Annotated in this window: 49 protein-coding genes and 3 pseudogenes (1 of these 52 only partly in view); 24 read left to right on the forward strand and 28 right to left on the reverse strand. The window is 70.9% G+C overall.

Translation table 11 applies throughout. The features are described from left to right. The 7 genes from ACFLIM_RS41035 to ACFLIM_RS41065 form a co-directional block, all read left to right on the forward strand. Positions 1-323 (forward strand): DUF2961 domain-containing protein (locus ACFLIM_RS41035; RefSeq protein ID WP_393174510.1); only part of this gene is annotated, 323 nt, incomplete at its 5' end. 52 nt (positions 324-375) lie between these two features. Then, on the forward strand, positions 376-1,377 hold the full coding sequence (locus ACFLIM_RS41040; protein ID WP_393174512.1) for a LacI family DNA-binding transcriptional regulator: 1,002 nt from the start codon (positions 376-378) through the stop codon (positions 1,375-1,377). A gap of 224 nt (positions 1,378-1,601) precedes the next feature. Then, entirely contained in the window at positions 1,602-3,017 is a 1,416-nt protein-coding gene (locus tag ACFLIM_RS41045) for an L-fucose/L-arabinose isomerase family protein (protein WP_393174514.1), read from the forward strand. After that, the gene (locus ACFLIM_RS41050) at positions 3,007-5,421 is read left to right on the forward strand and encodes a glycoside hydrolase family 172 protein (protein ID WP_393174516.1); all 2,415 of its coding nucleotides are present in this window, start codon (positions 3,007-3,009) and stop codon (positions 5,419-5,421) included. Before ACFLIM_RS41045 ends, ACFLIM_RS41050 begins: the two co-directional genes overlap by 11 nt. After that, positions 5,418-6,914, forward strand: a complete 1,497-nt coding sequence (locus ACFLIM_RS41055; protein WP_393174518.1) for a sugar ABC transporter ATP-binding protein — start codon at positions 5,418-5,420, stop codon at positions 6,912-6,914. The genes ACFLIM_RS41050 and ACFLIM_RS41055 overlap by 4 nt, the downstream gene beginning before the upstream one ends. Then, positions 6,911-7,963, forward strand: a complete 1,053-nt coding sequence (locus tag ACFLIM_RS41060; protein ID WP_393174520.1) for an ABC transporter permease — start codon at positions 6,911-6,913, stop codon at positions 7,961-7,963. Before ACFLIM_RS41055 ends, ACFLIM_RS41060 begins: the two co-directional genes overlap by 4 nt. Beyond that, positions 7,960-8,949 (forward strand): substrate-binding domain-containing protein, encoded by a 990-nt coding sequence (locus ACFLIM_RS41065; RefSeq protein ID WP_393174522.1) that lies wholly within the window; start codon positions 7,960-7,962, stop codon positions 8,947-8,949. The genes ACFLIM_RS41060 and ACFLIM_RS41065 overlap by 4 nt, the downstream gene beginning before the upstream one ends. 65 nt (positions 8,950-9,014) lie before the next feature. On the opposite strand, the gene ACFLIM_RS41070 is transcribed toward ACFLIM_RS41065, so the two are convergent. The 5 genes from ACFLIM_RS41070 to ACFLIM_RS41090 all read right to left on the reverse strand — a co-directional run bounded on the left by ACFLIM_RS41070 (position 9,015) and on the right by ACFLIM_RS41090 (position 16,157). Then, positions 9,015-9,989, reverse strand: coding sequence for a LacI family DNA-binding transcriptional regulator (locus tag ACFLIM_RS41070; protein ID WP_393174524.1), 975 nt, complete (start codon positions 9,987-9,989; stop codon positions 9,015-9,017). Between the two features lie 254 nt (positions 9,990-10,243). Next, complete coding sequence (locus ACFLIM_RS41075; protein WP_393174526.1) at positions 10,244-11,281, reverse strand: Gfo/Idh/MocA family protein; 1,038 nt, start codon at positions 11,279-11,281, stop codon at positions 10,244-10,246. A 7-nt stretch (positions 11,282-11,288) separates the two neighbouring features. Then, a complete protein-coding gene (locus tag ACFLIM_RS41080; RefSeq protein WP_393174528.1) occupies positions 11,289-12,014 on the reverse strand; it encodes a ThuA domain-containing protein in 726 nt (241 codons plus the stop codon). 154 nt (positions 12,015-12,168) lie between these two features. Beyond that, positions 12,169-13,185, reverse strand: a complete 1,017-nt coding sequence (locus ACFLIM_RS41085; RefSeq protein ID WP_393174530.1) for an aminotransferase class V-fold PLP-dependent enzyme — start codon at positions 13,183-13,185, stop codon at positions 12,169-12,171. Between the two features lie 71 nt (positions 13,186-13,256). Beyond that, positions 13,257-16,157 (reverse strand): hypothetical protein, encoded by a 2,901-nt coding sequence (locus tag ACFLIM_RS41090; protein ID WP_393174532.1) that lies wholly within the window; start codon positions 16,155-16,157, stop codon positions 13,257-13,259. Between the two features lie 211 nt (positions 16,158-16,368). Here ACFLIM_RS41090 and ACFLIM_RS41095 point away from each other — a divergent pair, with 211 nt between their 5' ends. Beyond that, complete coding sequence (locus ACFLIM_RS41095; RefSeq protein ID WP_393174534.1) at positions 16,369-17,901, forward strand: AMP-binding protein; 1,533 nt, start codon at positions 16,369-16,371, stop codon at positions 17,899-17,901. Between the two features lie 86 nt (positions 17,902-17,987). On the opposite strand, the gene ACFLIM_RS41100 is transcribed toward ACFLIM_RS41095, so the two are convergent. Next, positions 17,988-18,752 carry a class I SAM-dependent methyltransferase gene (locus tag ACFLIM_RS41100; protein WP_393174536.1) on the reverse strand — a complete coding sequence of 255 codons (765 nt, stop codon included), beginning with the start codon at positions 18,750-18,752 and terminating at the stop codon, positions 17,988-17,990. Positions 18,753-18,826: 74 nt separating this feature from the next. Here ACFLIM_RS41100 and ACFLIM_RS41105 point away from each other — a divergent pair. The 4 genes and pseudogenes from ACFLIM_RS41105 to ACFLIM_RS41120 form a co-directional block, all read left to right on the forward strand. Further along, positions 18,827-19,510: pseudogene (locus tag ACFLIM_RS41105) on the forward strand (TniQ family protein); the annotation flags it as partial. 133 nt (positions 19,511-19,643) lie between these two features. After that, a complete protein-coding gene (locus ACFLIM_RS41110) occupies positions 19,644-20,834 on the forward strand; it encodes an NAD(P)/FAD-dependent oxidoreductase (RefSeq protein ID WP_393174538.1) in 1,191 nt (396 codons plus the stop codon). Beyond that, a complete protein-coding gene (sigJ, locus tag ACFLIM_RS41115; RefSeq protein ID WP_393174540.1) occupies positions 20,831-21,721 on the forward strand; it encodes an RNA polymerase sigma factor SigJ in 891 nt (296 codons plus the stop codon). The genes ACFLIM_RS41110 and sigJ overlap by 4 nt, the downstream gene beginning before the upstream one ends. Positions 21,722-21,771: 50 nt before the next feature. After that, positions 21,772-23,208, forward strand: a pseudogene (locus ACFLIM_RS41120) (FAD-dependent monooxygenase); the annotation flags it as partial. A 107-nt stretch (positions 23,209-23,315) separates the two neighbouring features. Here the strand turns inward: ACFLIM_RS41120 and ACFLIM_RS41125 are convergent. The 5 genes and pseudogenes from ACFLIM_RS41125 to ACFLIM_RS41145 form a co-directional block, all read right to left on the reverse strand. Beyond that, positions 23,316-24,278, reverse strand: a complete 963-nt coding sequence (locus tag ACFLIM_RS41125) for a Tn3 family transposase (protein WP_393174542.1) — start codon at positions 24,276-24,278, stop codon at positions 23,316-23,318. A 376-nt stretch (positions 24,279-24,654) separates the two neighbouring features. Further along, positions 24,655-24,981: pseudogene (locus ACFLIM_RS41130) on the reverse strand (site-specific integrase); the annotation flags it as partial. A gap of 263 nt (positions 24,982-25,244) precedes the next feature. Continuing rightward, positions 25,245-25,826 carry a dihydrofolate reductase family protein gene (locus tag ACFLIM_RS41135; RefSeq protein ID WP_393174544.1) on the reverse strand — a complete coding sequence of 194 codons (582 nt, stop codon included), beginning with the start codon at positions 25,824-25,826 and terminating at the stop codon, positions 25,245-25,247. Between the two features lie 66 nt (positions 25,827-25,892). Continuing rightward, on the reverse strand, positions 25,893-26,732 hold the full coding sequence (locus ACFLIM_RS41140) for a helix-turn-helix domain-containing protein (protein WP_393174546.1): 840 nt from the start codon (positions 26,730-26,732) through the stop codon (positions 25,893-25,895). Positions 26,733-26,860: 128 nt separating this feature from the next. Continuing rightward, on the reverse strand, positions 26,861-27,265 hold the full coding sequence (locus ACFLIM_RS41145) for a YybH family protein (protein WP_393174548.1): 405 nt from the start codon (positions 27,263-27,265) through the stop codon (positions 26,861-26,863). Positions 27,266-27,542: 277 nt separating this feature from the next. Between ACFLIM_RS41145 and ACFLIM_RS41150 the strand changes: the two genes are divergently transcribed. Beyond that, a complete protein-coding gene (locus ACFLIM_RS41150; protein WP_393174550.1) occupies positions 27,543-28,184 on the forward strand; it encodes a Tn3 family transposase in 642 nt (213 codons plus the stop codon). Between the two features lie 171 nt (positions 28,185-28,355). On the opposite strand, the gene ACFLIM_RS41155 is transcribed toward ACFLIM_RS41150, so the two are convergent. From ACFLIM_RS41155 to ACFLIM_RS41170, 4 genes are read right to left on the reverse strand one after another with little or no spacing between them, the layout of a single operon-like run. Next, positions 28,356-28,820 carry an NUDIX hydrolase gene (locus ACFLIM_RS41155; protein WP_393174552.1) on the reverse strand — a complete coding sequence of 155 codons (465 nt, stop codon included), beginning with the start codon at positions 28,818-28,820 and terminating at the stop codon, positions 28,356-28,358. Between the two features lie 33 nt (positions 28,821-28,853). Continuing rightward, the gene (locus ACFLIM_RS41160) at positions 28,854-29,636 is read right to left on the reverse strand and encodes an SDR family NAD(P)-dependent oxidoreductase (RefSeq protein WP_393174554.1); all 783 of its coding nucleotides are present in this window, start codon (positions 29,634-29,636) and stop codon (positions 28,854-28,856) included. Beyond that, positions 29,611-30,705, reverse strand: a complete 1,095-nt coding sequence (locus ACFLIM_RS41165; RefSeq protein WP_393174556.1) for a hypothetical protein — start codon at positions 30,703-30,705, stop codon at positions 29,611-29,613. The genes ACFLIM_RS41160 and ACFLIM_RS41165 overlap by 26 nt, the downstream gene beginning before the upstream one ends. Continuing rightward, positions 30,702-32,564 (reverse strand): hypothetical protein, encoded by a 1,863-nt coding sequence (locus ACFLIM_RS41170; RefSeq protein ID WP_393174558.1) that lies wholly within the window; start codon positions 32,562-32,564, stop codon positions 30,702-30,704. The genes ACFLIM_RS41165 and ACFLIM_RS41170 overlap by 4 nt, the downstream gene beginning before the upstream one ends. A 162-nt stretch (positions 32,565-32,726) precedes the next feature. Between ACFLIM_RS41170 and ACFLIM_RS41175 the strand changes: the two genes are divergently transcribed. Continuing rightward, positions 32,727-33,275 carry a helix-turn-helix domain-containing protein gene (locus ACFLIM_RS41175; protein ID WP_393174560.1) on the forward strand — a complete coding sequence of 183 codons (549 nt, stop codon included), beginning with the start codon at positions 32,727-32,729 and terminating at the stop codon, positions 33,273-33,275. Positions 33,276-33,524: 249 nt separating this feature from the next. Here ACFLIM_RS41175 and ACFLIM_RS41180 read toward each other — a convergent pair whose 3' ends face one another. The 4 genes from ACFLIM_RS41180 to ACFLIM_RS41195 form a co-directional block, all read right to left on the reverse strand. Then, positions 33,525-34,814, reverse strand: coding sequence for an alpha/beta fold hydrolase (locus tag ACFLIM_RS41180; protein WP_393174562.1), 1,290 nt, complete (start codon positions 34,812-34,814; stop codon positions 33,525-33,527). A 14-nt stretch (positions 34,815-34,828) separates the two neighbouring features. Beyond that, positions 34,829-36,406 (reverse strand): S8 family peptidase, encoded by a 1,578-nt coding sequence (locus ACFLIM_RS41185; protein WP_393174564.1) that lies wholly within the window; start codon positions 36,404-36,406, stop codon positions 34,829-34,831. Between the two features lie 108 nt (positions 36,407-36,514). Continuing rightward, positions 36,515-37,387: a dioxygenase family protein gene (locus tag ACFLIM_RS41190; protein ID WP_393174566.1), complete on the reverse strand. Its 873-nt coding sequence runs from the start codon at positions 37,385-37,387 to the stop codon at positions 36,515-36,517. A 12-nt stretch (positions 37,388-37,399) separates the two neighbouring features. Further along, entirely contained in the window at positions 37,400-38,881 is a 1,482-nt protein-coding gene (locus ACFLIM_RS41195) for an IclR family transcriptional regulator domain-containing protein (protein ID WP_393174568.1), read from the reverse strand. A 131-nt stretch (positions 38,882-39,012) separates the two neighbouring features. On the opposite strand from ACFLIM_RS41195, the gene ACFLIM_RS41200 reads away from it, so the two are divergent. Genes ACFLIM_RS41200 through pcaG form a run of 5 tightly spaced genes read left to right on the forward strand, consistent with a single transcriptional unit; the run spans position 39,013 to position 42,851 of the window. Then, complete coding sequence (locus ACFLIM_RS41200) at positions 39,013-39,801, forward strand: CoA transferase subunit A (protein ID WP_393174570.1); 789 nt, start codon at positions 39,013-39,015, stop codon at positions 39,799-39,801. After that, complete coding sequence (locus tag ACFLIM_RS41205; RefSeq protein ID WP_393174572.1) at positions 39,798-40,427, forward strand: CoA transferase subunit B; 630 nt, start codon at positions 39,798-39,800, stop codon at positions 40,425-40,427. Before ACFLIM_RS41200 ends, ACFLIM_RS41205 begins: the two co-directional genes overlap by 4 nt. Beyond that, a complete protein-coding gene (locus ACFLIM_RS41210; protein WP_393174574.1) occupies positions 40,424-41,569 on the forward strand; it encodes a thiolase family protein in 1,146 nt (381 codons plus the stop codon). The genes ACFLIM_RS41205 and ACFLIM_RS41210 overlap by 4 nt, the downstream gene beginning before the upstream one ends. A 5-nt stretch (positions 41,570-41,574) precedes the next feature. Beyond that, entirely contained in the window at positions 41,575-42,318 is a 744-nt protein-coding gene (gene pcaH / locus ACFLIM_RS41215; RefSeq protein ID WP_393174576.1) for a protocatechuate 3,4-dioxygenase subunit beta, read from the forward strand. Further along, positions 42,315-42,851: a protocatechuate 3,4-dioxygenase subunit alpha gene (gene pcaG / locus ACFLIM_RS41220; RefSeq protein ID WP_393174578.1), complete on the forward strand. Its 537-nt coding sequence runs from the start codon at positions 42,315-42,317 to the stop codon at positions 42,849-42,851. The genes pcaH and pcaG overlap by 4 nt, the downstream gene beginning before the upstream one ends. A gap of 4 nt (positions 42,852-42,855) precedes the next feature. On the opposite strand, the gene ACFLIM_RS41225 is transcribed toward pcaG, so the two are convergent. From ACFLIM_RS41225 to ACFLIM_RS41235, 3 genes are all read right to left on the reverse strand, one after another. Then, positions 42,856-43,626, reverse strand: coding sequence for an alpha/beta fold hydrolase (locus ACFLIM_RS41225; RefSeq protein WP_393174580.1), 771 nt, complete (start codon positions 43,624-43,626; stop codon positions 42,856-42,858). Between the two features lie 183 nt (positions 43,627-43,809). Beyond that, positions 43,810-44,289, reverse strand: a complete 480-nt coding sequence (locus tag ACFLIM_RS41230) for a VOC family protein (protein WP_393174582.1) — start codon at positions 44,287-44,289, stop codon at positions 43,810-43,812. 109 nt (positions 44,290-44,398) lie between these two features. Then, entirely contained in the window at positions 44,399-44,968 is a 570-nt protein-coding gene (locus ACFLIM_RS41235; protein ID WP_393174584.1) for a glycosyltransferase, read from the reverse strand. Between the two features lie 73 nt (positions 44,969-45,041). On the opposite strand from ACFLIM_RS41235, the gene ACFLIM_RS41240 reads away from it, so the two are divergent. Further along, the gene (locus ACFLIM_RS41240) at positions 45,042-45,353 is read left to right on the forward strand and encodes an aromatic-ring hydroxylase C-terminal domain-containing protein (protein WP_393174586.1); all 312 of its coding nucleotides are present in this window, start codon (positions 45,042-45,044) and stop codon (positions 45,351-45,353) included. On the opposite strand, the gene ACFLIM_RS41245 is transcribed toward ACFLIM_RS41240, so the two are convergent. The 3 genes from ACFLIM_RS41245 to ACFLIM_RS41255 form a co-directional block, all read right to left on the reverse strand. Further along, the gene (locus ACFLIM_RS41245) at positions 45,296-46,390 is read right to left on the reverse strand and encodes a hypothetical protein (protein ID WP_393174588.1); all 1,095 of its coding nucleotides are present in this window, start codon (positions 46,388-46,390) and stop codon (positions 45,296-45,298) included. The two genes, ACFLIM_RS41240 and ACFLIM_RS41245, sit on opposite strands and share 58 nt — an antisense overlap. After that, the gene (locus tag ACFLIM_RS41250; RefSeq protein WP_393174590.1) at positions 46,387-46,905 is read right to left on the reverse strand and encodes a SigE family RNA polymerase sigma factor; all 519 of its coding nucleotides are present in this window, start codon (positions 46,903-46,905) and stop codon (positions 46,387-46,389) included. Before ACFLIM_RS41250 ends, ACFLIM_RS41245 begins: the two co-directional genes overlap by 4 nt. 65 nt (positions 46,906-46,970) lie before the next feature. Beyond that, complete coding sequence (locus tag ACFLIM_RS41255) at positions 46,971-48,131, reverse strand: ROK family transcriptional regulator (RefSeq protein ID WP_393174592.1); 1,161 nt, start codon at positions 48,129-48,131, stop codon at positions 46,971-46,973. Positions 48,132-48,187: 56 nt separating this feature from the next. On the opposite strand from ACFLIM_RS41255, the gene ACFLIM_RS41260 reads away from it, so the two are divergent. The 3 genes from ACFLIM_RS41260 to ACFLIM_RS41270 all read left to right on the forward strand — a co-directional run bounded on the left by ACFLIM_RS41260 (position 48,188) and on the right by ACFLIM_RS41270 (position 50,787). Then, on the forward strand, positions 48,188-48,823 hold the full coding sequence (locus tag ACFLIM_RS41260; RefSeq protein WP_393174594.1) for an HAD-IA family hydrolase: 636 nt from the start codon (positions 48,188-48,190) through the stop codon (positions 48,821-48,823). Positions 48,824-48,938: 115 nt separating this feature from the next. Next, positions 48,939-49,862 carry a TauD/TfdA family dioxygenase gene (locus ACFLIM_RS41265; RefSeq protein ID WP_393174596.1) on the forward strand — a complete coding sequence of 308 codons (924 nt, stop codon included), beginning with the start codon at positions 48,939-48,941 and terminating at the stop codon, positions 49,860-49,862. Positions 49,863-50,013: 151 nt separating this feature from the next. Then, the gene (locus ACFLIM_RS41270; protein ID WP_393174598.1) at positions 50,014-50,787 is read left to right on the forward strand and encodes a GNAT family N-acetyltransferase; all 774 of its coding nucleotides are present in this window, start codon (positions 50,014-50,016) and stop codon (positions 50,785-50,787) included. Between the two features lie 9 nt (positions 50,788-50,796). On the opposite strand, the gene ACFLIM_RS41275 is transcribed toward ACFLIM_RS41270, so the two are convergent. Both ACFLIM_RS41275 and ACFLIM_RS41280 read right to left on the reverse strand, forming a co-directional pair. After that, positions 50,797-51,645: a phosphotransferase gene (locus ACFLIM_RS41275; protein ID WP_393174600.1), complete on the reverse strand. Its 849-nt coding sequence runs from the start codon at positions 51,643-51,645 to the stop codon at positions 50,797-50,799. A gap of 62 nt (positions 51,646-51,707) precedes the next feature. Beyond that, complete coding sequence (locus tag ACFLIM_RS41280) at positions 51,708-52,679, reverse strand: helix-turn-helix domain-containing protein (RefSeq protein WP_393174602.1); 972 nt, start codon at positions 52,677-52,679, stop codon at positions 51,708-51,710. Between the two features lie 58 nt (positions 52,680-52,737). On the opposite strand from ACFLIM_RS41280, the gene ACFLIM_RS41285 reads away from it, so the two are divergent. Continuing rightward, positions 52,738-53,988 carry an MFS transporter gene (locus ACFLIM_RS41285; protein WP_393174604.1) on the forward strand — a complete coding sequence of 417 codons (1,251 nt, stop codon included), beginning with the start codon at positions 52,738-52,740 and terminating at the stop codon, positions 53,986-53,988. Here ACFLIM_RS41285 and ACFLIM_RS41290 read toward each other — a convergent pair. After that, positions 53,963-56,682: the 3' portion of a S8 family serine peptidase gene (locus tag ACFLIM_RS41290; RefSeq protein ID WP_393174606.1), read on the reverse strand. The gene runs 991 nt beyond the window's last position; only the last 2,720 of its 3,711 coding nucleotides appear in the window; its start codon lies off the right edge, out of view; the stop codon is at positions 53,963-53,965. The two genes, ACFLIM_RS41285 and ACFLIM_RS41290, sit on opposite strands and share 26 nt — an antisense overlap.

Below are 56,682 nucleotides of genomic sequence, written 5' to 3' on the forward strand. Positions count from 1 at the left end.
CTGTCAGCCTGTGGGGGCGGGGGGCGGGGGGCGGGGGGCGGCGGCGGGCCTCGAGCTACGACCGTACCGGCGGCAACGACGACCGGCTGACGGTCATGCCCGGCGGGGACAACTGGAGCGGCGAGATCTCTCTCTACCGGTTCCATGTCGAGGACCCGATCACCTTCAGCGCGTCGATCAGGGTGACGATCGAGCACGGGCACGCGAACAAGCGGTCGGACGACTTCTCGTCGGTGGCGTACTGGCACCAGACCCTGCCCCATCGGCCGTTCGGGCTGGCGCCGGTGGCGGAGCGGTTGCCGTTCCCCCTCGACCTGGAGTAATCGATTTCCGAGTAGACTCCAGATCGTCTGCCTGCCATGAGATGGGACGAGGTTGCTCAAAATTCAAGATGTCGCGCGGCACGCCGGGGTCTCCGCCGCGACGGTCTCCCGCGTGCTCAACGGCCGCGCCACGGTCAACCCCGAGCTGGCGGCCCGGGTGCACGCGGCGGTTCGCGAGCTCGGCTACCGGCCCAACGGGGTGGCGCGCAACCTCAGACGCAGGCAGACCACGCTGTGGGCGGTGCTCGTCTCGGACGTGGGCAACCCGTTCTTCACCTCGCTCGTACGAGGGGTGGAGGACGGGGGGCGGCAGCTCGGCTACTCCGTCGTCCTGTGCAACACCGACGAGAACCGGGCCAGGGAGGCTGAGTACATCGCGGTCGCGCTGGCCGACAACGTGGCCGGCGTGATCATCTCACCCGCCGACGACTCCACCGACATCAGCGCCCTCGTCGCGGCCGGCACCGCCGTGGTGACCATCGACCGCGAACTGGCGGAGACCGAAGTGGACGCCGTGCTCGTCGACAACGAGAAGGGCGCCGAGATGGCCACCGCCCACCTGCTGGAGTCGGGATACCGGCGGATCGCCTGCATCACCGGGCCCCGGCGCATGTCCACGGCCATGCAGCGGTTGCGTGGATACCAGCGGGCGCTGCGGGCCTTCGGGCTGCCGCAGGACCGTTCCCTGGTCCGGCACGCCGACTTCCGGGAGGAAGGGGGCTATTCGGCCATGGCCGCGCTGCTGGACGAAGGGGTGGAGATGGACGCGGTGTTCGCGGCGAACAACCTGATGACCGTGGGGGCGGTGGAGTGCCTGACCGAGCGGGAGGTGGCCATTCCTGCTTCCGTCGGGGTCATCGGGTTCGACGACATTCCGTGGGCTCGGTTGTTCCGGCCGGGGTTGAGCACGGTGCGGCAGCCTACGTACGAGCTGGGGCGGGCGGCGGCGCGGTTGCTGGCCGATCGGATTGACAATCCGGCTCGGCCGGCGACCCGGATGGTGTTGCAGACGGAGTTGCATCCCCGCGAGAGTTCCCGGCTTCGCCTGGGCTGAGGGGTTTGCCGGTGGATGTTATGCCCGGCTGGCATTGAGGACGTTCCTCCCGGCTGAGCGCCGTGCGCGTTGCGCCGAGCCGCGCGTGCGGCGCGGCGTGGTGCCATTCACCGTTGCGATTCTGTGATGTGAAGCGGCATTGACGGTCCCGAGGGGTCGATCTAGCTTGGGGGGAAATCGATTTCTGAGCAATCGATTTCTCACACGGGAGGTCAGGCAAAGCCGTGGCACGTATCGGAGTGCTGAGCATCTCGGACGGGCGGGACTTCGTCGCCCGCGATCTCGTCGCACACATCAACACCGCCACCACCGCCCTGGCGGAGGCGTTGCGCAAGGAGGGCCACGAGGTGATCGTGGCCCCGGAGATCGTGTGGACCAACGAGCTGGCCACGTCTCAGGCCCGGTGGCTGGCGGACCAGCGGCCGGATTTGACGATCTTCAATTACGCGGTGTGGGCGTTCCCGCATTTCACGATGCTGGCGGCCGAGTCCACGCCGGGCCCGTTGCTGCTGATGGCCAACATCGATCCCGCCCAGCCGGGCATGGTGGGCATGCTCGCGGGCGGTGGCGGGCTCGATCAGATCGGCCGGGTGCACGCGAGGGCCTGGGGCGACATCGAGGATCCCGCCGTGAGGGAGCGGGTGCTGACGGAAGTGCGGGCCGCGCAGGCCGTTCGGGGGTTGCGCGGGTCCACGTTCGGACGGATCGGCGGGCGGCCCATGGGCATGTACACCGCCGTCGCCAACACCGACCAGTGGATGCGCACCTTCGGTGTGGACGTCGAGGAGATCGACCAGTGGGAAATCGTGCGACGCAGCGAGAACGCGTCCCAGACCCGGGTGAAGCAGGCACGCGAATGGCTCGAGACCAAGGGCCACGTCCACTACGACGGCAAGCAGCTCACGCCTGAGCTGTTCGAGCGGCAGATCCGTACGTACTACGCCATGCGCGAGCTCATCGACGAGTGGAACCTGGACTTCTCCGGCATCAAGGGCCAGCCCGAGCTGACCACCCACTTCTGCACGATGGACATCGCCGAGTCGTTCCTCAACGACCCCTACGACTGGGAAGGCCCGAAAGAGACGCACGTCTGCGCCACCGAGGCCGACATGGACGGCGCGCTCACCATGCAGATCCTCAAGCTGCTCAGCGGTCATCCCGTGCTCTTCGCCGACGTCCGGCATTACCACGCGGACAAGGACGTGTGGGATCTGTGCAACTCCGGGCAGCACGCCACCTGGTACGCCGCCCGTTCCGACGATCCAGCGGAGAACCTGGCCAAGACGCACTTCTACCCCGAGGTGTTCTTCTTCCCGGCGGGTGGGGCGAGTGTGCATCATCTCGCGGCCCCGGGCGCGGCCACCTTCGCGCGCCTGACGCGCAGGGACGGCACCTACCGCATGCACGTGATGCGCGGCGGCTTCGAGCTGTACGACGACGCCACGAACGAGGCGATGGCCAGGCAGTCGACGTTCGAATGGCCGCACGCGTTCACCAGGCTGCACGTTCCGGCCACCGAGTTCCTCGGGCGGTTCGGGTCCAACCACATTCACGCGGTGCCCGGCGACTACATCGCCGAGCTCCAAGCGGTGTGCAAGCAACTGGGCGTCGAGTTCGAGGGGTTCGGCGATGCGGCTTAGTCCTGTTCTGCTGGCTGCCGTTCTGGTGGTGGGCGGCTTGGCGGCGCCCGCGCAAGCGCAGCAGGCGACCGCCAAAGGGCCCGTCGGGTGGGACGTCTACCGGCGGCTCGACCGGTTGCCCGAGTTGCCCACCGGCGTGCAGACCAAGCAGTTCTCCAGCTTCGACCGCACCGCCGACAACAACGACGGGTTCGAGGGCACGTACTCCTGCCTGAGCACCTCCGACAGCACCGACGACCGGGGCTGCGTGATCGCCGAGCACACCGGCGCCGGCGAGGTGCAGGCCATCTGGTTCACCAGGGACGGCGGCGACGTCACCAGGACCGGCAGGATCACCATCGAGCTGGACGGCCGCAAGGTCGTGGACGCGAGCCTGCAGGATCTGGTGAACGGCAAGCTCGGCGCCCCGTTCGCCTATCCCCTCGTGGGCAACGCCGACCAGAGCTCCGGCGGCGTCTACGTCGAGGTGCCGATGCCCTACACCCGCTCGATGCGCATCACCACCGAGCACAACCCGCTCTTCTACCACGTCGGCTACCGCACGTTCGCCGACGCCGAGGGCGTGCGCACGTTCGACCCGGCCGAAAAGGCGCAGGACGTGATCGATCGGCTCAAGGCGGGCGGCGACCCCAAACCCGCGATCCCGGGCGCGCGCACGCAGGACGCCTCGATCAAGCTCGCCCCCGGCCAGTCCGTACGGGTGGCGCGCACGCAGGGCTCCGGCCTGCTGTCCGCGATCAAGGTCCGGTTGCCCCAGGCCGAGCAGGTCCTGCCCGAGACCGAGGCCGACGAGGGCCGGGCCTTCGGGGGCGGCGGCTCCAGCGAGTTCACGGTGCAGATCGACCCCGCCAACGACGGGGTACGGCTGACCCGGCGCATCGACCCGGCCATCGGCAGGCAGGTCGCCAAGGTCCTGGTGGACGGCCAGGAGGTCGCCCAGTGGCCGCCGAGCAGGCTGGGGGCCGCGGGCATGTGGGCCGAGGAGGTCGTCGACCTGCCGGCCAGTGCCACCAAGGGCAAGTCGCAGATCACCATCAAGAACGTGTTCGTCTCGTCGGACCTGGACTACAACGAGTTCACGTACTGGGTGGACAGCGCCGGGAAGCGTACCGACACCGTGGACGTGGGCGACGCCGCGGACGAGGCGGCGCACAACTACAAGATCGTCGCGCAGACCTGGCAGGGCGAGCGCACCTTCGCCTTCCCGATGGACGAGGCCCAGCTCGCCAAGGTACGGGTGGCGCAGGAGGTCCTGCAGGGGCTGCGGCTGCGGATCGGCTTCGACGGCGACCGGACCGTGGACGCGCCGGTCGGCGAGTTCTTCGGCAGCGGGCACGCGATGGTGCCGGTCAAGTCGCTGATGTACGACATCGATCCCGAGACCAGCACGATGTCCGCCTGGTGGCCGATGCCGTACAAGTCGGGCGCGACCGTCGAGCTGTACAACGACTCCGACCGGACGATCGAGGGGCAGGCGTCGGTCACGTCAGCCAACCGGCCCCTTTCAGGAAATGTCGGATATTTCCGTGCGCAGTCCCGCGCCGGCGCCACCACCCCCGGCAAGAGCTGGACCTTCCTGCGGGCCACGGGCCAGGGCAAGTTCGTCGGCGTCAGCCACACTATGCGCGGCCCGGCCAACCGCAACTACCTGGAGGGCGACGAGCGCGTCTTCGTGGACGGCTCGCGTACCCCGCAGATCCACGGCACCGGCACCGAGGACTTCTACCAGGCGGGCTGGTACTTCAACCGCGAGACCTTCAACACCCCCTTCCACGGCAACACCGCCCACCTTGCCCCGGCGACGGGCTGCCCCGCCGAGAGCGACTGCACCGGCGCCTACCGGCTGATGATCGGGGACGCGGTTCCGTTCGGGAGCTCGATCACGTTCGACATCGAGCACGGCTGGACCAACAACGTCGAGGGCGTCTACTCCTCCACGGCCTACTGGTACGGATCCGGCCGGGACGCCACCGCCCAGACCGACGCCCTGACCGTCGGCGACCCGGCCAGCGAGCGGGCGCACGGCTACACCGGCCAGGGAGACGTCACCACGCTGGACTCCGCGTTCGAGGGAGATCTGCGGAACGCCACGACGTTGACGGCCACCCAGCGCGTCACCGAAGCTCCCGTCGGCTTCAAGCTGAAGGTCGGCAGGAACAACCAGGGCGTCGAGCTGCGCCGTACCGGCGACCAGAGCGTCGCGGGGCAGCACGCCGAGGTGACCGTCAACGGGCGGCGGCTGGCGGACTGGGTGCAGCCGCTGGGCAACCAGACCCGCAGGTGGCTGGAGGACGTCTACCAGATCCCGGCCGGCGCGACCCGGGGCCGGAGCGAGATCACCGTCCAGCTCACTCCGAAGACGCCCTGGTCGGCCGCCTCCTACAGCGCGTGGAGCCTGCGGTGACCGTTCTGACGATGCGGGCCATCGGCAAGTCCTTCCCCGGCGTGCGGGCCCTCGACGGGGTGTCGCTCACCGTGGCGGAGGGCGAGGTGGTGGCCCTGCTCGGAGAGAACGGCGCCGGCAAGTCGACGCTGATGAACATCCTGGCCGGGGTGTTCAAGGACTACGAGGGCGAGATCGAGATCGGCGGCGAGGTCGCGCACATCCACTCGCCCAAGGACGCGCTGCGGCACGGCATCGCCATGATCCACCAGGAGCTCAACCTGGTGCCCGAGTTGTCCATCGCGGACAACATCTTCCTCGGCCGGGAACGGACGATCCTCGACCGGAAGAGCATGGAGTCGCGCACCGCCGAGCTGTTGCGCGGCCTCGGGCTCGACCTGGCGCCGCGCACGCTCATCAAGCAGTGCAGGATCGCCGAACGCCAGCTCATCGAGGTGGCCAAGGCCCTGTCGCAGAACGTCCGCGTGCTGGTCATGGACGAGCCCACCTCAGCCCTGGCCGACGCGGAGGTGCACCGGCTGTACGAGGTCATCCGCGACCTGACCGGCCGCGGCGTGGCCGTCATCTACATCTCGCACCGCCTGGAGGAGCTGGCGGAGATCGCCGACCGGGTGGTCGTCTTGCGCGACGGCCAGTACATCGGCGAGCGTTCCTCGGTCGACCGGGACGAGCTGATCCAGATGATGGTGGGCCGGCCGCTGGGGGAGATGTTCCCGCGGGCCGACGGCGGCTCGGAAGGCGACGAGCTGCTGCGGGTCGAGGGGCTGTGCGTGCCGGGGGATCCGGCCACCGGCCGCACGGCGCTGCGGGACATCTCGCTGACCGTGCGCGCCGGGGAGATCGTCGGCGTCGCCGGGCTCATGGGCGCCGGACGCAGCGAACTCCTCGAATCGATCTTCGGCGTGCACCGGCCGTCGGAGGGGTCGATCAGCCTGGACGGCACGCCGTACCGGGCCAGGAGCCCCAAGCAGGCGATCGACCGGGGCGTGGCGCTGGTGGCCGAGGACCGCAAGGCGCAGAGCCTCGTGCTCGGCAACAGCGTGGCCTTCAACGCGAGCCTGTCCTCGCTCAGGCGGTACCTGCGGTTCTGGACCGTGGACCGGCGGCGCGAGAGCGCCGCCGTCGAGCAGCAGGTGCGCGAGCTGCGGGTCAAGACGCCCGGACTGCGCTTCACCGTCGGGAACCTCTCGGGCGGCAACCAGCAGAAGGTCGTGCTGGCCAAATGGCTGCTGACCGCGCCGTCGCTGATCCTCATGGACGAGCCCACGCGCGGCATCGACGTGGGCGCCAAGGCGGAGATCCACGCGCTGATGTCCGCGCTGGCCGCCTCCGGCAAGGGCGTGCTGGTGGCCTCGTCGGAGTTGCCCGAACTGCTCGCCATGTGCGACCGGATCCTCGTGCTCTGCGAGGGCCGGATCACCGCCGAGTTCCGCAGGGGCCAGGCGACGCAGGAGGCGATCCTCGCGGCCGCGATGGGACGGATAACCATATGACTCTCAAGACCGCACCACCCGTGCAGGCGCCGGGGGAGAACCGGATGCGGCGCACACTCTCCGCCCTCGGCGCGGCGCAGGCCTACATCGGCCTGGTGCTGATCCTCGCCGTCGGCATCGCCACCAAGGGCGACATCTTTCTCAACGAGACGAACCTCACCAACGCCATCGGCGCCTTCGCCTCGCGCGGCATCCTGGCCGTCGGCGTCACGCTGGTGATCCTGACCGGCGGCATTGACCTGTCCGTCGGTTCGCTGCTCGGCATCGCCTCGATGACGGCGGCGATGATGTTGTCGAAGTTCTCCCTGGAGCCGTGGCAGATCGTGCCGATCTGCATGGTGGTGGGGGCTTTCTTCGGGTTCCTGAACGGTGCCGGTACCGCCTGGTTGCGCATCCAGTCGTTCGTCATGACGCTGGCCATGCTCTCGGTCGTACGCGGTCTGGACCGGCAGGTCAGCGACAACGTCAGCGTCGGCACCCAGATCGCCGGCCCCGACGGGAAGCTGACGCCGCAGGCGGAGTCGTTCCAGCTGTTCGGTACGCCGGGGCACAACCTGTTCGACCGGATCTACTACCCGGTGCTGGCCTTCATCGTGGTCTGCGTGGTCTTCCACCTGATCCTGACGAAGACTCGCTTCGGCCGGCACGTGTACGCCGTCGGCGGCAACCCCACCGCGGCCCGCCTGTCCGGCGTCAACGTCACGGCGGTCACGATCGCGGTGTTCACGCTGTCCGGCATGCTCGCCGGGTTCGCCGGGCCGATCGACGCCGCGTACAGCGCCTCGGCCGATCCGCAGGCCGGGCAGTCGTACGAGCTGGACGCCATCGCCGCGGCGGTCATCGGCGGGGCGTCGCTGGCGGGCGGCAAGGGCACCATCGTCGGCACGTTCGTCGGGGCTCTCATCCTGACCCTGCTCGACAACGTGCTCGGGCTCAACGCGGTCAGCGACAACTGGCAGCTCGTGATCAAGGGACTGATCGTCGTCGTGGCGGTCGTCCTGCAGCGTCCCGATCTCTTCAAGTTCTTCCGAGGAGGGTCTCGATCATGAAGAAGACCATTTTTTCCTTAGCGTCCACCATCGCGCTGTGCGCGATGCTCGCCGCGGCCTGCGCGTCCAAGGCGCCCACCCCTTCGGCTGGTACGAGCGGCGGCGCGAAGGAGAAGTTCGTCGTCGGGTACTCGCAGTCGAACAACGCCGAGCCGTACCGGGCGCAGCTCAACCTGCAGTTGAAGCACTTTTTGGAGAAATATCCGGACATCGAGCTACTGCCGATCGCCGACGCCAAGCAGTCGAGCGCCACGCAGGTCTCCCAGGTCCAGAACTTCATCACGCAGAAGGTCGACGCGCTCATCGTCTCGCCCACCGAGCCCGCCCCGCTGACGGCGGCCGTGCAGCAGGCGTGCGACGCGAAGATCCCGGTGATCGTGCTCGACCGCACCGTGAACACCGAGTGCTACACCGCCTTCATCGGCGGCGACAACGTCCTCATCGGCAGGAAGGCCGGTGAGGAGGCGGTCAAGCTGCTGCCGAACGGCGGCAACGTCGTCGAGCTGCGCGGCATCATGTCCAACCAGCCGCAGATCGACCGCGACAAGGGCTTCCGCGAGGCCATCGCGGCCAACCCCAAGATCAACATCATCGCGGACCGCGAGGGCAAGTGGCTGAAGGAGCAGGCCACCCCGATCATGCAGCAGTGGCTGGCCCAGCACCCCCAGATCGACCTCGTGTACGGGCACAACGACCCGATGGCGCTGGGCGCGTACCTGGCGGCGCAGGCGGCGGGCAAGGCCGACAAGATCAAGTTCATCGGCATCGACGGCCTGGCCATCCCGGACGGCGGCATCCGCGCGGTGCAACTCGGCCAGCTCTCGGCCACGTTCATCTACCCGACGGGCGCGCAGGAGGCGGCCGACACCGTGAACAAGATCCTGCACGGTCAGTCCGTGGAGAAGAAGCAGGTGCTCGGCACCACGCAGGTCACCAAGGAGAACGCGGCCGACCTCTACAAGCAGTACGACCTGTCGGGACAGTGATGTTCCTCGGCGTCGACGGCGACGCCATGCCGGCCGTCCCCCATCGCCCATGAGCTCGCGAGGCGTTAGCGGGTGCTGCTCTGGCGGGGGTGGAGTTCGGCCGGGAGGACGACCGTGGCGGGCTTGGCGGAAGGGGTGGCGATGCGGTCCACGAGGAGGCGGGCGGCCATGCGGCCCAGCTCGTACGTCGGCTGCGTCACTGTCGTGAGCGAAGGCCGGACGAGGTCGGCCCACGGGATCTCGTCGAACCCGACCAGCCCCATCTCCCCGGGCACGTCCACCCCGTGCTCCGCTAGGCACCGCAGCGCGCCCACCGTCATGAGGTTGTTGGCCACGAACACCGCGTCGGGACGTTCGGGGGAGGACAGCAGTGATGCCATGGCGTCGTAGCCACCCTGCTCGCGGAAGTCCGTGCGGACGACCAGCGGCTGTCCGGACAGCGCCCCGGCGTAGCCGCGCAGGCGCAGGTCGGCGGTGCTCACGCCCTCGGGCCCCGTGATGCACGCGATCCGCTGGTAACCGGCTCCGAGCAGGTGCTCGGTGGCCGTGCGCGCGCCCGCTTCATTGTCCACCACGACCGTGTCCACGGCGCCGCGCGGCAGCTCGCGGTCGATGGCGACGACCGGGATGGGCGACTCCAGCAGGCTCTTGGCCGCCTTGACGCTCCCCGAGGAGGCGATGATCACCCCGGCCATCTGCTCGCTGAGCGCCGCCGCGACGTACGTCTCCTCCTTGGCCGGGTCCTCGTCGGTGTTGCACAACACGACGGAGTAGCCGGCCTGCTGGGCGACGTCCTCGATGCCGCGGACCGTGGCGGTGAAGAACGGGTTGCCGATGTCGGAGATGATCACAGCCCACAACGTCGTACGGCTGCGCCGCAGGTTGCGCGCCACCGCGTTGGGACGGTAGCCGAGCTCGCGGACCGCGGTGAGCACCCGGGCGACCATGGCGGGATCGACGGTGCGGGCGCCGTTGAGCACGCGGGAGACGGTGGCCGCGGAAACGCCGGCCTCGCGGGCGACATCGTAGATAGTGGGCATCGCACCAAGTTTCTACCATCACGGAGCCCTGCACTCCGGCCGCGGCCGGTTCCTGCCGGGGGCGGCGAAGTGGCATGACCACTTCGCCGTGGGCGCGGAATGGCCCCAGTCCAGCCAGATCGGCTAGGTGCTGTCAAGGAAGAGCCCGCCCACCTCGGGCGGGCTCTCTTCCTGCTCCCGGCGTGCTCGACCGCGTGCCCGGCGTCCAGCAGCGCGAACTGGCCGGTGTCCGGACTGCCGGGCGCGGGGTCCGGTCAGGCCATGATCGGCACCCTGGCCCCGGTACGGGCGGATTCCAGGGCGGCCGTCACCATGGCCAGGCTGCGGATGTTGTCATGGCAGTCGCCCTGCGGCGGCCGTCCCGTGCGCAGCCCCGTTACGAACTCCGCCAGCCCCTCCGCCAGCCCCGCGAAACGCTCCTGGCGGCCGGGGAACGGGTCGGCGCCCGGCGCGTACGGCCGCAGCACGTGACCCTTGACCGCCTCGGCGGTCGGATGCCCGTCACCGTCCCAGCGCGCGGTCCCGTGCGACCCGGCCGCCCGCCAGCTGCCCGTCCACGACGTCGCCCCGCCGGGCGCCGACCAGCTGCCGGTGAAGGTGTAGCGCAGCCCGCCGGTCATCTCGAAGATCGCGGTGGCCGAGCAGGCGCCGGGGTACCAGGTCCACGCGGGGCGGAACGACTCGCAGTAGACGGAGATCGGATCGGCCTCCGAGACCGCCCGCGCGGCGTCGAACAGGTGGATGGCCATGTCCTGCAACAACGGGTGCTCTAAGGTGTCGAGGAACGGCTTGCCCCGGTACGGCATGTAGAACTCCGACGTCAGCAGCCCGAGCGGCCCGAGCTCGGCCACCGTGCGCCGGAAGGCCACCAGGGTCGGCATGAAACGGCGGTTCTGGTTGACCGCGAACAGCCGCCGCGCCTCGTCGGCCGCCCCCACCATGGAGCGCGCCTCGTCCAGCGTGACCGACATCGGCTTCTCGCTCAGCACCGACACCCCGCGCTTCAGCGCGGTGACCGTCACGTCGTGGTGCGCTTGGGGCACGGTGCAGTTGACGATGAAGTCGGGTTCCTCGCCGTCCAGCACGGCGGTCAGCGACGAGCTGACGGGCAGGTCGTCCAGGCCGAGCTTGCCGGCGGCGGCGCGGGCCAGGTCCTCCGCCACGTCCACCCAGCCCACCAGCTCGGTGCCGGGGTGGGCGAGCAGCTCGGGCGCCCACTGGCCGCCGATGAAACCCGCGCCGACCACCACGGCGCGCAGCGGCCGGTCCTCTTTGACGGTGTCGAACGTCATCTGACTCCTACCACTGGATGGGGGTGTGGGCGTTCTGCAGGGGTTCGCCGGGGCCGTCGGCCGGGGCGGCCCACAGGACCGCGTTGGCCAGCACGCGCCGCACGTCAGAGTGGTAATAGATGGGATATTCCTGGTCGCCGGGGCTGAAGTAGAAGACGCGGCCCAGGCCCCTGCGGTAGCAGCAGCCGCTGCGGAACACCTCGCCGCCGCTGAAGTTGCTGATGAACACGAGCTCGTCGGGCTCGGGGATGCCGAACGGCTCGCCGTACGTCTCCTGGCGGTCGATGACCAGCGGACGGGGCACGCCGCGCGCGATCGGGTGACCGGGGGAGACCGTCCAGACCAGCTCCCGCTCGGCCGCGTCGCGCCAGTTGAGGGTGCAGGTGGTGCCCATCAGCGTACGGAAGATCTTGGAGTAGTGGCCCGAGTGCAGCACGATCAGGCCCATGCCGCCCAGGACGCGGCGGCGTACCCGATCCACGATCTTGTCGTCGACCTCCTCGTGCGCCATGTGCCCCCACCACGTGAGCACGTCGGTGCCCGCCAGGACCTCGTCCGTGAGGCCGTGCTCGGGGTCGTCCAGCACGGCGGTGCGCACGCGTACCTGGTCGCCCAGCAACTCGGTCAGCCCGGCCGCGATGGCGCCGTGGATGCCGTCGGGGTAGCGGCGGCGCACCTCCTCCTCGCGTTGTTCGTGGTAGTTCTCGCTCCAGACAGTGACGTTGACCGCCATCCGCTTCCTTCCCGGTCGTCGCTCGTCAGATCGATTACTGCCCAAGCAGTGGTGACGGGGAAACCGAGCCGGACGGCGGGCTCTGATCAGGCCGGTCCAGCCCTGCGGGCCCAGCCAGCCGGTGAGGGCGCCGGAGCCTGATCGGCTCGTGGGATCACGTCAGGGCGTCCAGTGCGCGGTCGACGTCGTCGGTGGTGGTGTAGACGTGGAAGCTGGCGCGTACCCTGCCTGCTCGTACGGCCGCGCGGATGCCGGCCGCCTCCAGCCGCTCGCCCGGGGCGTCCACGGAGACGATGGCGGTGTCGGAGGGTTCGAGGCCGAGGCCGGTTCTGAAGCGGTTGGCCAGGGCGACGTCGTGGTCGTGGATCTGCTGGATGCCGATCTCGTTGAGCAGTTCGAGGGCGGGCGCGGCGCCGACATAGGAGAACCAGGCCGGTGACAGGTCGAACGCCCGGGCGTCCGGGGCCAGGCGCAGCGGCGGGCCGTAGTAGGAGCCGCCCTCGTCGGCGCCGCCGTACCAGTTGGCGGCCAGGGGGCGCATGCGGTCGCGCAGGCGCGGTGACAGGTAGCCGAAGGCGGCGCCGCGCGGCGCCATGAGCCACTTGTACGCGGCGCAGGCCAGCGCGTCGATGCCGGTGACGTCGATCGGCAGCCAGCCGGCGGCCTGGGAGGCGTCGGCGATGACCAGCGCGTCATGGGCCCTGGCGGCGGCCATGATCTCCGGGAGGTTCGCGACGTAGCCGGTGGCGGACTGGACGAGGCTGAAGGCCACGGCGGTGGTGGCGCCGGTGATGGCGTCGGCCAGCCGGTCTTCGGGCACGGTCTCGATGTCGGCGGCCACGGCCCAGGGGAACAGGTTGCTGGTGAACTCGATCTCCGGCACCAGCACTCGGGCGCCCGGCGGGAGCGCCGTGGCCACGGTGGACATGATCTGGGAGACGGTGGAGCTGACACTCACGTCGGCGGCCGGGGCGCCGATCAGGCGGGCGAAGGCTTCCCGGGAACGGCCCACCGAGGCGTCCCAGGGTTTCCAGTCGCTGCTGCCGTGCCGCCAGTCGGTCAGGACGGCTTGGAGCTCCTCGTAGGCGCGGCGAGGGGGCAGACCGTAGGAGGCCGTGTTGAGCCAGCCGGGGTCGGCGTCCCAGAGCTTGGCGGCCGTGGCGATGTCCATGAGCTCAGATTAGGACGCCCGGCCGGACGCTCACGGGACGGGTCCGGACGCGTCCGGACCCTCGTCAGGTCTCACCGGGTGGCGCCCGCGCGTGCTCGCTGGCGCGACGGGCGGGCGTGGCGGGCCGCGCGTTGCCACAGTGCCGACCAGCCGCCGTTGCCCAGCCACGCGCCCGGGACCCGGAGCCCGTCGGTCGCGACCCGCTCCCAGAACGCGTCGAGGTCGGCGCCCAGCTCCCCGGCCCCGGGCATCGCACGCTGCCACGGCCCGTCGGGATCCTCCAGGTCCGAACGGGGAAAGCCGGGTACGACCACCTTGCCCGGCTCGGTCACCGGAACCGTCAGCGGCCCAGACGGTCCGGGCGATTCGGCTGGCCAGGAGGTGACCGCGATGACGAGTGAGCAGAGCACCTCCGTGTCCGGGTGGCGGGCGACCTGCTGTGCGAGCACGGGGTCGGCGGTGCGGGCGAGGCGCCCGAGCGCGGCGCGGATCCGGCGCGCCACCAGCTCCATCGAGCGGGCGGGCGCGATGGACGCGTGACGGGCGAGCTTGCGTAACGAACCCGGCAGCGGCGCGTCGGCCGGCAGCAGGCCGAGGTGGTCGAACCTGGCGGCGAGCTCGGGTTCCAGACCGGCGAGCGCGTGGTCGAGCGGGCGCACTTGGGTGGCCTGCCACAGTCCCGCCAGGCCCGTCACGGGCAGGGCGTCCCGGCAGGCGCGCTCGATCCGATCGGCGGACAGCCTGCGCAACGCCGTCAGGACCTCCGCGCCGGAGCCGTGGTACATGGACTCCAGGGTGCGCAGGGCGTTCACGGTGGACGGGTGGGCCAGGGCGCGTTCCGCCAGCTCCGCCAGCGGGCCGCTAACCTCACGGAACGTTCGATCGGTGTGACGGCGAGGTGCCGGGAGGCGCTCTCGTACGGACGGCTCGGGGGAGGGCGGCGGCTCGGCGGGCGGGGGCGGCGGCAGGGTGGCCACCCAGCGGACCACCCGGTCCCTCAGCCCCGGGTCGGGATCCGCGTTGAACCTGGCCCGGAACTCGACGATCTGCCAGCCCTGGCGCCGGTGCCGGAGCTCGACGTTGGCCAGGATCCTGCCGTTCGGGTCGCGCAGCGCCGCCAGGCCGCACGTGCCCTTCGCGGCCTGCTCGACGTAGTAGGGCCCGGCGATGCAGTTGCCCATGTACGCCGACCACTGGGCCAGCGTGCGCGGATGGCGGGCGCACTCCAGGCGCGCCTCCGTACCCGGAACGAGTGTCCCGTCCACCGCGGCCAGCGGCTCGGGCAGCCGGAACGCCGAGGTCAGCGCCTGCGTGATCTCCAGGCCTTCGGCGAGCCCGGTGGCCAGCTCCTGCCAGGTACGGCACTGACGCGGCGCGCGGCTGCCGAGCGAGACGAGCTGCGCCGCGCCGGCCAGGGCCGAGGGGATCGAATCCAGCCGGGGCACGAGTGACTCGTCCTCCTGGGGATCCCAGTCGGCGGCTGGGAAGGCGGGGCCGTACTCGACGGTGGCGGACTCGTGGCCGTGAAGCTGGGCGAGGGCGTCGGCGAGCTCGGCGTACCAGAGCAGGTCGCCCACCGTCTCCACCTCCTCCGGCTCCACCTCCTCTGGCGCTGCGCCCAGCCGGTCGGCGAGCGGCGGCTCCTGGGCGGCGACCGGCTGCTGGGACCAGTCGGCGGGGGCGCGCTGGGAGGTGTACCCGACGGCGGCGCGCCACTCCGGCAACCCGCCCTCCGACCAGCCGCTCAGCTGCTCGTCGCCCTCCAGGATGAGGTCGGTGACGGCGTCCATGACGACCTGCGCGTATTCGGCGGCCCTGGCCAGGCGCTGCCTGACGTACGGCTCGGAGGGGGCCGCCCGCCTCGCGGCCAGGTCCCTGACGTAGCACCCTGGGCGGGCCGGGAGCCCGGCGAGCCCGGGGACCCGGCGTGCGGCGCTGCCCGCCTCGTGGGGCTCCATGAGGGCGGCGGCCGCGACGAGCTGGTCCGCGCAGCGTTCGATGCCGCCCCTGACGCCGTGGTCGGCCACGGCCACCGCGGTACGCAGCAGGACGGTGGCGGCCATGGCGTTGCGCATGGCGCGGTTCATGAGGAGCGTCCAGTGCCAGGGTTTCGGGAACCAGCGGGCGGCCTCGGCGACCGACGGCTCGTGGCCCACGTCCGACCTGACCCGTTGGAGCAGGAACTCGTCCTCGTGGTGGGCGTACCGCTTGGTCAGCTCCTCCAGCCTGCTCTGCCTGCCCTGGGTCGCCAGGAGCCGCTGCCTGCGCCTGACCGCCTCCTGGCGCCCGGCCACCCGCTCCCACAGGTCGAGCAGCAGACCGAGCCGCCGTCGCTGGGGGAACGGCCCGAGCACCTGGGCGAGATGGTCGGCCATGACGGAAGCCAGGGCCCAGGGCGCCGGATCGACCTGCGACAAAGACGGTGGCGCCGGATCGCCGGAGGACGTGGCATCGGCTGCCTGTGGTGCCGGGTCGGGCGTGCCCAGGTGCAGCAGGCGTTCGACCTGCTCGGAGCCCAGCAGGCCGCTCGCCGCCGACGCCAGTTGGAGGGCCGCCCACCGCCCGTCGCCGATGGCCCGGCTCGCCGCGGCGGCGACCGGCTTGGTCGCCTGCGTGCCGAACAACGCCACCAGCACCCCCGCCCGGTCGCCCAGCCGGTGCAGGCCGTCCAGCCCCAGCACCTGGATCGCGGCCAGCACGGCGTCCCGCCGGTCGCCCCGCACCCCGTCCAGGCGTGCGGACACGAACCCGGGACACAACTCGACGCCGGCGCCCGCAGCCGCCACTCCGGCGCTGCCGCCGGCGATCAGCTTGGCCAGCGCCGCCATGGCGGGTCGGGGATCGGCGCCGGCGGGACCGACCACGACAGGCGCGCCGGGCGCCGGTCTTCTGCGGTTGCCGGGCACGAGCTGTCCCCGCGCGTCCCAGACCTGCTGATCGCGCCCTGTCACCACCCCATATGCCAGCCGCACCACAATGCTCCATGATCCGGGCTCGCGCCCCCGCTAGGCAACCGATATCCCGTCGGTGACGCCGAACATGCACGGTCGTGGGCCGGCGGGCGATGCCCGGTGACGGCCTCACGGTGGCGGGCCCCGCCCCGGCCGGCAGTGACGCGGCAGGTTCCAGGCCGGCATGGGTGGGTACGCGTACCTCCACCCTTGAGAAAGGCCTGGTACGCCGATGATCGGAAGGCTGATCGAGCTGGGTGGCTTTGGGGTGGAGGCCGCCGCGACGCTCACCCGTAATGGGCTGCTGCGGCCGGCGCACCCGGCCGTGCTGGCGCGGGTGGTGGAGGCGTACCGGCATTTCGACGCCACCCCCGCCGCCGGGGTGGCCGTCGCGGCGGCGCGCTGGCCGGACCGCGAGGCCGTCGTGGACGAGGACGGGTCGCTGACGTTCGCCGAACTGGACGAGCGGGCCGCCGCCCTGGCCGCGGGACTGCACCAGCGGCTCGGTGTGGGGCCGCGTACGACGGTGGCGGTCATGTGGCCGAACCACCGCGGGTTCGTCGAGGCCGTCGCGGCCGTGTCCCGGCTGGGCGCGGACCTGCTGCCGCTCAACACCGGGCTGGCCGGGCCCCGGCTGCGTGGCGTGTTGCGGCGCGAGGGCGTGCAGGCGCTCATCGCCGCGCCGGACCTGCCGCCCGTGGAGTTCGACGGCCCCCGCGTCGGCGACCTGGACGAACTGGTGCGAGACGGGGCGGCGGCCGCTCCGGTGCCGCGGCGGCCCGGGCGGCTGGTGCTGCTCACGTCCGGCACGACCGGCGCGCCCAAGGGCGCACCCCGGCGGTTGTCGCTGGCCGCGCTGGCCGAGCCGTTCGTCTCGATGCTCGCCACCGTGCCCGTGCGCTCCGGGGAGCCGATGCTCATCGCCCCGCCGCTGTTCCACGGTCTCGGACTGCTCTGGTACGGCGTCGCGCTCGTTCTCGGCTGCCCGGTCGTCCTCATGCGCCGCTTCGACCCCGAGGCCGTGCTCGACGCGCTGGCCACGAACCGGGCGGGGGCGCTGGTAGCTGTGCCGATCATGTTGCAGCGCCTGCTGGCTCGCCGGCCTCGCGGCCTGCCGGACCTGCGGGTGGTGGTCTCCGGCGGCTCCGCGCTGCGGCCCGAGCTGGCCACCGCGTTCCTGGACACCTACGGCGACGTGCTCTACAACCTCTACGGCTCCACGGAGGCCGGCTGGGCCGCGCTCGCCACGCCCGCCGACCTGCGTGCCGCCCCGGACACCGTCGGCCGCCCGCCACGCGGCACCACCGTCCGGATCGCGGGCCCGTACGGCGAGGAGCAGCCGACCGGGGAGGTCGGGCGGGTGCTCGTCGGCGGCGGGCTGACGCAGGCCGGTACGGGCTTGTTGAGTACCGGCGACCTCGGGCACCGGGACGGCCGGGGGCTGCTGTTCATCGACGGCCGCGACGACGACATGATCGTCTCAGGCGGTGAGAACGTCTTCCCGCAGGAGGTCGAGAACCTCCTGGCCCGCCACCCGGGCGTCGCCGACGTGGCCGTGCTGGGCGTGCCCGACGAGGAGTACGGCCAGCGCCTGGCGGCCTACGTGGTCCCCGAGGAAGGCGCCACGCTGTCGGCCGAGGAGCTCAGGCAGGCCGTGAAGGGGGAGCTGGCCGGGTTCAAGGTGCCGCGCGACGTCGAGTTCGTGCCGTCGGTGCCGCGAAACCAGACCGGCAAGGTGGACCGCATCAAGCTGGTGTCCCAGTAACCGAGCTGTTGTGACTGAGCGCTTCAGTTGGCGGGAATCGCCCGCTGAAACGCTTAGTCACCACAATTGATTGTTACGAGGCCCCCTTAGTCGGCGTCTAGAACGAAGAACAGGAAGCCCAGGAAGCTCGTGCCGGTGCGCTCGCGGAATACCTCGGGGAACAAATCGCGGGCCTCCGGCACAGCCGGCGGTTCGCTGATGACGCTGATGCGAAAGCCAGCCGCGGTGAAGGCGTCGGTCATCGCGTGCAGCGGCCGGTCCCAGAAGCTCATCTGGGCAGTCTGCCCACCCATGGTCCATTCTTCGGTCCGGTTACGGGTCTCGAAATAGTTGGTCTTGTCCCCGGCCAAGCGACGCATGAGGGTGATGGCGAAAGGATGCTCGACCGAGACGAGGAGTCGGCCGCCAGGCCTCAGCACGCGTCGCAGTTCGGCCAGCGTCGGTCCCCAGTCTTCCAGGTAGTGCAGCACCAGGGACGCGATGACGTCGTCGAACGCGCCGTCGGGAAAGAGCAGCGGGCTGGCCAGGTCGGCGACCCGCAGGTCCGCGTCGGTGCCCAGCCGCCGTCGGGCCAGCTCCAGCATCCCGGCACTCGCGTCGATGCCGGTCACGATGGCGCCTCGATCGCGCAGCGCGGAGAACAGGGGACCCGAGCCGCAGCCGGCGTCGAGGATCCGCCGGCCGGTCACGTCCCCGGCAAGCTCCAGCATCGCGGGCCGCTCGTAGTACGCGTTCAGCAGGCTGGCCTCGTTCTCGGCCGCATACCCCTCGGCGAGACGGTCATAGTCGTTGAATAGGGACGGATGTGCGGTCTCAACGTGATCTTCGGGCATGGTAGGCATGCGGACCATTTTGGCCCAGTAGTCTCGGCGGTCATGACATCGGACGCCGACACCTGCTCGATTTTGATACCGATGTCTTCGCGCTGGCGACGCGGCTGACCACGGACGAAGCCGCCGACCTCGCCCTCATCTCATGGCAGGATCGGTATCCGCCCATTGCTCGCTCACTGCCCACGATGGACCGCCGGCGACCTAGGCCTGACGATTGGCTGTTCACTGCCACCCCTCGTCACTGCCCTCAATGCCTCGCTGGTGACGGCACCCCTATTCAGCAACGTTACGACGGTCCGTGGAAGCGGGTCTGGCACCTGCCCATCGTCTTCGCCTGCCCCGACCACCAGGCATTTTTGCAGCAGGGGTGTCCCGCCAATCACCCTCGGCAACGTGACCTTGGCCGCCTGATCGTCAAAGCCAGGGATGCCACCTTGCATCCGGTGCACTGCCGGGTGTCTCTTACGGAGGGACCTGGCCTCCATCCCCCGTGGCATGCAGACATTGGGCTGCGGCATCCGCCTCCGGAATCACGCCTTTGCGAGCCGGGCGGGTGCGTTGTGATCATGCCGCTCATGAGCTGCATCTTCTGCCGCATCGTCGCCGGCACTGAGCCCTCGCAGACCATCCACGAGGACGAGCACGCAATCGCCTTCCTTAACCTCTCCCAGGCCACCAGGGGTCACGCGCTGGTCGTCCCGCGAGCGCACCACCGGGACCTGGGGGAGATCCCAGTGGAGACGGCGGCGCACGTCATGCGGGCCGCGGTCGAGGTGTCCCGGCGGCTGGCTGTGCCACAGCCAGGGTGGTCCGAAGGCTTCGGCCACGTGTACCCCGCGCTCTCGAGTGGAGTGACGCGTGTCACGTCGCGTGATGTCACGTCTCAGCGATCCGTGGTGTCTTGGGGGCATGACGGAACACAACACACTTCACAAGGTCGTGGTCATCGGTGGCGGTTACGCCGGAACGCTCGCGGCCAATCGTCTGCGGATGCGCGCCGACGTCGACATCAGCCTGGTCAACCCGCGCCCGAAGTTTGTCGAACGCATCCGGCTGCACCAGTTTGTGGCCCGTACCGGCGATGCCACGATTGACTACGGCACGTTGCTCGGCGAGGGCATCCACCTGGTCGTCGACAGTGCCACGCGCATCGACACCGCCGCCCGCACGGTGCGGCTGGCGTCGGGCCGTACCTTGGACTATGACTACGTCATCTACGCGGTCGGCAGCACCAGGGCCGTCCCGTCATCGGTGCCCGGTGCGGCCGAATTTGCCTTCGACATCGCCGAATTCGAGTACGCGCAGCGGCTGCGCGCCGGGCTGGAGGAATTGCCCCTCGATGCTGTGGTCACCGTGGTCGGCGGCGGATTGACCGGCATCGAGACGGCCGCCGAGCTGGCCGAGCAAGGGCGCAGGGTCACGCTGGTGTGTGGCCGTGCCTTGGCACCGACGTTCAGCGCATCTGGTCGCCGATACATCGCCAAGTGGCTGTCCCGGCACGGTGTCGTGGTGCTCGAGGCCGCCGTGGTGAGCAAGGTGCGGCCGGACGCGGTCGTCCTCGCCGACGGCGCGGTGCGCATGAGCGCGCTGACCATCTGGACGGGCGGCTTCGGTGTGCCGGAGCTGGCGGCGGCGAGCGGGCTGCGCACCGACGCGCTCGGTCGGCTGCTCACCGACGAGACGCTGACCAGCGTCGACGACGACCGCATCGTCGCGGCCGGGGACGCCGCCGCACCGTCGGGTCAGCCGCTGCGGATGAGCACGTACGTCGCCGGGCCGCTCGGGGCGCAGGCCGCAGACACCGTGCTGAGCCGCATCGCGGGGACCGAACCGGCGGTGATCGACGTGGCCATGTCGGGGGCGTGCGTCAGCCTCGGCCGGCACGCCGGCATCCGGCAGATCGCCCGCAAGGACGACACCGCGGTGAACGTCTACATCGGCGGCCGCATGGGCGCGGCGATCAAGGAGATGACCTGCAAGTTCGTGGTGGACAAGAGGATCCGCCGCGAGGCCCGCGAGCCGGGTTCGATGGGTTGGTTCAAGGGCGGCCCGCGTCCCGGCCAGTTGGCCTCCGCTGCGCGGGTGGTCACCTCTTCATGAGCACCGATGAGCATGCCGAGCGGTTCACCCTGTTGCGGCCGCTGCTGTTCACGATCGTCTACGAGATCCTCGGCTCGGTGACCGAATCCGACGACGTGCTGCAGGACAGCTATCTGCGGTGGGCCGACGTGGACCTGGCGACGGTGCGGGACACCAAGTCGTATCTGGCACGGCTGGTGACCCGTCAGGCGCTCAACGCCTTGCGGGCCAGCGCGCGCCGTCGCGAGGACTACATCGGCCCGTGGCTGCCCGAGCCGCTGCTGCTGGAGGAGAAGGACGCCTCGGCCGATGTGGTGCTCGCCGAGTCGGTGTCGATGGCGATGCTCGTGCTGCTCGAAACGCTCACCCCCGATGAGCGTGCGGTGTTCGTGCTGCGCGAGGTGTTCGGCTTCGGCTACGACGACATCGCCCTCGCGGTGGGCAAATCCGTGGCCACGGCGCGCCAGGTGGCGCACCGCGCCCGCGAGCACGTACAGGCGCGGCGCAAGCGCTTGGAGCCCGGCGACGCCGCTACGACCGCGCAGATCACCGAACAGTTCGTTACCGCGGCGGCCACCGGTGACCTGGGAGGGCTGCTCTCGCTGCTCGCGCCGGATGTCACCTGGACCGCCGACAGCGGTGGCAAGACCACCGCGTCGCGCCGGCCGGTGGTGGGCGCGCAGAAGGTGGCCGCGGTCCTCATGAGCATGTTCAGCCTGGAGCGGGTGGCGGACCTGCGGATCGAGATGGTCAACTGCAACAACATGCCCGCGCTGGTACTCAGCGGCGAGCGTCAGAAGGGCGTCTTCCTGATGGAGATCGCCGATGGGAAGATCACCAACTTCTACGCCATCCGCAACCCAGACAAACTCCTCGCGGTGGCGGCTCCGCGCCAGATCAGCCGGTAGAGGGCTTCGCCGCTGCGTCCCCCGATTGAACGATGACAAGGAATTGAACCATGAGCGACACACAGGTAGTGATCGCCGGAGCGGGGCCGACAGGGCTGATGCTCGCGTGCGAGCTGCGGCTCGCCGGGGTCGATGTGCTCATGCTCGAGCGTCTCCCGGAGCCTCGCACGGTGGAATCGCGGGCCAGTGGTCTGCACATCCGCACAATGGAGACGCTCGATCAGCGGGGCCTCCTGGACCGGTTTCTCGAGCGCGGAGGGCGCAGGCCGGGCGTGCACTTCTCCGCCCTCCCGCTCGACCTGTCCGATATGACGACGCGGCATCCGTACGTTCTCGTCATCTCGCAGCACGAGGTGGAACGGCTGCTGGGGGAGCACGCGGCGGAGGCCGGGGTACGGCTGCGCCGCGGCGCAGAGCTGACGGGGTTCACCCAGGACGAAACGGGTGTCACGGTGGAGCTCGCGGACGGGTCGCGTGTCCGGGCCGACTACCTCGTCGGTTGCGACGGCGGCCGCAGCACCGTGCGCAGGCTCGCGGGCATCGAGTTCCCCGGCACACCGGCTACGATGACCGCCATGCTCGGCGACGTCGAACTCGCCGAGCCGCCCGCGGACGACATCTTTCAGGAGCGCCGCGAGCACGGCAGCTTCTCGGTCCTCAAGTTCGGCCCGGACTGGTACCGGGTGCTGACCGGCGAGTTCGATCACGTCGCTGACCGGGACGAACCGGTGACCCTGGAGACCCTCCGCAAGGCCTTGCTCAAGATCGCTGGGACGGATTACGGGATGCACTCGCCGCGCTGGCTCTCCCGGCATGGCGACGCGGCGCGCCAGGCCGACCGTTGCCGCGAGGGCCGGGTTCTCCTGGCTGGGGACGCCGCGCACATCCACTTCCCGGCGGGCGGTCAGGGCCTGAACACCGGCGTGCAGGACGCGGTCAACCTCGGCTGGAAGCTCGCCGCTGTCGTCCGCGGCCAAGCCCCGGACCTGTTGCTCGACACCTACCAGGCCGAACGCCACCCGGTCGCCGCCCGCGTCCTGCAGAACACCCGCGCCCAGACCGCACTCACGCGGGTGGACGATCACACCTCCGCTCTGCGCGAGGTGCTGGGCGATCTCATCGGCATCGATGAGGTACGGCTGCGCCTGGCCGGTATGATCACGGCGACCGACATCAGGTATCCGATGGAGGGGACGGATGACCTCCTCGGCATGCGGATGCCGGATCTCGACCTCGAACACGGTCGCGTCTACGAACTGCTGCACCGCGCTCGCGCGGTTCTGCTGGATCTCGTTGGTCTCCCGCCGCTCGCTGCCGTCGTGACCGGCTGGGCGGACCGAGTCGATCTCGTCCGCGCCCGTCCTGCGAAGGGCTCCGACCTCGGCGCGGACGCCGTACTCATCCGTCCCGACGGACACGTCGCCTGGGTCACCCGCGCCGGCGAGCAGCCAGACCTGGACGCTCTCCGGGCCGCCCTCACGACGTGGCTCGGCCCAGCTGGTCTTCACGGTGCGCAGGTACGCCACCGGCCCGCCCCTGCGGCCCACGCAAAACCCGGACTAGCACGACTCTGCGGGGACAAGCCACCTCCCGATCACGACAGCGCCGCGTCCGTGACGCCCGGGCGCAGCGGCCGCCAGCCGCCACCGTCCAGCTTGGCCAACTCCGCCTCGACGTCCACGGTGATGACGCCGAAGAAGTTGACGTTCTCGCTGTGCGCCGCGGAGATGTGCGCCAGCAGCTCGTCGGGAACGTCCCGGCCGGCCGCGCGCAGCTGCTGCACAGCGAGTGAGTAGTACTCGGTCGTCCAGGTGATGACAGCGTTGGTCAGAACGGTCAGGCACCACGCCTGATCGGTCTGGTCGGCCAAGGCCGGCTTGGTGATGGCGCCCTGGTGGGCGTAGTGCAGGTCGCGGCGCAGCGCGTGCAGGCTCTCGCCTTTGTTCAGCTGGCGGGCGATCTTCCTGCGGTAGGCCGGGTCCGACAGATACTTCGCCGCGTGCAGCGTGCGGCGCAGCATGCCCCACTCCTTCAGCGCCGCGGCCAGGGTGTTCTGCCGGGAGGCGGCCGACCACTTGCCCACCACCAGCGAGGCGGTGGCCTGGCCATACTTCAGCGATCCGGCCATGCGCAGCAGGTCCGGCCAGCACTCGGTGATGAGGTCTTCGTTCCAGCGGGCGCCCAGCAGCGGGCCCGCGTGCGGATAGCGCTTGACCACCTCGGTGGGCGTGTCGTCCCGGACCAGGGTGATCTTACCGAGGTCGCGGATGCGCGGGGAGAGCAGCTTGCCCACCAGGTCGAACAACGCGAAGTTGATCAACGTGCCGCCGTGGGTATCGGTCGCGTGCTCGAACAGGGGCAGATCGGTGGCGTTGCCCAGGAAGTCGTCCAGCACGAAGTGCGCCTCACGGGCGTTCGGCACGATGATCTTCGTGCCGAACGTGGAGTGCTGGTCGGACACGTGCGTGTAGGACGACAGCACCTGGCCGCCGTGGATGGTCATGTCCCGGGCGGTCGTGCTCTTGCCGCGGACCGGGAATCGCTGGCCGTCCGGCATAGCGGGTCGGCACGAACGAGGTCGGGGCGCCCTCGGGCACTTTACGTCCGCCGCTCTCGTTCAGCCGCTTCAAGATGGCCACCGCCTCCATCAACTCCGCGGTGCCGGTGCTGCCCTTGAAGTCGATCGCCGCCAGCATCTGGGGGTGAATAGTGGCGCTGCTCCTCGCGGCGTTCCAGCGCCTGGTTGGTCGAGCGGCGGCCCACCGAGGCCAGAAAGCGGCGTCGCTCGGCGGCCAGGGCCGACACATCCATCGTGTGGGCGTCCTGTTGCGCAGGTAGAGCAGCTTGTCGATGGCCGTCTTCACCGAGGTCGCGCTGGCGTCGGTGGCGAGTTCGTCCATGAGCTGGTCGACCGCCCGGGTCGACAGACGCCCGCCGCGGCGATTGAGGAACAGCGCCGGGGTGTCGGCGCCGGGCCAGGAGGCGCGGTCGGTGCGCCACTCGGTGATGGAGGTCCGCGCGGTGCCGTCCAGGAGCGGGATCTCGCGGGAGGTCTCGCCCTTGCCGGAGCGGACGATGACCTTGCCTTTGCGCGCCGAGAGCGGGACGTCGTCGTCGTCCAGAGCGACGAGCTCGGCGATCCGGACGCCGGAGTAGAACAGCAGCCGGCCGATGGCGCGGTCGCGGGCGAGGGGGCGGCGTTCGACGGCGCGCAGGTAGCGCTTCTGCTGGCGGGCGTCCAGGGCGCGAAGAGATATCAGAAGCTCTGATGGGGGGGCGGCGTCGGCGCGTTGATCGGGCCCAAAGTCCCGAGGCCACGCTCAGGCCAAGTCCGTTCGGGGGTCGGCCAAGATACGACGGAAACCGGCAACCAGTGATCTTGAGTTGAACTTGCCGCAGGTGAGGTGCTGGGGCGGATCGGCGTCGGCTGCCCGACCAGGGACAGCGATGCGCAAACGCAGCCGGAGGCCCGATCTTGTGTCACCGTTCGCAGTGGACTTCTTCGCGTACCCGCTCAGATCGGTCAACGGCGCACCCGATAGCGCAGGTGAAGCACCCGGTTGCCCTGAATCACCACGTCAGGATCCTCCAACAGGTGCTGCGCGTGGACCGACCCGAAGTAGCGCTTGCCGGACCCGAACACGACGGGTACGACGTCCATGCGCACCTCGTCGATCAGGCCCGCGGCAAGCACCTGGCCACCGACGTCGCCAGCGGCGACCTCGACCATGCGGTCACCCGCAAGCTCCTGCGCCTTGGCCACGGCTGCCTCGACGCCGTCGACGAAGTGAAACGGCGCCTCGGGGTCCCAGCCCTCGGGCATCGGCCGGTGCGACACGACGACCACGTGGTCGATCCCGCCCGGAGGCTTCCCGTCCCAGCCGTCCGTCAGGTCGAAGACGTGGCGGCCGACGATCGTGACTCCGATCTGGTCCCAGTACGGCCGGGTGTAGTCGTAGGACGTCTGCGACACCTTCATCTCGCCGCTCTCGTCCAATGGGACGTCACCGTTGGACAACCAGTCGAACAGCGGTCCGGGCTGGTCATTCTCGTCCGCGACGAAGCCGTCCACCGACACCGAGCTGTACATGACCACCTTGCCCACGGGGCTCTCCTCTGCTTTGGGGTGCCCCCAAATTAGCGTGTCGTGAGCTGTCGCTCTTGTAAGAAATCAATCGGCCGGCAGCGGCCAGCCGTCCAGAACGTGGCCGGGATGTTCGCGCAGGAACCGCCGCCGGACTTCGACGTACCGGGTCGGCGTGAGCCCGGTGAACGCCCGGAACTCGTGGCCGAAGTGGGCCTGGTCGAAGTAGCCTGCGCCACCGGCGAGGTCGCCCCAGTCGATCGGTCCGGCGGGGTTGATCGCGAACACGGTGGCGGCGAAGCGGTAGGTGCGGGCCAGCCGCTTCGGCGTGACGCCGATGAGCTCCTTGAACCGCTGCGCCAGATGAGTGCTGCTGACACCGACTGCCACGCTCAGGTCGCCGATCGCCACCGCCCCGCTGGTCGCCGCGATGACGCTGCTCGTATGGCGGACCAGCCCCAGACCGGCGGTCTCGCACAGCCGTCGCATTAGCTCCTCCTCGAGCAGCGTCAGCATCTCGTACGGCCCGGCCGCCGTGGCCAGCCGGTCCCGCAGCTCAGCAATGGCGGGCCGGCCCCAAACCTGCTCCACTGTCACCGGCCGGTCACACAGCTCGGCCGCGGGCATCGGCAGGAACGGCGCCAGCCCCCACGGCTTGACGTGCACGCCGACGGACCGGGTCCCCGGCGGATAGCCGAACTCCAACGCGCGGGTGGGCATGGTGACCACGCAGCCGTCGGCGTACTCGGCCGTCTCGATGTCGGTGCCGGCGCGGATGCGGAACGGCGCCCCGAGGTTGACGATGAGCAACGCCGCCGGCATCGGCGGCAGCATCAGCCGGGCGTACGGCGGCGCACCCTCCAGGTAGTAAAGGTCGTCGATCAGCCCGTCCAGCGGCGGTCGCGGCACTCTGGACACGTACTCCACGCCCACAGTATCGCCGACGCCCCGCCGGGCATCGAGCGCCGGGATGGTCCAGCCGCGCTGCCGCCGGAACGGGCGAGAGGTATGACCGTCTGGGCGTCCCGGACCCCCGGTCAGTCCGACGGGGGATGTCAGGCGGTTCCGTGGGGGTTGTCGATGACGTACCGCCACTGCCCGTTCTGGCCGCGTCTGACGACGTCAGTGGCGGTGCCGCTCATGTCGACGGCGCTGCCGTCGCGTGCGGTGCCGCGTATCGACCAGTCCACGATGAGCAGCGCGATGTCCCCGGCGACATACACGTGTCTGGGGCGCGCCTCGATCGGCAGGCCCAGGCTCTGCAGGTGCTGGTTGGCGGCGAGCCGTGCGGGGCCGGTGACGGGATAGCCGGGCACCGGTACGAGGATGCCGTCGTCCTCGTAGACGTGATCGACGGCTTGCGGGTCACCGGCGTTCATAGCCACCACGAAGCGTGCAGCGGGGCTGTCGGGGTCGCCAGCGAGAACCACGCGAGATTCCGATGTGTCATGACTGTTCATGACAAAATGATCATATCACAGCCGAGGCTCCTAGTGACGGGTGTCGCCTGCCTGGGCGATCCGGCGGCTGTGATGGCCTGGTTGTTCAGGCGCGAGTTCCGGCGGGGGACGACCAAGGCGCGGTGGTCGAACTGGGAGCCAGGATCGCGGGGGTACGGGCGGAGCTTGCCGGAGGTTGCGGCCGGCAAGGAATCGAGCAGGCTCGTGCGGGAGGCCCGGCGATTTCGGTTCCTCATCGGCTCGGCCCAGAAATCTACTTTGTAAAGGCGCTCGGCTGTTGCAGTCAACCTTAACGACACCAATATCCAAACCCATCGCCCGCGATATCGGCCAGAATCGCCTGTACCGGCCGGGCCTGAGCGAGGGCGAGGCCTGGCCGCAGCTGGAGGATGTCCTGTCGGGCAAGACCATCGACTGGGAACTGATCGCCAACCAGTACGACCAGATGATCAAATACGCGACCGCGCTGCGGCTGCGCACCGCCGAGGCCCACCAGATGCTGCGCCGCTTCACCCGTGGCGGTCCCAAACACCCCACCTACCGGGCCATCGAGGAACTCGGCCGGGTGATCAGGACGATCTTCATCTGCGACTACCTCGCCGAGGAAGAACTACGACGCGAGATCCACGAGGGCCTCAACGTGGTGGAGAATTGGAATTCGGCCGATAAAGACATTTTCTACGGTAAGGCTGGTGATCTGACCGGCGACGACCGCGAACACGTCGAGGTCTCCGCCCTGGCCATTCACCTGGTCCAGGCCGCGATCGTCTACCTGAACACCAGGATGGTCCAGATCGTCCTCGCCGAGCCCCGATGGCAGAAGAAGCTCACCGACGCCGACCGGCGCGGCCTGTCGGCCCTCTTCTGGAGCCACCTGAACCTGTACGGCAAGTTCGAGCTCGACATGAGCTCGACATGAGCAAACGGCTCGACCTCGGACCAGGTCCGAGCCCTGAGGCCCTGCCGGGCGGCGGCAGCTGAGGTTCGCCTGGCCGACGTCCGCTGAGCTGCCTTCGGAGAGTTGAGGTGAGGCATGAGGACGTGTCGTTGCCGGCCAGTGGTCGTCTTCGCCGCCGCAACGGCCGCGCCTTCACAACGATCTGGCTGTTGCGGTCCGCAAGTCTGGCAGGGCGAACACATCCCCGGCCTGGGCCAGGCACGAGCGAAGGAAGTCGGCGATCTGCGGCGGCTGCAGCGTGATGGACCCGATGCCCTCGTTGGTGAGGGGGATGGGCTGCAGGACGTACTGGCCGCGGTCCGCTTCGGCGAACTCGGGGCCGGTCCGGTTGGCGAAGTTCCACTGCTGGATGCGGGCGAGGAAGAAGTGCTCCCGGCCGCCCGCGGTCGCCAGGATGTGCACGAGGGCGTGGATGTCAGCCTCACCCGCGAGCTCCTCACGAAGTTCGCGGTGCAGTGCCCCCTCCAGGGAGACATCGTCGGCTTCGATGCCGCCGCCCGGCAGCACCCAGTACGGGTTCTGGCCTGGTTTGATCCGTTTGATGGTGAGCAGGTGGCCATCATCTGTGATCAGGATGGCGCGGACTCGGTCGCGCATGGGGACATCCTCTCAAAGGTTGGGGGCGTGCGGTCAGTGAAGTAGCCAGCCGCCGTCGACATGCAGGGATTGGCCGGTGATGAAGGCGGCCTCGGGGCTGGCGAAGAAGACGACGGCGGCGGCGACATCGTGTGGTTGGCCGCGCCGGGGGACGCATTGGCGGGCGATCTGTGCCGCGACAGGGGTGCGGTCGCTGGCCGGGAGTTTGTTTTCCCGATCGACCTGGATGGGGCCGGGTATCACGGTGTTCACGGTGATGCCGTGTTCGCCGAGTTCGCGGGCCAGCGCGCGGGTCAGGCCGTGCAGCCCGGCCTTGGCCACGCCGTAGGCGGCCAGCCCGGCCCGGCCGCTTCGGGCGGTGATGCTGCCAATGTTGATGATCCGGCCGCCGCCGCGGGCCGCCATATCCGCGGTCATTGCCCGGGTGATGCGGTAGTGGGCGGTGAGGTTGAGATCGAGAGCGACGGCCCATGCCTCCTCGTCGAGGTCGGCCCACCTGGTGCGCGGATAATCGCCGGCGTTGTTGACCAGGACGTCCACCGGGCCGAGCCGGTGAGCCACGTCGGCGGTCATGGTAGTGACGTCGGCTGCGCGGGTGAGGTCCCCCTTGACGGTGATGCCGGTGCGCTCTGTCCTGGTGATGGCGGCGATGACGAGGTCGGCTTCGTATTCCTGGTGGCCGGGGTGGGCCACCGCGACGTCGGCGCCGGAGCGGGCCAGGGCGACGGCGATAGCCGCGCCGATCCCCGTTGCGGCGCCGGTGACGAGGGCGACCTTGTGGTCGAGGGGGTTATCGAACGGCGTTGTGTGCGGCATGAGGGGTCCCGGAAGCATCGGTGATCAGGTCGCTGAGGCTGACGGCGGGGTCGAGGGCGCGGCCGAGTAGGGCCAGGCAGATGGCGGCGTCGGCGCGGGACAGGCTGGACAGCGGGATGACGCCGAGGATGCGCAGGGCCAGCCACGGGCCCAGCGCGGTTCGCGGGTCGAGTGCGGGCGGGGCCAGGCGGTCGGCCAGGTCGGTGTCGAGCCGCACCAGGAGCGTCTGCAGGGCGGCGCGCCTGCCTGGCCCGGCGGTCAGGGCCGCGTCCACCTCGATATGGTCGCCGTCGATGTGGAGATGGCGTAGGGCCGGGCGGGTGGTGGCGGCGCGCCGATGCACCGTGCGGGCGTAGGTGGCCGGCTGGTAGGCGGGTACCAGCCAGCCACCCATCCCGGCCAGATACCAGAACATGACGGCCGCCTCACCGGCGATGCTGTTGCGTCCGGCGTGTTCGAAATCGAGCCAGCACAGCTCGTCGCAGGCGATGTTGGGTTCGGTCGGATCGCCCTGGGTGATCGCCGAGGGCCACAGGCTGGCGGGGGTGAGGATGGTGCGCAGGCGGCCGAGCAGGTCGGGCAGGTCGAGGCTGTAGCCGCGGCCGGGGGTGGCCACGGTGAGCGGGCGGGTGCTGCCGTACCAGCGGTCCAGGCGCCCGCGCGGGCGCAGCCGTCCGGCGTACAGGGCGGGGACACACGCGCTCAGCGGCACCTTCTGGCCGGTGCGCTGATAGGCCAGCTGCCAGTTGTCGCATACGGCGTCGACCAGCGCCCGCACGCGCGGCGTCTGGGAGGGGTCGGCGTCGGCCTCGGTGATGACGTCGGCCAGCAGGCCCCGGCAGCGGCCACGGGCGAACACGTCCTGGTAGATCAGGGTGGAGCGGTCGCCGAGGTCGCGTCGGCTCAGCAGGTCGGGGATCGGCAGAAGGCCGCGCAACTGCTGCCATCCGCGGTGTTCGGTGTCGGCCCGGGGCCGGGGCATGGTCTTGCGAAAGGTGCCGTCGGCGTGGTGATGCCAGCCCAGTTCGGGCCGGTCGCTGGTGACAGTGCGGGCGAGGCTGGTGGTCATCGGGCCTCCCGCAGGCTGGCCAGCCACCAGCCGAGCACCTGGCGGGCCAGACCGGCGACGGTCTCCGGATTGGTGTGCCCGGGGAGTTCGGCGGCGGGGGCGGTGAGACTGGTCAAGGTGAGAAAGGCGGCCAGGGCATCGGCGTCGCCGACGTGGTGTTGCCCCTCGGCCCCGAGCACGATCTTGGCGAGGAGGGCCGTCTGCTTGTAGAGGCTGCGCACCTGCAGCGGCCGGCGAATGAGCAGCCGCCGGATCTGCACGGCTGCCGCTGTGGCGTCGGCGGCGCTGGCCACGGCCACCGTAGCGGGGGCGGGTCGGGGCAGGCGCAGGCCGGGTGAGTGCCACAGCACCGGCGTGGTCCCGGCGGTGATGGAGGCCAGCGTGTGCAGCAGCCGGGACGGCAGCACGCCCGCGCGGCACTCGGCCGCGCTGATGAGGGTCAGGCCCAGCTTGACGCCATCGAGCCGGGGTTCGTGGCGGGCCACGACGTCGCCGATCGCAGCCGTGTCGGGTTCACCGTCGGCCAGCAGCACGATGTCCAGGTCGCTCCACCCGTCGTGGTAGCCGCCCCGTGAGGCGCTGCCGGTGACGGCGACCAGATCCACGAGGGCGGGGGTGAGCTCACCGGTCAGGGCCCGCAGGAAACCGGTCAGGTGGTCGGGCAGCCCCAGCGCGTCGATGCCGGTCAGGCGCGGCGAGGCGAGCGTCCAGGCCCGCTCGCGCACCAGCCGGTCCAGCCGGTGGTACAAGGCGTACAGGGGGCCGTTGTTGTCCACGACCACGTCGGCGAGCGTCTTGACCTGGTCGGCGCCGCGGGATCGCTTGACCGCGTCGCGCTCGGTCACATCGCCCGGCCCGGCCGTGCCGCGCTCCTGCCGCACGCGCAGATCGGCATCCAGGTAGGCGACGGTCACGCCGTCCCCGAGCAGCGGCTTGAGCGCACCGCATAGATCCCGGCTGTGCAGGCTCTCGATGCTGACGATCTCCTGGTAGTGGTGGGCCGCGCAGTACCGGTCGAGCTCGTCGACGAGCAACTCGGCGGCCAGCAGGGGAGGCAGCGCGTACACGTCGGCGATCTGGTGCCGGGCGGCGGCCGCCTGCAGCAGGTAGCCGATCTTCAGTCGGGCGCTGCCGTGACGCTCGGCGAGATAGGCCCCGGCGCTGCTCTTGCCGCACTCCGACAGCCCGCCCAGGGCGATGACGTGCACGCCGCAGATCGTCGGCGGCAGCACGTCGATGCCGTGGTCGGGCAGCAGTCGGCACAGCTGGCGCTGGACCTGGATGATCGGCTGTGTGCCGGTCACGATCGTCGCGCTGCTGGGGTGTGGCCGCTGGTGCAGGTGGCGGTTCAGCATGTGCTGGTAGGCGCGGTAGCGGGCGGTGGTGGAGCGTTCCCTGGACAGTGCGCGGGCGGCGCCCGTGGCCGGGTCATCGGCGTGCAGCAGCATGATCTCCGCCATGTCGGCGAAGGCCTGGCCGAGGTCGCCGTCGTAGGGGGCCAGGAGTCGCCGGGCGTGGTCGGCGGCGTGCTCATGGTCGAGGCCGAGCCGTACGGCGGCGGTGGCCACCACGCTGGCCTCCAGCATGGAGTGTCCGCGGTCCATCAGCACCAGGCCCTCGCGTCGGTGAGCGTGCCGCGCCCGCTCCAGGTAGGAGCAGGCGAGCACGTCGGCGACCTCTTCGAGTGGCGCGTCGGTGAACCACCAGTGGGCGAGCCCTCCGGCGTGCGCCTGCTGCCAGCGAGGATCGAAGTCATCGAGCCGACCGGCGTCCGATGATCCCGGGATGCGGCGGGTGAGCAGCCGGATCTGGGAGGTCTTCCCGACGTTGTCCGGGCCGCTGATCGCCAGGATAGGCATGGGATTCCCTTTCCTGTGACGTCTTGACGGGGAGTCAAGGCCAGGAGACACCCCAAGAAGCCGTCGCGGGCGGTCAGCGGGCGATCACGCAAATGTTTTGCATGCCTCGCAAATGTCAAGCCTGTCTGCCACCCTGAAAGCGCAGCCTGCGGAGGACGGACCATGGATGCCGAACATCCGATCTGGCGGACAGCGCTGACCCGCGCAACGATGAAGACCGCCACCCCTGGGACGATCATCAGGTTCTACCGGCGTGCAGAAAACCTCACCCTCGCCCAGCTCGGCAAGATGTGCGGCTATTCGGCTTCGGCCCTGTCGCGGATGGAGCGGGGCAAGCAGCCGCTGCGTGACATCGCCGTGCTGCACTCCATCGCCACGGCCCTGTCCATTCCCCCGGAGCTGCTCGGTCTCGCGCCGGCCCCACACGGCGCTCCCGCTATTGCCTCCACACCCGGCGCCGGGGCCCCTATGGTGGATCACAGGAGTGGCGAAGGGGGCGATGATCCGGTGCGACGCCGTGAACTGCTGATCGGTCTGGGTGCCGTCACGGGCGCGGCCGCTCTCGGCGGTTCTGCCGCTGCCCGCACTCCAGGCCCCCAGATCTCCCTGCGCGGCCTCGAAGACATCCTGCTGAACGGCGCAGGGGCCGCCGACTCCCGGCCTGTCCCGATCGGACATCGAACGGACGGCGCCATGCCGTCGCAGAACTGAGTATTTCTGCAAACCACGCAGCGTCACGACAGTCACACAGAGTTACCTTGCCTCTGGTGGCGCCGACCCGAGTGGGGGCCTCGATGTGCGTGACGGCGGTCATGGCGCCGTAGGCCAGCAGGAACACGGTGCAGTGGTCGCTGAGGCGGTGGCGCGCCAGGTGGCGAGCTCAGCGCGTCAGTGCACCGGGCCGAAGGTAACCGGGTCCGGTGCGCCGGGACTGCGTACAAGGGCACGCCGGTGGTGGTTTCAGATTCCGGCCGCCGAGATGGCCGCCCATGCGATCTCCTGCTTCTCGATGTCGCTGTGCGCTCCGGCCAGGAGGGACAGGCGGCGGTTGACGACGCTGTTGGCGTCCAGGCGGTAGAAGCGGCCCGGCTGGAAGTCGTAGGCGTGTCCGCGCGGGCTGAGGGCGGCGTCGGTCACGTCGCCGCCCTGGTGCTGGTATCCGTCGAATCCGAGCGCTCCCCAGCGGAAGTTGAGCGATTCGACGGCCTGGGCGTCCTGTCCGGCGAATCTGCTGGCCGTGGGGTACCACCAGCTGAGCGCCCGGTCGAAGGTGGAGAATGTGCATACCAGCGGGCCGTCCACCCTGCCGGTGAGCGTGGATAGGGCGCCGCTGCCCGCGTTGACGGGTGCCTGTCTGGCGAAGGCGAAGTGGCTGAAGGCGGCCTGGATCAGGAACAGCGACTTGACGGGGGTCGGCGCGGGCAGGTTCAGCAGGGCGTAGGAGGCCAGGCGGGCGCCGAAGCTGTGCCCCATCAGGTGCACTCTCAGCCCGCCACCGGCCAGGTGGGCCAGGAGCGGGCCGAGGCCGTCCCGGCCGACGACTCCGGCGCGGTTCTTCATCTCGTAGTAGCTGAGGGCGCGCAGCGTCTCGCGGGCGCCGGCCCACAGCTTCTCGAACGGGTTGAACCCTTGCGCCTGCTGGGTCTGCGGCGCGAGTGAGGCCATGGAGTCGAACACCAGCCCCGGCGGGCTGGTCATCGCCCTCGCTTCGCCGGAGTCCTCCTGGCCCTGCGCGGGGGAGGTGACCAGGGCGCATGTCAGCGCGTGGAAGCGTTCCAGCTGGTCGGGGTCCTGGGGGCGGGCGTCGAGGAGCGCGCCGAGCTCCGCCAGCTCGGCTTGCCTGCCGGGGAACGCCCGTTCCATGGCCGCCGCCAGTTCCTTGCCCGACGAGGGCGGGGGTCCCGCGCCGGGAGCGGCGGCTGGGGGTGCGGCCAGGGTGTCGCCTTGTGTCATGACCGGTCCGGTCGTGGCCGGTTCGTCCTCGGGGAACAGAAGTGACGGCCACAGGATGCCGGCGAACCCCGTCGACGCCTTGCTGCCGCTCGGTAACGCGTCCGCGATCAGGGCGAACATGGATCGGTAGAGCCTTTGGGCGCTGCTCTGGGAGGTGTTCCAGCCGTGGCTGAAGACGTACAGGTCGCGGATCGGGCGGCCGTTCAGCTCGGCGGCGAGCCCGCCGTCTCTCAGCAGGGCGCCTGCCTGGTCGAATTCGACCTCCCAGTACGGCAGGCCGGAAATGTCGCCGTTCATTCGCGGCTCCTCTCTCAGATCTTGGACATGGCGCCCATGAGATCCACCAGCCCGTTCCCCTCGAAGAACCGGTCCCGGCCCAGGGAGATGGCGGTCTCGCAGAACAGTCGTTTGACGTCGTCCGGCAGCCCGATGAACTCCCGCCGCGCGGACAGGAAGGCGGCGATCGCGCCGGACACGTGCGGGGCCGCCATCGAGGTCCCGGTGTCCTCGGCGTAGCAGGCGGAGTCCTGGTCGTCTTTGAGGACGGGGATGCCCTGCCGGAACGTGCCCGACGCGCATGAGGTGATGCGTTCGCCGGGGGCTACCAGGTCGGGTTTGAGCCGCCCGTCCAGCGTCGGCCCTTTGGACGACAGGTAGGTGACCCCGAAGGTGTGCGGTTTGTCGCGGTGGGTGGCGCCGACCGAGATGGCCCGCTCGGCGTTGGCGGGGTCGGTGATGGTGGACAGCATGCCGTGCAGGTCGCCGGCGCCGCCGGCCGCCGTCCCCTGCGCGTACCCGCTGTTGCCCGCGCTGACCACTGCGACCACGCCGGTGCCGACCAGGAGGTTCAGTTCGCGGCACAGCGGGCTTTGGCCGGCCGCGTAGTCCTGGTAGTACCAGGGGCAGCCCAGGCTCAGGTTGACGCCGTGGATGCGCAGCGAACGGCCCCATGCGTTGACCCGGCGGATGTGTTCGAGCGCGGCGATGACGGCGCTGGAGGTGGTCTTGGCGACGCCGCCGGCGTTTTCCATCACTTTCAGGCTGACCAGGCGGGTGCGGGGCGCCATGCCGGTCAGGGTGCGGTTGGGGTCCAGGGTGCGTTGCTCCCAGCGCGGCAGCGGGAAGCCGTCGCCGATGGAGGGTTTGAGGTTGGCGATCAGCGGCTCGCATCCGTCGGGGAGCCGTCCGGAGATGATGCCGGCGACGTGCGAGCCGTGGCCGTTCTCGTCCCGTAGCGCGTCCTGCGGTCGGGGGGCGTCCGGGGCGGGTTCGTTGCGCACGATGTAGGTGAAGTCGCGGTGCAGTTCCTCGACGTCCGGGCCGGTGAGGATGCCGTCGGAGAAATGCGGGTGGTTTCCGTCGATGCCGGTGTCGATCACCGCCCAGACGATGCCCGTGCCGTCGGCGCCGTACGTCCGGACCGCCGCGTCCGCTTTCACTGTGCTCACCGATCGGTCGATGAGTGGCCGGATGATGTAGTCCGGCCAGATCCGGAAGATGGTGCCTCTGCGGTGCAGGTCCGCCGCCCGGTTCTCGTCGTACTTCAGGAGCCGGTGGATCTCGGCCCTGCTGAGCAGGCACCGGATATAGGCGGTGGAGACGGCGAACGGTTTCGGCCGCGGCGCATCGGGATGCTCCAGCGCCTCGGGGAGGACGCTTTCGAGGAACTCGGCCCGTACGTGGTCCGGGTCGGTGCGGGCGTGCAGGTTGAGCTCGATGAGGACCGCGATCAGCTCGTCGCCGTCGGCCTGGGTGGTGTCGACGGAGGCTTCGACGACGGACCTCGGGATGTCGTTGTCCACCAGCAGGGGGCTGACCGCCCACCGCCGCGCTCCGGAGGCCGCCTGCCCGGAGTGGGTGCCGCCGCCCGCGGTCTCCCGCGTGCTCATCGGTGTGCCGGTCGTGGGTGCATCATCGGGGGCCTCCCTTGGACGTCTACCAGCAGACGTTAGGAGCCGCCGCGTTCAGCCGCCTCCGGGTGTCACCTAGGGATTGTCCTAGTGGGCCTGCTGCGGGAGCCGCAGTTCGATGTCGGCGTGGCGGAACCGGGGCGGCAGGCCGTACTTGGCGGCGAGCGCGGCATCCTCGACCAGTGGGAAGTCCGTCACCAGGCTGTCCTTGACGCCGAAGACGGCGTCGGAGTCGAGGTAGGGCGAGCCGGCGACGAAGAGGTGCGTGGTCAGCGGCCGGTGCCCCGCCGCGCCGACGATGAAGTGGACGTGCGCGGGCCGGAACGGGTGCCGCCCGGTCGCGGCCAGCAGTTCGCCGACCGGGCCGTCGTCGGGGATGGGGTACGGGGCGGGCAGGATGGTACGGAAGGCGAACCGGCCGTGCTCGTCGCAGGTGAACAGGCCGCGCAGGTGCCCCTCGGGCACGGCGTCGGGGTTCTGCACGTCGTAGAAGCCCTGGTCGTCGGCCTGCCAGACATCCACCAGGGCGCCGCCGAGCTCCTGGCCGCCGGTCGACAGGACCTGCCCGGTGATCAGTGTCGGCTCGCCGCCCGGGGCCAGGGCGATGCTGTCGCCGAGCCGCCTCGGCGGCGAGGCGACCATATGGAACGGGCCCAGCACCGTCGACTCGGTCGCCGCGCCCTGCGTCCTGTTGCCCATCGCGTCCACCAGCATCGACAACCCCAGCACGTCCGACAGCAGGATGAACTCCTGGCGGACGTCGTCGCATATCTGCCCGGTCCTGGTCAGGAAGCCGATGGCCGCGTCCAGCTCGGCCTGGGTGAGCTCGACGTCCTTGGCGAAGGCGTGCAGGTGGCCTACCAGGCTGGTCAGGAGCCGGCGCAGCCGCGGGTCCGGCGTGTTCGCGAACGCGGCCGCGACGACCTCCTGCGAGCGTGCTTCGGAAAAGTTGGTGCTCACTCCTGCTCCTCCTCAGAACCGGGCCGGGAGCCTGCCCGGCGATGACGTGTCCCGTACGGGACCGTTGATGTGGGCCACGTCGGCCTCCATCCGGGCGGCGGCTTGCGTGAGCGCGGGCAGCACGTCGCGGAGCAGGTCGGCGGGGGTGGCGCGGCTGGCGTGGGTGGCGACGTTGACGGCCGCCACGACCCGCCCTGCGGCGTCGCGGACGGGGACGGCGATCGAGCGCACGCCTTCCTCGAGTTCCTGGTCCACCAGGGCGTAGCCGTCCGCGGCCGCCCGGCGGACGGCCGCCGCCAGCTCGGCGGTGGAGGTGATGGTGTGGCGGGACAGCGGCCGGGGGACGATCCCGGTCAGGCGTTCGGCCGGCTGGCCGGCCAGGAGTACCCGGCCCATGGAGGTCGCGTACGCGGGGAAGCGGGTGCCTACCGTGATGTTCACGCTCATGATGCTCACCGTGGGCACGCGCGCCACGTAGAGGACGTCGTCGCCGGAGAGCACGGCGACCGAGGCCGACTCGCGGACGCGCGCCACCAGGTCCGCCAGGTGCGGCTGGACGATCTCGCCCAGGGTGCGTCCCGACAGGTGGGCGTAGCCGAGTTCCAGCACCTTGGGCAGCAGCACGAACCGGCTGCCGTCGGCGGCGGCGTACCCCAGCCGTTCCAGCGTGTGGACCGCCCGCCGTACGGTGGCGCGCGGCAGGCCGGTGACCCGGGCGGCGTCGGCGAGGGTCGCCCCGCCGCGCGCTGAGCCGAGCGACACCAGCACGGCCAGGCCGCGCGCCAGCGACTGCAGGTGACCGGTCACCCTGGCCGCGTCCCCGCCGGAGCCGACCGGCTCCAGCGCCGGGGCGAGCCCGGTCAGGGCCGGCTCCATGCGCGTGACCGTCTCGCGCATCCGGGGCAGGGCGTGGGCCGCCAGGCCGGTGATGGTGTGCCTGCTGGTGTGGCTGACGACGCTCAGCGCGCAGATCGCCTTGCCGTCCGGGCCTCGTACGGGCAGCGCGACCGCGATCAGGCCCGGCTCGATGAGCTGGTCGTCCTGCGCCCACGGCGCGGCCGGGTCGAGCAGGGCCAGGCCGGCCGCGCACCGGTCGGCGGGCAGCAGGTCCCCGACCCGGAACGCGATCGACATGGTGCGCCGCCGGGCGAACTGGGCGATGAAGCGCACCCCGTCCCCGTCCTGCACGGCCAGCGACACCGACTCGTCCAGCTCCTGGGCCAGCCGTCCGGCCAGGGGAGCGAGGGCGTCCCTGAGGCCGCCGCAGGCCAGGTAGGCCTCGCCCAGCTCCATCAGGCGCGGCGCGAGCAGCACGTCGCGCCCCTCGGCCCGCAGGTAGCCGAGATGGACGAGGGTGGCCAGCGCCCGATCGACCGTGGACCTGGCCAGGCCGGTCGCGCGGACCAGGTCCGTGGCGCGGGTGCGCCGCCCGGGATGGGCGGCCAGCGCGCGCAGCACGGCCAGCCCGCGTTCCAGGGTTCCGGCCGGTTCCATCGGGTGCCTCCCCAGATCGACGGAGCCATGATCGAAGGAGCTTTGACAGGAGCGCCTTCGCGTGAACATACTCGACCATACGATAGTGAACTAAAGTTCGCTGAGCGAACACTTCGGGTGAACGGAGCGTCGTGCGGAAAGACAAGGTGGTCGCGACGGCCGGGGAGGCGCTGGCGGGCGTGCGTGACGGCGCGTCGTTCGCGGTCGGCGGCTTCGGCCTGAGCGGCATCCCGAACGTGCTGATCCAGGCCCTCTACGACACCGGCGTCACCGGCATCGGCGTGGTGTCGAACAACTGCGGCGTGGACGGAGGCGGCCTGGGCGTCCTGCTGGCCGCGGGGCGCATCGCCCGCGTGACGGCTTCCTACATCGGCGACAACAAGGAGTTCGCCCGGCAGTATCTGGCCGGTGAGCTGGAGGTCGAGCTGACCCCGCAGGGCAGCCTGGCCGAACGGCTGCGCGCGGGCGGCGCGGGCATCCCCGCCTTCTACACCCCGGCCGGGGTCGGCACGCCGATCGCCGACGGCGGGCTGCCGCTGCGCCACAACCCGGACGGCTCGATCGCGAAGGCGTCGCCGCCCAAGGAGGTACGCGAGTTCGACGGCGGTCAGTACGTGCTGGAGCATGCCATCACGACCGACTTCGCCCTGGTACGGGCGGCGAAAGGGGACCGGCACGGCAACCTGGTCTTCGCCAAGTCCGCGCGCAACTTCAACCCGCTGGCCGCGATGGCCGGGCGGATCACGATCGCCGAGGTGGAGGAGCTGACCGAGCTCGACCCCGACGAGGTGCACCTGCCGGGCGTGTTCGTCCAGCGGGTTGTGGTGCTCACCCCCGAACAGGCCGCCGACAAGGCGATCGAGAAACGCACGGTCTCTGCGCCGCCGGACGGCGGGCCCGGGGAAGGAGCCTTGTCATGAGCTGGAGCAGGGACGAGATGGTCGCGCGGGCGGCGGCCGAGCTCCGCGACGGCGACTACGTCAACCTCGGCATCGGCCTGCCCACCCGCATCCCCTCCTTTCTCCCGCCGGGCGTCGACGTGGTCCTGCATTCGGAGAACGGCATTCTCGGCGTCGGCCCCTATCCGGCCCCCGGCGCGCTCGACCCCGACCTGATCAACGCGGGCAAGGAGACGGTCACCGTGCGGGCGGGGGCGTCGTTCTTCGACTCCTCGTTGTCGTTCGGCATGATCCGCGGCGGTCACATCGACGTGGCGGTGCTGGGCGCGATGCAGGTCTCGGCCGGCGGCGACCTGGCCAACTGGATGGTCCCGGGCAAGCTGGTCAAGGGCATGGGCGGGGCGATGGACCTGGTCCACGGCGCCCGCAAGGTCATCGTGATCATGGACCACACGGCCAAGGACGGCTCGCCGAAGATCGTCCAGAGGTGTGCGCTGCCGCTCACGGGGAAGGCGTGCGTGCACCGGATCATCACCGACCTCGGCGTGCTCGACGTCACCGGCAACGGGCTGGCCCTGGTGGAGACCGCGCCCGGGGTGAGCGTGGCGGAGCTGCGCGACCGTACCGATGCGGAGGTCAAGGCATGAACACCGTCTACGTCGTGGACGCCGTACGCACGCCCTTCGGCCGTTACGGCGGTGCGCTGTCCGGCATCCGCCCCGACGACCTGGCCGCGCACGTCGTCCGATCGATCGCCGAGCGCAACGACCAGCAGGCCGTGGACGAGGTGGTGCTCGGCAACGCCAACGGCGCCGGCGAGGAGAACCGCAACGTCGCCCGCATGGCCGCGCTGCTGGCCGGGCTGCCGGTCACCACGCCGGGCGTGACGGTCAACCGGCTGTGCGGCTCGGGGATGGAGGCCGTCATCCAGGCCTACCGCGCGATCGCTCTCGGCGACGCCTCCACGGTGATCGCCGGCGGCGTGGAGTCGATGACCCGGGCGCCGTGGGTGCTGCCCAAACCCGACAGGGCGTTCCCGGCCGGCGGGCAGGAGCTGGTCTCCACCACGCTGGGGTGGCGCCTGGTCAACCCGCGGATGCCGGCCGAGCACACCGTGCCGCTCGGTGAGGGCGCCGAGCTGATCGCCGGCAAGCACGGCATCGAACGGGCCGAGCAGGACGCGTACGCGCTGGCCAGCCACCAGAAAGCGGCCAAGGCCACGTTCGAGCGGGAGATCGTCCCGGTCAAGGACGTGAGCAGGGACGAGGGCATCCGTGAGGACACCTCCCTGGAGGCGCTCGCCCGGCTCAAGCCCGCCTTCCGCAAGGGTGGCACCGTGACGGCGGGCAACTCCTCGCCGCTCAACGACGGCGCCGCGGCTCTGCTGCTGACCGACGAGGCGGGGCTGCGCGGCCGCGAGCCGCTCGCCCGGATCACCGCGAGCGCCGCCAGCGCTCTAGAGCCCCGCTACTTCGGCCTCGGCCCGGTCGAAGCCGCCACCAAGGCCCTGGCCAAGGCGGGCAAGGCGGTCGGCGATCTGGCGACCGCCGAGCTGAACGAGGCGTTCGCCGCCCAGGTGCTCGGCTGCCTGGCCGAGCTGCCCGGCCTCGACCCCGCGATCGTCAACCCGGACGGCGGGGCCATCGCGCTCGGCCACCCGCTCGGCGCCTCCGGCGCCCGCATCACCGGCACGGTCGCCCACCGGCTGGCGGCGGCCGGTTCCGGCACCGGCCTGGCTTGTCTCTGCATCGGCGTCGGCCAGGGCCTGGCCGTCGTACTCGAAAGGTAGGCGTCATGCCCCAACCCCTCACGCAGGCCGACATCGACCGCCAGATGGCCGAGCTGCACGCGGCCGGCGGCGGGGACCACCCCTCCCGCGACTACGCCCCGTACCGCAGCACCCTGCTGCGCCACCCCCGGCAGCCGCTGGTGGCGTTGAAGGACCCCGAGGCGGCCGAGCTGGCCGGGCCCGTCTTCGGCGTCACCGACGTGACCGCGCTCGACTCCGACCTGACCAGGCAGCACCTCGGCGAGCCGCTCGGCGAGCGGATCACGGTGACCGGCCGCGTGCTCGACCGCGACGGACACCCGGTACGCGGCCAGCTCGTGGAGATCTGGCAGGCCAACTCCTCCGGCCGCTACCTGCACCAGCGCGACGACCACCCCGCGCCGCTCGACCCCAACTTCTCCGGCGTCGGCCGCTGCCTGACCGACTCCGAGGGCCGCTACACCTTCACCACGATCAAGCCCGGCGCCTACCCGTGGCGCAACCACGTCAACGCCTGGCGGCCCGCGCACATCCACTTCTCCGTCTTCGGCGCCGCGTTCACCCAGCGGCTGGTCACGCAGATGTACTTCCCCGGCGACCCGCTGTTCGCCTACGACCCGATCCTGCAGTCGGTGACCGACGAGCCGGCCAGGCAGCGGCTGATCTGCGCCTATGACCACGAGCTGTCCAAGCCGGAATGGTCCCTCGGCTACCGGTGGGACATCGTGCTGGACGGCCCCGCCGCGACCTGGATGGAAGAAGGACGATGAACCCCACCCCCTCGCAGACCGTCGGCCCCTTCTACGGCTACGCGCTGCCCTTCCCCGGCGGCGGTGACCTCGCCCCCTTGACCAACGGCGGCGGGATCACCGTCCATGGGTACGTCTACGACGGCGCGGGCGAGCCGGTGCCCGACGCGCTGCTGGAGTTCTGGCAGCCCGGCCCGTCGGGAGAGCTCCGGGGTCGGCCCGGCACGCTGCGGCGCGACCCGGTCAACGGCGCGGTCCTCGGCCGGAACGGCGTGGACTTCACCGGCTTCGGCCGGGTGCCCACCGACCTCGACGGCCGCTGGACCCTGCGGACGCTCGAGCCCGGCAACGGCTACATCAGCGTCTGCGTCTTCGCCCGCGGCCTGCTCCACCACCTCTACACCCGCATCTACTTCGGCCGGGACCGCCTCCTCGACTCGCTGCCCCCCGAGCGCAGGCAGACGCTGGTACCCGAGGAGGAACGCCCGGGCGTCTACCGGTTCGACATCCACCTGCAGGGCGAGAAGGAGACCGTCTTCCTCGACTTCGGCTGACCGTTTACGAGCGGAGGAAGCCGGCCACGATCGCGGCGAACTCGGCCGCCTGATGCTCCAGCGGGATCATCCCGTCCTCGATCACCGCCCGGGCGCTGCCGGGCAGCCGCGCGGCCAGCCGGTCCAGCTCGGGAAAGGCGAACGGATCCCCGGCGGCGCCGACCAGGAGCACCGGGCAGCGGATCAGCCCGACCCGCTCCTCCATGCGGTAGCCGGCCACGGCCTCGTGCCCCCGCTCCACCCCGGGCAACACGGCCAGCGCGTCGCGAACGTAGCGGTTGAGCAGCCGCCACGGATAGTACGGCGCCCGGTTGTGCCACAGCCCGGCCAGATGGGAGCCGTCGGGCAGTTCGCGGACCGCGTCGATGGGCGGCCGCTCGCGGCGGCGGAGCCGGCCTTCGTGGTCGACCATCGGCGTGGACGACAACACCAGCCGGGACACGCGTTCTGGCGCGCTCGCCGCCACCTCGACCGCCACCACGCCGCCCGTATGGTGACCCGCCACCGCCGCCTCGGCCAGGCCGAGCGCGTCCATGAGGGCGAGCACGCCGCCGGCGTAGGCCTCGATGGAGTGGCGCGGGGGAGGGGCGGAGTTGCCGAAGCCGAGCGTGTCCATCGCGATGGCCCGGCGGGTGCGCCCCAGCAGGGGAAGGACCTCGCGGTACTCGTCCCAGGAACGCGGCGTCTGGTGCAGCAGCAGCACCGGCTCGCCCGCGCCGCACGAGGCGTAGTGGATCTGACCGAAACGGGTGTCGGCGTAGCCGAACCTGATCATGTGGAGCTCCCCAGGCCGTAGGCTGCTCGGATGGCGCCCGACCAGCGTGTCGAAACGCAGTCCCTGCTGTCACGCCATCGTCCGGCACCGGTCGCCGTCGCCGGCCGAATACCGCCCACGCGTGCGCCGAGCCCCGGCCGGGGCCCGAAAGCCCGGATCCGGCCGGCCGGGTGCCGCGCTGCGTCAGAGCCCGGCGGCCTCTTCGAGGACCTTGACGTCGATCTTCTGCATGCCCAGCATCTCCTTCATGACCTGCTGCGCCTTGGCCGGGTCAGGGTTGGACAGCAGCTCGGGCAGCGCCTTGGGGATGATCTGCCACGACAGGCCCCACCTGTCCTTCAGCCAGCCGCACTGCGACTCCTCGCCGCCCTCGGTGAGCTTGGCCCACAACTCGTCGACCTCCTCCTGCGAGGCGCAGTCCACGTACAGCGAGATCGCCTCGGTGAAGGTGAACTCCGGGCCGCCGTTCAGCGCCAGGAACCGCTGGCCCGCCAGCTCGAACGAGACCATCATCGCCGTCCCCGCCGTCCCCGCCGGCCCCGGCCCGGCCTCGCCGTAGCGCTGGACGTCGAGGATCCGCGAGTCCTCGAAGAGCGAGGTGTAGAAGGTGGCGGCCTGCTCGGCCTGGTTGTCGAACCACAGGTACGTGGTGATCTTCTGCATCGTGTTCCTCCGTGTGCGGAAGTGCCTTGTCACCAACGCGTCGAACGCGTGACGCGCACATCGACACAGCGAGGCCAATATTTCGCGACATTTCCTCGGGCGAGCCGCTTCACCTCCGGCGCGCCCGCCGAAGCGCAGCGCGAACGGGGTGAGCATGGACTCCACCTGGACGCGAAGCTGATCTTGCTGGCGCCGGTGTTGCGTTCCTCGAAGTGGATCGGCATCTCGACGATCGAGCGCCCCAGCTGCTTGCACAGATGGGCACCACGCCGGCCTGGGTGGCCAGGATCGTGCCGAGCAGGTGCGGGATGTACTCGGGACGGTGGCTCAGATCGCCGTCCATCTGCACCACGTACTCGTCACCGCGCGCGAGCGCCGCCAGCATCCCGGCGATGTGGGCGCGCCCGATGCCCTCCTTGACCTTGCGGTGGAGGACCACCATGCGATCGGGGCGGTCGTCGTTCGCGTCCTTGGCGAGGTCGTCGGCGAGTGCGCCGGTGCCGTCCGGCGAGTCGTCGTCCGCGATGATCAACCGGAGGTTGGGCAGGTCCAGCGCGAAGATCCGCTCTGCCAGCTCGCCGATGTTGCCCGCTTCGTTGTAGGTCGGTACGACGACCGCGACGCGCACGTCTCGCCACGGCGACGGCAGGGACCAGGCGCCGGCGGCTTTGTCGTTCAAAGCACTCCCCTCATGACCTGACGGCGATGGTCGATCATCCTGACACGGACGCGGGATCAGCGCGAAGCCCCCCGTGCTGACCGGCGCCGGCGGTGACCGGTGGATGCGGGCCGCGCGGGACGCGGCCGAGCGGCTCGGCGTGCAGCTCGACGCGTACCGGATCGCGCCTCGTGCCGCCGAGCCGGCCGACGACGGCGCGATGCTGGTACGGCCCGATCAGGTGATCACCTGGCGGGCCGCCACCCTACTCGGCCATGTTCTCGGTGGTCGCCGCCGAATGGCCGGCCGTCAGGTCGGCGCTGCACGCTCGCCTCGCCGACGCGGCCGCTATTTGACGTCGTCCGCGGCCCCGGGCAGGACCAGGCTCTGGACCTTGCCCGGGTAGCGGGCCAGTTGCCGGGCCTGCCCGGTGTTGACGTTCACCGCGTACGTGCGCAAGCCGTCCCGGCTCGGGTACAGGAGGGTGACCTCCGATCCGCTCCGCCACAGGGAGGTGCCGGCGACGCCGCCGCCCTTCGGCAGGCCGCGGATCGTCACCTTCCGCAGGGTACGCCCGGTCTTGGCGTCGAGAACGGCGAGCCTGCGCTTGTTGAGGTCCGCGAACTCGAAGGCGGTCACCGTGCGGCCGTCCGCGGCGAGTTCGCTGAACATGATGAACGTGCCGTCGAAGCGCACCGGCTTGCCCCCGCCGGTGACGGGCATCAGCCACAGGTCGGTCGTGCGGTACCGGACCAGCTCGGCGACGCCGTCCTTGATGCCGATCGCCTCGTACTTGCCGTTCACCGGCACCGTCTTGCCGGTACGCACGTCGATCAGCAGCCCGGGATCCTTGCTCCCCTCGCGCGGATCGAAGATCACGTAGCGGCCGTCGTCGGAGACCACGAGCATGGAGCCAGGGCCGATCCGGTCCTCCTTCACCGTGACGGGGGAGGTGACCTCGGAGCCGCTGACCAGGTCCCGGACCACGTGCGCCTGGGCCTGACGGCTGTAGTAGGCGAGCATGCGCCCGTCCCGGCTGATCGCGACGGGCGCGGGGCGCTCCTGGGTGTTCCTGACAAGCGCCTGCGGCAGCCGGTACGTCGTCCCGCCCCGGGTCACCACCCGCCACTCGACGGCGCTGCAGTCGGGCGGCAGCCGCCGCTCCGCGTCCCACTCGCAGGGCGTCTGGTACGCGTAACCGAGCGGCTCCACCTGGCCGGCCGGCAGGTCGGACACCGTCGGCGGCGTGACCGTGTGGTCCCCGCGCGGCCACGGCAGCGCGATGGCCGCGCTCGCCACGCCCACCACCGCGACCCCCGCGACGGCGGCCAGCGCCACGGCGGTACGCCGCCTGCGCCGGTGACCCGCGATCGCCACGTCGGCCAGGTTCACCAACGGGGACTCGCCGGCGATGCCGTCCAGCGCCTCACGCAGCCTCGTCATCGGGCCACCTCCTCGATCTCGGGATCGCTCAGCAGGTCCGCCAGTTCCGGCGCGAGCGTACGCAGCCGGGCCAGCGCGTGATGGGCCTGGCTCTTGACGGTGCCGGGCGAGCAGCCGAGCGCCTCGGCCGTCTGCGCCTCGGTGAGGTCCTCCCAGTAGCGCAACACGATCACCGCCCGCTGCTTGGGCGTCAGCTTGGCCAGCGCCTGGCGCAGCACGATCCGGTCGAGCGCGGCATCGTCGTAGGAGGTGCCGCGTTCCGGCGGGTCGGCGCTCGGTAACTCGGGCCGCGGCCGGCGCCTCCAGGAGATGTACTGGTTGACGAGCGCCCTGCGCGTGTACGCCTCGGGATTGCCGTCCTTGGCCAGCTTGTACCACTGGCCCGCGACCTTGACCAGGACGCTCTGCAGCAGATCCTCGGCGAGGTGGGCGTCTCCCGTGAGCAGGTACGCGGTCCGCATCAGCGCCTGCTGGCGGGCGAGCACGAACTCGCGGAAGTCGTCGTGACGATCCAATGTGATCTCCTCTCGCCCGTTCCCAACGCGACTGATCGGGCGAAAGGTTGCAGCCCTGCTGAAAGTTATCGGTCCGGCAACCGCCCCCAGGCGTCGAGGCCGTCCTCGGTCAGGACGTGGTCGAGCGCGATGGCCGCGGCCCCGTGCAGCGCGCCGTCGGCGCCGAGCGCGGCGGCGACCAGCCGCGGCGGGCCGGCGCGGCGAAAGCGCATGAGCCCGTCCGAGAGCACGGCATCGAACGGGGCGGCGGCCGCGGCTCGCAACGGCTCGGCCAGGCCGCCGAGCGTGACGACGTCGGGGTCGAGGGCGTTGATCAGACCGGCCAGGCCGGCGGCGAAGCTCCGGGCGGTGAGCACGACGGCGGAGTGGACCGCCGTGTCGTCCGCTGCCCTGGCCAGGGCCTGCTCGGCGTAGGTGCGGGGATCGGCGGGAGGGGGAGCGCCCAGGTGGCGGGCGATGGCCCGGCCGTCCACGACCAGGTCCCAGCAGCCGCGGGCGCCGCACGGGCAGCGCAGCCAGGCCTCGCCGAACGGCAGGTGGCCGAACTCCCCACCGGCGCCGGTGGCCCCGCTGACCGGGTCGCCGCCGACGACCAGCGTGCCGCCGACCCCCACCTCGATCGTGACGTGCAGGGCGGTGCGGGCCTGCGCCGCGGCGCCGTACCGGGCCTCGGCCACGCCGGACAGGGTCGCGTCGTTGCCGACCATCAGCGGCAGGCCCGGCGCGAGCGCCCCGAGGTCCACCGCGTCCCAGCCGAGGGTGGCCGCCTGCACGACCCTTCCCTCCTGTACGGTGCCCGCGACGGCCACGCCCACGGCCCGTACCCGATCGCCCAGGCGGTCGCGGACCCGGCGCACCGCCCGGGCGATCTCGCCCGTCACGCGAGCGGGTTCGCGGCTGGCGTGGCCGCCGCGGTCGACGATCTCCAGCCCGCGGTCGAGCGCCGCCACCGCGCACCGCCAGTCCTGCTGACGCAGGTCGACCGCGACGACGACCGGCCCGTACGGGTGCGGCCCGAGCACGGTGGTCGGACGGCCGCGCCCGGAGACGGCGGCCGGCCTCTCGGCCAGCAGCGCGAGCTCCCGGAGCCGGGCGATGATCTCGGTGGCGGACCCGCTGCTCAGCCCCAGCCGCTGCGCCACCGCCGCGCGCGTGACACCGGGGTCGCGGCGCATCTCGCGCAGGACGGCCAGCGCGCCGCGCCACCGCAGGTCGTGACTTGCCATCCCCAGCCCTCTCCCCTTTATGCTCGGTAGCCGAGTTTATTATCGAGGAGGCGCTTGTGCGACGACCGTTGGATCTCGCGATGCTCCAGGCGGTGCTGCTCGACATGGACGGCACCCTGGTCGACTCCGACGCCTGCGTCGAACGCGCCTGGTCGACCTGGGCCGCCCAATACGGCGTGGACGAGGCCGCGGCGCTGGCCATCGCCCACGGCAGCCCTTCACAGCTGACGGTGCGGCGGCTACTGCCGCAGCTCGGCGAGCCCGCGGTCACGCTCGCGGCCCAGCGGCAGATCGCCCTGCAGTACGACGACCTGTCCGACGTCACCGCCGCACCCGGGGCGCACGACCTGCTGGCCACCCTGGAACGCCTCGCCCTGCCCTGGGCCGTGGTCACCAGCGCCGATGACCGGCTGGCCAAGGCCCGGCTCCAGGCCGCCGGGATCGAACCCCCGATGCTGCTGACGTACGAGGACGTACGGGCGGGCAAGCCGGACCCCGAGGGATACCTGCAGGCGGCGGCCCGGCTACGCGCCGACCCGGCCGCCTGCCTGGTGGTCGAGGACTCCGAGCCGGGGCTCGCGGCGGGCCGGGCGGCCGGCATGCCCACCGCGGCGCTGCGCGGGCTGGACGGCGACCTGCGGCTGGCGCATCTCGGGCAGCTGGCCGACCTGCTACGCCGCGCCCAGCGCTGACCCTTCTTCTGCTGTGAGTGAAGAGGTTCTGCCGTGGGCGATGAGGGGGTGCCGCGGACGACGGCGGAGGGGAGGGTGGGTCGAGACGTCCTCGTGGAGGGGTGGTGGCGGCGCGATGGTGGTTCGGGAAGTGGCGGGGCCGGGGGAGTGGCTGGGGTCGGAGATCCGTGACAGTGACGCCTGGAAGGTCCCCCTCGATGAGGGGCAGCGGCAGGAGGTGCTCGGTGCCGTACGGGCGGTCGAGGCGGCGCCGGACGAGATCGACCGGGAGAGCTTCCGGCTGCCGGTGCTCGGACCCGTCCTGCGGCGGGTGCATGACCAGCTCGTGGACGGCCGCGGGTTCGCCCTGGTCCAGGGGGTGCCCGTCGGGGAGATGAGCGAGCGGCAGTGCGAGATCGCCGCGCTCGGCCTCGCCTGTCACGTCGGGGGGATCGTCCCGCAGGGTCCCGGCGGGCCACTGCTGGCGCATGTGCGGGACACGGGCGCCGATCCGTCCCAGGGCCGGACTCGCAGCTACCAGCACAGCGGACGGCTCGGCTATCACAGCGACCCCACGGACGCCGTCGCCCTGCTGTGCGTGCGCCCGGCGAAGACGGGGGGTCTCAGCGCCATCGTCAGCTCGGTGGCGGTGCACAACGAGGTCGTACGCACGCGCCCGGACCTGGCCGAGCTGCTGTACCAGCCGTGGTGGCACGACCGGCGCACCGGCGACGGCCCCGGCAGCTTCCACACCAAGCCGCTCTGCACCCGGCGCCACGGCCGGGTCTCGATCTCGTACGGGCCCGACTACCTGCGCTCGGCGCAGCGGGGCGCGCACGTGCCGCCGTTCACCCCGGCGCAGGAGGAGCTGATGGACCTCCTCGACCGGCTGACCAACGACCCCCGCTTCGCACTCACCATGGACCTGCGGGAGGGCGACATGCAGTTCCTCAACAATCATGTCGTCCTGCACAGCCGCACCGCCTACGACGACCATCCGGAGCCGGACCGCCGCCGCCACCTGCTCCGCCTCTGGCTCACCACCGGCCCAGGCCGATGACCGGACGATCGGTGGCGGCTGAGGATGTTGACGCGTCGAGCCGGCGCGCGAGACGTACAGGGTTCCAGGGGTGGTTTTCGGTACGCCAAAATCTGTAGGTGTCCGGTAATTGCCGGTTCTAGAGGGGGTGTGCGTGTCGGCGGCGTCTGCCATGAGCGGCTCGGAAACGGTGAGGGGCCTGCAGGAGAGAACGGCCCGGGCTCTTCCGGCCGAGCACATTGAGGACGTTGAAGGATGGTGGCTGCGCCATGCCCCCAGCTGCGCCTGGTGGGTGGGAACGGTGCTGCCACATGGCGCTGCCAGGCCGGGCGAACTGGTGCGCAGGGTCGTCGGGGCGGAGGAGTTCTACGCCGGTCGCGGCGCGGCCGCGCGGTTTCAGATCAGCATGGGAGCGTGTCCGGAAGGGCTCGACACAGTCCTGGCGAAGCGTGGCTACCGCCGTGAGAGCTTGATGTCGTTGCAGGTGGCATCAACCGCGCGGGTCCTGGAACAGGCGCCGGCAGGCTCGCTGCGGGTTCGAGTGGACGACCGCCCGACACGCGCGTGGTTCGAGATCTGGCACGCGGTGCATGGTCATCATGGCGGCGAGTCTCGTTCCGAGTGGGACCTGCTCGCCCGTGTGCAGCGGCCGGGTGCCTACGCCTCCGCGATGGTCGGCGAGGATGTCGTCGCGGTGGGCCGCGCGGTCGCCGACACCGGCTGGGCGGGAGTGTTCGGGATGGCCACGCTTGCCGAGGCACGCGGGAAAGGCGCGGCCCGCACCGTCCTCGCCGCGCTGGCCGGCTGGGCCGGCGCACGCGCAGCCGACCGCATGTATCTCCAGGTGGAGCGCGACAACCTCCCGGCTCTGCGGCTGTACGAGCGGACGGGTTTCCGCGAACTTTGCGGTTACCACTACCGCACCGCAGGTACCCAGGAAGGCTGACCTGCGCGGTTACGGGGTGGTGAGCGCCGCGTCGATGGCCGTGCCGTTGCGCTCCAGCCACGCCTCGCGCCGTTTGATCTGGTCGCCGACGCCCTCCTCCCACATCCGCGCCCAGCCGCCGCCCTGCTCCTCGGCGATCTGCTTCATCGAGAACCATGACCGCCGCGTCCGCAGCACGGCCACCTCGACGAGCCGGGAGCGGTCGGCGTCCGACATCCCGTAGGCGTCGGCGAGGATCCGGCAGCGGCGCGGCACGTCCACCTCCCGCAGCAGCGGGTCGGCGTCGGCCGGGTCGCCCAGCGGCGCCCAGTAGAGCATCGCGTTGAACGCCTCCTCCACCCTGGCGACCGGCTTGGCGATGTCGAAGTCGATCAGCGCGGCCGCCGCGCCGTCCCGGAACACGATGTTGTCCGGCGTGTAGTCCATGTGCCCGACCACCTCGGCCGGGTAGGGCGGGGCGGGCGGCAGGCCCGGCGGCGACGAGAACCCGAAGGTGGGCCGTACCCCCTCGGGCATGACGAAACCCGCGACGGCCTCGTCGTAGTCGCGCACGAGCCGCCCGACCGAGGCCAGCCGCTCCTCGTCGGCGATCCACCCCGGCCGCGGCCGCCCGGCGACCTCGCCGGGCACGAACGTCAGCACCTCGCGCCCGGTCGCGTCGATGCCGAGGAACCGCGGAGCGCCCGCGAACCCGACCTCCTCCAGGTGGCGCAGCAGCGCGTGCACGAGCGGGGCGTTGGGGCCGACTGGACGGCGCACGGTGTCGCCGACGCGCACGACACCCTCGGTGACGTCACCGCCGACGAGCGGGATCTCGGGATGGGACTCGGGTGGTTCGACGTACGTGAAAGAGCTCATTGTCCTCAGGCTGATAGATGTGCCGTGTGCGCGAAGTCACGATCTTACGCGAACGCCCCGCCTCACCCGTCCTGCTGGCCCTCTACCAGGGCTTGGCCGATGTTCGTGCGGCTGTAGAGGACGGACCGGCCGGCACGTTGGCGCCGGACCAGGCGAGCGTCCAGCAGGACCTTGAGGTGACGGCCCACCGAGCCCAGCCCCTGGCCGGTCAGCGCCACGAGTTGGGTCGTGCTCTTCGGGCTGTCGAGCAGGACGAGAACCCCGGCCCGGCCGCGCCCCAGCAGTCTGCCCAGGGCCTCGGGCACCGCTGGGCCGTCGGCTTCGGCCAGAGGCCCCAAGCACGGGTACACCACGGCATAGCGGTGCGGCACGTGCCAAGAGACCCATCCCGTGCGCGGGGTCACCGGCACGAACAGCAACTGAGCGCCGGACAACTCCCGGGGCGGGCGGTCGTAGGCGTTGATCTGCAGCCGGCCGTCTCCCAACCAGCGCATTCCGGGCCGCATGACGTCCAGTGCCGCGGCCCAGCCGCCCTGGCTCAGCCGCTCCGACCTGGCGACGACATCGGCCTCGAGGATCCTGCGCCGCCGCGGCCAGCCGGGCCGGATGGTCTCCTCCCACACCCACGCCAGCAGGTCAGCGGCACGTTCGGCCAGGTCGGGGCGGTCCAGCACGGCGGGAAGCGGGCCGTCCAGCGACACGGTCAGGTCCGCTTGGACGTTCTCGGCGCGAGTCGCGCGGACGCGGTGCACTTCCTCGTCGAACGTCGCCTCTCCTTCGCCGGGAGGCGTGGGGACGAGGAAGTCGGCGATCCAGCGACGCCCCAGCGCGGCCTGGACGAGCAGCGCGGTGATCGGATCAGCGGCCAGCCGGTCTCGGTAGGCGGGAAGATGAACGTCGAGCCAGGCACGCTCACCCGGATGCGCCGCCGTGCCCCTTCCCAAAGTCAGCAGGCCCGCTGTGGTCTCGGCGAGAGCGGAGACCACGAATCGGCTTCGAGCAAGCGTGTCCGCGTTGACCTGCCACCAGCCCATGGTTTCGCCCCCTTGCGAAACTCTAACAGTCGGCCGCCACGGCGAGCGAAACTCCCGTATGCGCACTTATGGGGATCTTTTCCGGGCGCCCGAGTTCACGCCGCTGTTCGCCACGTCCGCCGTGCAGACGGTGGCCTCGACGGTGAGCGGGCTGGCCCTGGGCACGCTCGTCTACGCGGCGACCGATTCGGCGTTCCTTTCGGCCGTGAGCATGTTCGGCCCGTCCTTCGCCCAGGTGATCGGCGCGACGGCGCTGCTGTCCGCGGCCGACCGGCTGCCGCCGCGCGCCGCGCTGACCGGCCTGGCCATGGCCTTCGGACTCGGTACGGCGGCTCTGGCGATCCCCGGCCTGCCGGTGTGGGCCTTCTTCGTCGTCCTCCTCGGCCTCGGACTGGTCGCCTCGCTGGGCGGCGGGGTGCGGCTCGGGTTGCTCAACGAGATCCTGCCGCAACAGGGTTATCTGCTCGGCCGTTCCGTGCTCAACATGTCGGTGGGCATCATGCAGATCTGCGGATTCGCCCTCGGCGGCCTGCTCGTGAACGCCTTGTCACCGCGAGGCACGTTGCTCGCCGCGGCCGTCCTCTACCCTGCCGCCGCGATGATCGCGCGCTTCGGTCTGATCCGCCGGCCGGCACGTGCCTCCGGACGACCCTCCGTCGCCATCACCTGGCGGAACAACGTCCGGCTGTGGTCTTCGGCGCCGCGCCGTTACGTCTATCTCGCCCTGTGGGTGCCCAACGGGCTGATCGTCGGCTGCGAGGCGCTCTTCGTCCCCTATGCGCCTGAGCATGCGGGGCTGCTCTTCGCCTTGGCCGCCTTCGGGATGCTGACCGGCGATACCCTCGTCGGCCGGTTCGTGCCGGATCGGTGGCGGGAACGGCTCGCCGCACCGCTGCGCCTGCTGCTCGCCGCTCCCTACCTGCTGTTCATCCTGCAGCCCGCGCTACCGCTGGCGGCGGTGGCCGTCACGCTGGCCTCGGTCGGGTACGCGGCCAGCCTCCTGCTCCAGGAACGGCTGGTCGCCCTCACCCCCGCCGACGTGCGGGGGCAGGCGCTGGGGTTGCACTCCTCCGGCACGATGACCATGCAAAGCGTCGGAGCCGCTCTGGCCGGCGCCATCGCCCAATACACCTCTCCTGCGCTGGCGATGTCGGTGATGGCGGTGGCGTCGGTCGCGGTGACCGTGGCCCTGGCACCGGGGCTGCGGCCCGGTCGCGGACAGGACGACGAGATCCCGGAGCCGGGCGGGGCCGCGGTTGCGCGGTCCCGCCCGGCGAACGCGGTTACTTCAGCCCGAAGGCGCGGGTGATGCTCTGGGTGACGCTGTTGCCGTCCCGGTCGTGCGCGGTGGTGCGCAGGGTGACGTACCCGGTGCCGGCGGGGGCGTGGAACGTGGTCGTCCAGCCGCCGCCGGCGCGGGTGAGGGAGGCCTTGTGCCAGGTGGCGCCGTCGTCGTAGGAGATGTCCAGCGTGACGGCGTTGATGGCCTTGGAGCTCGGTCCTCCCGGGAAATGCGAGGGAGTGACGGTGAGCTCGGTGTTCCGGCGCGCCTTACCCGCGGCGTCCGTGTCGACCTCGTAGTCGAGCTGGATCAACGGCAGAGCCGTGACCACGCCCGGCTCACCGGCCGCCGAGGTGAAGCCCCACTCGGTTCGCGTGCTGGTGGAGTAGGGGTTCTGCCACTCGCCGCGGGAGTTCTCGGAGACCAGCCGGTACGGCAGGCGCTGCGGGCTGAGCCCGGCGACGTAGATCTGGTCGGCGGGCCGCTCGGCCAGGAGCGTGTCCCCCTGATACAGCTTCAGCGCGTTCTTCACCTGCCAGTTGCCGTAGGTGGAGCCCACGTGGCCGGATCCGGAGTCGCTCCACCCTGGGACGTAGGCGCCCATCGCGTCGTCCTGCCGCCCGGGCAGCGACGACTGCACGCCGATGCGAGGGCGGTGGATGGGCCCGAACCAGTGCAGGTCGCCGGCCGAGCGTGCCGCATAACGCGTCGGCGCCGACAACTGACTCACCTCGCCGACGATCTGCGCCTGTTCCAGCCAGACGGTGTCCTCGTCCGCGGAGACCCAGTCGGTGCGCTCACCCTGGGCGGGAGCCGACAGCGGGTTGCCGAGCGCGAATCCCTGCCAGCTGTCCAGCCGGTATTCCAGCGCCCTGCCCGGCTGGTGGTTGCGGAAGGACACGTCGAGGCGGGCCAGCTGGTCCTGGCGCGGCCGGTAGGTCGGGTCCGCGGGGATCGCGCCGTCGTAGTGGTGGACGAGGTCGTAGAGGTAGCCGGTGGTGGGACTGGAGACCACGGTGAGCGGGGTCCGGCCGTGCCGGATCTGCGTGATCAGCTCCTCGCCTTCCTCGTGGGTCAGGGACGCCACGGTGAGAGGCGGCGGATTGGGAGTGCCGTAGGGGTTGTCCCACCACGGCTGCAGCCGGCCGATGCCGTCGTTGACGATCACCAGCAACCGGGCACCGGCCGCGGCCGCGGCGGCCGCCTGGTCCTCCACGGGTACGGCGTCGCTGCGGCGAACCACGGCGGCCTTGCCCTTGGCCTGCACCGCGGCGAAATCGGCCGCGGAGCCCGGCCCGGCGAAGACCGCGTCCAGCTTGGCCCGTCCCTCCGGCAGCGGGGTGGCGCCTCGCTGGACCAGCAGGTCGTCGAAGTCACGCGTGGCGGAGGCCACCGTCAGCGCGGGCTCCTCCTTGCGCCAGCGCGTACCGAAGATGAACTCGCCTTCGGCGACCTTCTTGCCCGTGGGCAGGGTCCAGACGCTGTCGTACTCGGGCTGGGGCAGCAGCGCGCTCCAGGTGTAGTCGTCGGGGCCGAAGCCGCGATAGATCTCCATGCGGACTTCGGAGCTCGTGCTCTGCTGCGGAGTGACGGCCCTGACCTGGCGGGCGGCCGAGCCGTCCAGCGTGACCGCACGATCGCGGTCCAGGTTGATGTCCGGAGCGCTCAGCATGGCCATGCCGAGGGAGTGCGGGCCGTGAGCGCCCTCCACGTCCGCCTCGAGCCACACGGAGTACGCACCGGCCGGCAGCCGGACGGTGCCGGTGCCCGTCTCTTCCAGCTGGAACGGCGCGAAGATCTTCTTGCCGACGACGATCAGCCGGCCGGACAGCGGCTTGCCGGCGCGGTCCTTGGCCGTGACCGAGAGGTCGTGGCGCTCGCCCTCCTTGCTGACGCCGATGAGCGTGTGCGCCACCGGCGTGCCGGCGGCGGAGGCGTCGATCGTGCCGCTGTAGTAGCCGTCCAGCGGCACGCGGTCGAGGTCGGCGGTGAGGGTGACCGTGCCGGTGCCGTGCGCGGGCACGGTGACCTGCGGGGCCGACAGCGTGAACACGCCCTGGGGCGCACTGGGCACCTTCGCGGCCAGGTCGAGGGTGACCGCGCTGTCGCCGGTGTTGGTGTAGGTCACCTCCTTGGTGTCCTTCTCGCCGGGCTCGTGCGGCCAGGGATGGAAACCCGAGTAGGCGCTCGCGCTGGCGAACACCGTGTTCCGCACGGCGGCCGCGACGTCCAGGCGACCGCTGCCGGCCTCGTACGGGCTGTATCGCGGGGTCGGCTTGGTGGAGCTGACCAGGGCGTTCTTGAGCTGCGCGCCGCTCCAGCCGGGGTGCGCGGCGGCCAGCAGCGCGGCGGCCCCCGCGACGTGCGGGGTGGCCATGGAGGTGCCGCTCATCGTCTGGTAGTAGCCCTCGCCCTCCATCGCGTACTGGGAGCGTGCCGCCAGCACGTCGACGCCGGGTGCGGTGAGCTCGGGCTTGAGCCCGTAGTCGCCCAGGCGCGGTCCCGTGCTGGAGAAGTCGGCGAGCATGTCGGAGCCGTCCACCGCGCCGACGGTCAGCGCCGCGTCCGCGGCTCCGGGCGTGCTGACGGTGTACGGACCGGAGTTGCCCGCGGCGATGGTGAACAACGCGCCGGTCTCCGCGCTCAGCGTGTTGACGGCCTGGCTGAGCGGGTCGGTGCCGTCCGTCGGGCCCGCGCCCAGGCTCATGCTGATGATCTTGG

This window comes from Nonomuraea marmarensis (assembly GCF_043197025.1).
Taxonomy (GTDB): Bacteria; Actinomycetota; Actinomycetes; order Streptosporangiales; family Streptosporangiaceae; genus Nonomuraea; species Nonomuraea marmarensis.

Bases quoted from the DNA above. Each gene is read 5' to 3' on its own strand.
- ACFLIM_RS41050 (WP_393174516.1), top strand. From the start codon at position 3,007: ATGCGGCTTAGTCCTGTTCTGCTGGCTGCCGTTCTGGTGGTGGGCGGC.
- ACFLIM_RS41060 (WP_393174520.1), top strand. From the start codon at position 6,911: ATGACTCTCAAGACCGCACCACCCGTGCAGGCGCCGGGGGAGAACCGG.
- ACFLIM_RS41065 (WP_393174522.1), top strand. From the start codon at position 7,960: ATGAAGAAGACCATTTTTTCCTTAGCGTCCACCATCGCGCTGTGCGCG.
- ACFLIM_RS41070 (WP_393174524.1), bottom strand. From the start codon at position 9,989: ATGCCCACTATCTACGATGTCGCCCGCGAGGCCGGCGTTTCCGCGGCC.
- ACFLIM_RS41075 (WP_393174526.1), bottom strand. From the start codon at position 11,281: ATGACGTTCGACACCGTCAAAGAGGACCGGCCGCTGCGCGCCGTGGTG.
- ACFLIM_RS41080 (WP_393174528.1), bottom strand. From the start codon at position 12,014: ATGGCGGTCAACGTCACTGTCTGGAGCGAGAACTACCACGAACAACGC.
- ACFLIM_RS41085 (WP_393174530.1), bottom strand. From the start codon at position 13,185: ATGGACATCGCCACGGCCGCCAAGCTCTGGGACGCCGACCCCGGCTGG.
- ACFLIM_RS41095 (WP_393174534.1), top strand. From the start codon at position 16,369: ATGATCGGAAGGCTGATCGAGCTGGGTGGCTTTGGGGTGGAGGCCGCC.
- ACFLIM_RS41100 (WP_393174536.1), bottom strand. From the start codon at position 18,752: ATGGTCCGCATGCCTACCATGCCCGAAGATCACGTTGAGACCGCACAT.
- ACFLIM_RS41110 (WP_393174538.1), top strand. From the start codon at position 19,644: ATGACGGAACACAACACACTTCACAAGGTCGTGGTCATCGGTGGCGGT.
- sigJ (WP_393174540.1), top strand. From the start codon at position 20,831: ATGAGCACCGATGAGCATGCCGAGCGGTTCACCCTGTTGCGGCCGCTG.
- ACFLIM_RS41125 (WP_393174542.1), bottom strand. From the start codon at position 24,278: ATGCCGGACGGCCAGCGATTCCCGGTCCGCGGCAAGAGCACGACCGCC.
- ACFLIM_RS41145 (WP_393174548.1), bottom strand. From the start codon at position 27,265: ATGAACAGTCATGACACATCGGAATCTCGCGTGGTTCTCGCTGGCGAC.
- ACFLIM_RS41155 (WP_393174552.1), bottom strand. From the start codon at position 28,820: ATGCGCGACCGAGTCCGCGCCATCCTGATCACAGATGATGGCCACCTG.
- ACFLIM_RS41160 (WP_393174554.1), bottom strand. From the start codon at position 29,636: ATGCCGCACACAACGCCGTTCGATAACCCCCTCGACCACAAGGTCGCC.
- ACFLIM_RS41165 (WP_393174556.1), bottom strand. From the start codon at position 30,705: ATGACCACCAGCCTCGCCCGCACTGTCACCAGCGACCGGCCCGAACTG.
- ACFLIM_RS41170 (WP_393174558.1), bottom strand. From the start codon at position 32,564: ATGCCTATCCTGGCGATCAGCGGCCCGGACAACGTCGGGAAGACCTCC.
- ACFLIM_RS41175 (WP_393174560.1), top strand. From the start codon at position 32,727: ATGGATGCCGAACATCCGATCTGGCGGACAGCGCTGACCCGCGCAACG.
- ACFLIM_RS41180 (WP_393174562.1), bottom strand. From the start codon at position 34,814: ATGAACGGCGACATTTCCGGCCTGCCGTACTGGGAGGTCGAATTCGAC.
- ACFLIM_RS41185 (WP_393174564.1), bottom strand. From the start codon at position 36,406: ATGAGCACGCGGGAGACCGCGGGCGGCGGCACCCACTCCGGGCAGGCG.
- ACFLIM_RS41195 (WP_393174568.1), bottom strand. From the start codon at position 38,881: ATGGAACCGGCCGGAACCCTGGAACGCGGGCTGGCCGTGCTGCGCGCG.
- ACFLIM_RS41205 (WP_393174572.1), top strand. From the start codon at position 39,798: ATGAGCTGGAGCAGGGACGAGATGGTCGCGCGGGCGGCGGCCGAGCTC.
- ACFLIM_RS41210 (WP_393174574.1), top strand. From the start codon at position 40,424: ATGAACACCGTCTACGTCGTGGACGCCGTACGCACGCCCTTCGGCCGT.
- pcaH (WP_393174576.1), top strand. From the start codon at position 41,575: ATGCCCCAACCCCTCACGCAGGCCGACATCGACCGCCAGATGGCCGAG.
- pcaG (WP_393174578.1), top strand. From the start codon at position 42,315: ATGAACCCCACCCCCTCGCAGACCGTCGGCCCCTTCTACGGCTACGCG.
- ACFLIM_RS41225 (WP_393174580.1), bottom strand. From the start codon at position 43,626: ATGATCAGGTTCGGCTACGCCGACACCCGTTTCGGTCAGATCCACTAC.
- ACFLIM_RS41230 (WP_393174582.1), bottom strand. From the start codon at position 44,289: ATGCAGAAGATCACCACGTACCTGTGGTTCGACAACCAGGCCGAGCAG.
- ACFLIM_RS41245 (WP_393174588.1), bottom strand. From the start codon at position 46,390: ATGACGAGGCTGCGTGAGGCGCTGGACGGCATCGCCGGCGAGTCCCCG.
- ACFLIM_RS41255 (WP_393174592.1), bottom strand. From the start codon at position 48,131: ATGGCAAGTCACGACCTGCGGTGGCGCGGCGCGCTGGCCGTCCTGCGC.
- ACFLIM_RS41265 (WP_393174596.1), top strand. From the start codon at position 48,939: ATGGTGGTTCGGGAAGTGGCGGGGCCGGGGGAGTGGCTGGGGTCGGAG.
- ACFLIM_RS41270 (WP_393174598.1), top strand. From the start codon at position 50,014: ATGAGCGGCTCGGAAACGGTGAGGGGCCTGCAGGAGAGAACGGCCCGG.
- ACFLIM_RS41275 (WP_393174600.1), bottom strand. From the start codon at position 51,645: ATGAGCTCTTTCACGTACGTCGAACCACCCGAGTCCCATCCCGAGATC.
- ACFLIM_RS41280 (WP_393174602.1), bottom strand. From the start codon at position 52,679: ATGGGCTGGTGGCAGGTCAACGCGGACACGCTTGCTCGAAGCCGATTC.
- ACFLIM_RS41285 (WP_393174604.1), top strand. From the start codon at position 52,738: ATGCGCACTTATGGGGATCTTTTCCGGGCGCCCGAGTTCACGCCGCTG.